Source organism: Streptomyces sp. NPDC043427, from assembly GCF_056436655.1.
On sequence record NZ_JBWKCC010000016.1, the window covers coordinates 57672 to 115342 of the forward strand.

Genomic DNA, 57671 nt, shown 5'->3' on the forward strand with positions numbered 1-57671 from the left:
CAAGGAGGACCCGTCGTCCCGGGTCGCCGTGGAGACCCTCGTCACCACCGGTCTGGTGCACGTCGCGGGCGAGGTGACGACCACCGCGTACGCCCCCATCGCCGCCCTGGTGCGCGGCAAGATCCTCCAGATCGGCTACGACAGCTCGCTCAAGGGCTTCGACGGCACCTCCTGCGGCGTCTCCGTGTCCATCGGCGCGCAGTCGCCGGACATCGCACAGGGTGTGGACAGCGCGTACGAGGCACGGACGGCGGAGGCCACCGACGGGCAGGCGGAGACCGACGAGCTGGACCGGCAGGGCGCCGGCGACCAGGGGCTGATGTTCGGCTACGCCTGCGACGAGACGCCCGAGCTCATGCCGCTGCCGATCACACTGGCCCACCGGCTGGCCCGCCGGCTCGCCGAGGTACGCAAGGACGGCACGCTTCCCTACCTGCGGCCCGACGGGAAGACGCAGGTCACCATCGAGTACGACGGCGACCGCCCGGTCCGTCTGGACACCGTCGTCGTCTCCACGCAGCACGCCGCCGACACCGACACCGACTCGACGCTGGTGCCGGACATCCACGAGTGCGTGGTGGAGCCCGAGCTGGCCCAGCTCGACCTCGACACCGAGGGCTACCGGCTGCTCGTCAACCCGACCGGACGCTTCGAGATCGGCGGACCGATGGGCGACGCTGGCCTGACCGGCCGGAAGATCATCATCGACACGTACGGCGGCATGGCCCGCCACGGCGGCGGCGCCTTCTCCGGCAAGGACCCGTCCAAGGTCGACCGCAGCGCCGCGTACGCCATGCGCTGGGTCGCGAAGAACATCGTCGCGGCCGGGCTCGCCCGCCGGGCCGAGGTCCAGGTGGCGTACGCCATCGGCAAGGCGGAGCCGGTCGGCCTCTTCGTCGAGACCTTCGGCACGGAGACCGTGCCCGTCGCGAGCATCCAGGACGCGGTGACGAAGGTCTTCGACCTCCGCCCGGCCGCGATCATCCGCGACCTGGACCTCCTGCGCCCGATCTACGCCCAGACCGCCGCGTACGGCCACTTCGGACGTGACCTGCCCGACTTCACCTGGGAGCGCACGGACCGCGCGGAACTGCTGCGGGCGGCGGCCGGAGCCGCCTGAGGACCATTGCTGTGGGGCCCGTCTGCCGATCGGAGCAGACGGGCCTTGCGCTGACGGGGCTCGATGCGGAGGATGCGGGTGGGGACCGGGGCCCCCGTGTCGGTAACGGCAGGGGCGGACCGCTACCCGGAGTACACAACAGGAGACAGCGATGTCCCATGAGGCTCATGAGGCTCACGAGCCCGAGACCCCGCATCTCGACTTCCAGGGCACCACGCCGTACGAGGACTACGTCAAGGCGGACGTGCTCACCCACCTCCAGCACACCCTCTCCGACGACCCCGGAGAGATGGTCTTCCTGGTCACGACCCAGGTGATGGAGCTGTGGTTCACGGTCATCGTCCACGAGTGGGAGACCGCGGCGCGCGCCCTGCGCTCCGACGACGTGCCGGTCGCGATCGACGCGCTGAAGCGTTCCGTACGGGAGCTGGAGGCGCTCAACGCCTCCTGGAAGCCGCTCGGCCAGCTCACCCCCGCCCAGTTCAACGCGTACCGCAACGCGCTGGGGGAGGGCTCCGGCTTCCAGTCGGCGATGTACCGCCGCATGGAGTTCCTGCTCGGCGAGAAGTCCGCGTCCATGCTCGTCCCGCACCGGGGCGCCCCCCGCGTCCACGCGGAACTGGAGAAGGCGCTGCACGAGCCGAGCCTGTACGACGAGGTGCTGCGCTTCCTCGCCCGGCACGGGCACGCCGTCCCGTCCTCGGTCCTGGAGCGCGACGTCTCACAGCGTTACGAGCCCTCGGCGGAGGTCGAGGCGGTGTGGACGCAGGTCTACTCGGGGGACGGGGCCGACCGGATCGCCCGTCTCGGCGAGGCGCTGACCGACGTCGCCGAGCTGGTCTGGCGCTGGCGCAACGACCACCTCGTCGCCACCCGCCGCGCGATGGGCGCGAAGCCCGGCACGGGCGGCTCGGCCGGGGTGGCCTGGCTGGAGCGGCGCGCCCAGAAGAACGTGTTCCCCGAGCTGTGGACGGCGCGGTCGTATGTCTGAACTGACGCTGCTCGCGGAGAAGTTGGACGCCGCTGACGAACTCGCCGCCAAGCGCGCCGAATTCGTCCTCGACGACGTGGTCTACCTCGACGGAAACTCGCTGGGCGCGCTGCCCGCGAGCGTGCCGGGACGGGTGGCGGACGTGGTGCACCGCCAGTGGGGCGAGCTGCGCATCCGCTCCTGGGACGAGAGCGGCTGGTGGACCGCGCCCGAGCGGATCGGCGACCGCATCGCGCCGCTGGTCGGCGCGGCGGCCGGGCAGATCGTCGTGGGCGACTCGACAAGTGTCAACGTCTTCAAGGCACTTGTGGCAGCCGTGCGTCTGGTGGAGGGCGTGGGTGACGGCCGGGACGAGATCCTCGTCGACGCGACGACCTTCCCCACGGACGGGTACCTGGCCGAGTCGGCCGCCCGGATGACGGGCCGCACACTGCGACCGGTGACGCCGGGGGAGGTGCCGGACGCCCTCTCGCCGCGTACGGCCGCGGTACTCCTCAACCACGTCGACTACCGGACGGGCCGCCTGCACGACCTGCCCTCGCTGACGGCGGCGGTGCACGAGGTGGGCGCCGTCGCGGTCTGGGACCTGTGCCACAGCGCGGGCGCGCTGCCGGTCGGGCTCGACGAACACGAGGTGGACCTGGCGGTCGGCTGCACCTACAAGTACCTCAACGGCGGCCCAGGTTCACCGGCGTACCTCTACGTCCGACAGGACCTCCAGGACCGCTTCGAATCCCCCCTGCCGGGCTGGACCTCGCACGCCGAACCCTTCGGCATGCGCCCCACATACGAACCGGCCTCCGGTGCGTCGCGTGGCCGCGTGGGCACGCCCGACATCCTCTCCATGCTCGCCCTGGAAGCGGCCCTGGAGGTGTGGGACGACGTCACGATCGAGTCGGTCCGCACGAAGTCCCTCGCGCTGACGGACTTCTTCCTGCGCGCCGTGACGGAGTACGCCCCCGCGGGCCGCGTCGAGTCACTGACTCCTGTGCCTCACGAGGAGCGGGGCAGCCAGGTCGCGCTGCGCTGCGACGACGCGGGCGACGTCATGAAGCGGCTCATCGAGCGGGGGGTCGTCGGGGACTTCCGCCACCCGGATGTGCTGCGGTTCGGCTTCACGCCGCTGTATGTCGGGTTCGCTGATGTCGAGAGGGCGGCGAGGGTGCTCGGGGAGGTACTGGGGGAGGTGCCGGCCTAGCCTGCGGGCAGTCGTTGCCGGCTTGGCCTGCGGCAGTCGTGCCGCTGGGGCGGCACGGGTGGGCGCAGGCGGCACCCCGCCGGCGCGGGCAAGCGACCCGCCCCCCCCGGGTGTCGCCCCCGTGTCGCCCCCCTGCCGCCCCCGTGCCGTCCTCACCGAGCGTCACATCCTGGTGTCCGCGCACGTCACCCGCCTGGTACCGTCCCCGCCAACGGTCGAATCCCCTTCCTCGTCCGTCACTCCCGTCCCATCCAAGTCCGTTTCGTCGCTGAGAGGTTGGAGCATGCCGGACGACGTCGCAGCTGCCAGGGCCGCCGCCGAAGAGGAGTCGGCCTTCTCGCACCCGGCGGTCGACCCCGACACCACCGCCCCTTACGGCGACCACCCCGACCAGGTGATCGACTTCTACGCCCCCCGCACCGAGGCCGGTCCGGGCGGCCCCGCCCCCCTGGTCGTCGTCCTGCACGGCGGCGCCTGGCGGGCCCCCTACGACCGCCGCCACATCACCCCGTTCGCGGACTTCCTGGCCCGTCACGGTTTCGCCGTGGCCAACGTGGAGTACCGGCGCGGGGGCGGGACCGCGGGGGCGTCGGAGCCGGTCGCCGGTCGCTGGCCGGACACCTTCGACGACGTGGCGGCCGCCCTGGACGCGCTGCCCGACCTCGTCCGGGAGGCCCTCCCGCAGGCCGACCCGCGCCGCATCGTCCTCACCGGCCACTCGGCCGGCGGCCACCTCGCCCTGTGGGCCGCGGCCCGCCATGTGCTGCCCGCCGACGCCCCCTGGCGCACCGGCGGCCCGGCCCTGCTGCGGGGCGTGGTCGCGCTCGCCCCGATCGCCGACTTCGCGGTCGCCGACAAGCTGGACGTCTGCGCAGGCGCGGCCCGCCAGTTGCTGGGCGGCGACGAGAGCGCGTTCGCGGAGCGCCGCGCGTACGCCGACCCGGCACTGCTGCTGCCGACCGGCATCGCGACGACCCTGGTCCAGGGCCGGGCGGACGTGGACGTACCGTTCGCCGTCGCCGATGCGTACGCGGAGGCGGCCGCGAAGGCCGGGGAGGTGGTGGGCCTGACGCTGCTGGAGGACGTCGGCCACTTTCCCCTGATCGACCCGGCGGCCGACGCGTGCGCGGTGGTGGTGGAGGAGATCGCGCAGCTGGCCTGGTGAGGCGCGGCTTCGTCAAAGTTCCCCGGTTGTACCCGCACTGGCACCCCGGTCGTACCCGTAGTACCTGAGAGCTACTTCGCAGATGAGTTCCCTGGCGTGACGCGGACGACGACCGCGTCTCCGTAACTTCCCATCCAGACGGGCCCGATGGACGGGCGGACGGATGGGGAGGGCGGGGCTGTGGGGGCTTATGCAGGGCCACGGGAGGCGGCGCCGACGACGGACCTGCCGGAGGCGGGTGTCGCGGACAGTGGCCCTGGCCGGGGGCAGTCGTGCCGCGGGGGCGATGGGGATCCCACCGCTGGAGCCAAGCCGAGAGCGGGGGAGGGCGGGCGCGGCCGTGCCCGGCAGGTGTCGGCGAGCGACATCTCCGCAGCACGCGGCCGTGCCCGGCAGGCGCCGCCGAGCGACCCCCCCACAACACGCGGCCGTACCCGGCAAGTACCGCCGAGCGACACCCCCACAACACGCGGCCGTACGCGGCAAGTACCGCCGAGCGACACCTCCACAGCACGCCACCGCACGAGCAAATGGCGCCGGGCCACCCTCGCCGTCCTCATCACCGCCGCCCTGGTGCTCCCCCTCTCCGCCGCCGCGCACCCCGAGATCCCCGCACCGGCACCCGCCGCGCTCGCTCCGCCGACGGTGGCCACGCTCGACGAGGCGTACGCGGCCAACCGGGCCAACGCCGCCGAGGCGTCCCGTATGGCGGCTGCCCACGGCGACCACGACCGTGCCGCGGCGGACCGGGCCATGGCCAGTCTCTCCCGCGACTTCCTCACCTTCGACGGCCGAGGCTCCGGCCTGGCCACGGAGGTCCTCGGCGACCTCGCCCACGCCGACCGGGTGGCCGTCCTCGTCCCCGGCTCCGACACCTCACTCGACACCTACGGCCGCTTCCGAGCGACGGCGACCGCCCTGCGCGCGAAACTGACCCGACAGGCCCCCATCGGCACCGGCATCGCGGTCGTCGCCTGGCTCGGCTACGAGACACCCGGCACGATCAGCGCGACGGTCACGACCACCGACCGAGCCGAACAAGCCGCCCCACACCTGCGGGAGTTCATCCACATCCTGCGCGGCATCGTCGGCGACAAGGCGAGCATCTCTCTCCTCTGCCACTCCTACGGTTCCGTCGTCTGCGGCGGGGCGGCCAAAGACGCCGAAGACCTCGACGTCGACGACATCGCCCTCATCGGCAGCCCCGGCACCGGCGCCGACTCCGCCGCGGCCCTGCACACCCGGGCCCGCGTCTGGGCGGCCCGCGGCGCCGACGACTGGGTGGCGGAGGTCCCGCACGTGAAGGCCGACCTGTTCGGCACGACCGTCGGCTTCGGCACCGACCCGGTCTCCCCGGCGTTCGGCGCCCGCGTCTTCGCCGCCGGCGACGGCGGCCACAGCGACTACTTCAGACCGGGCTCGGTCTCCCTGGCCAACCTCGCCCGGATCGTCCTCGGCGACACCTCGGAGGTGACGCGTGCGTGAGACCACCCTGCGCCGCTTCCACACGGGCATACGACAGGGCGCCGACCGGGTCGACGCCGCCACCCCCGCCGACCGGGACCGCGCTGTCGACGCCCTGCGCGCCTTCGCGATCCTCGGCGTCGTCCTCGGCCACTGGCTGGTGACCGCCCTGGTCGCGGACGGCGGCACGCTGCACACCGCGAGCCCGCTGCAGCACATGCCCTGGCTGGCCCCGATCTCCTGGGTCTTCCAGACGCTCGCCGTGTTCTTCCTGGTGGGCGGTCATGTGGCCACCAAGGGCTACACCTCGGCCCGCGCCCGAGGCACGACGTACGGCGCATGGCTGACCGCCCGCCTGTCCCGGCTGTTCAAACCGGTGGCGGCCGTCCTCACCCTGTGGACCGTGGCCGCGCTCGCGCTCCTCCTCAACGGCGTCGAGTTCGAAACGGTCCGCGCCCTGGTCAAGTTGGCGCTGTCGCCCCTGTGGTTCCTGCTGGTCTTCGCCGTGCTGACGGCCGCGACCCCGCTGCTGACCCGGCTCAACCCGCTCTGGCCGTTGGCCGTCGTCCTCCACGTGGACCTGCTGCGCTTCGGCCTCGGCGGCCCGTCCTGGCTCGGCTGGGTGAACCTGGCCGCGGGCTGGCTGGTGCCCTACACCCTGGGCGCCGCCTGGACACGGGGAGAACTGGACCGCCGTCGCGCCGCCTGGCTGCTGCTCACCGGCGGTACGGCGACGACCACGGCGCTCGTCGCATGGGCGGGCTACCCCGCGTCGATGGTCGGGGTCCCGGGCGCAGGGGCCTCCAACCTGAACCCGCCGACGCTGGCCGCCGTCACCTTCGGCCTGGCCCAGTGCGGCCTCGCCCTGCTTCTGCGCGACCGGCTGGGCCGCGCCCTGCGCCGACCGGTGGCCTGGGCGGCAGTGGCACTCGTCAACCTCTCGGCGATGACCATCTTCCTGTGGCACCAGACCGCCCTCATGGCCACCACGGCCACGGGACTCCCCGCCGGCCCGCTCCCCGGCCTGCACACCGTCCCCGACGGCCTGGCCTGGGTGTGGGCCCGACTCGCCTGGCTGCCGGTCTTCGCCCTGGTCCTCGCGGTGTGCTGGACGGCGTTCCGCCACCACGAGCAGGGCGGACGCAGGCGTACCGAACGCGCGCGCCGCTCCTCGCGGGTGGTCCGCGTGCACCGGACGTCGGGGCGTACGGGGGCGCGTCGTGTCTGAGGGGCCCTTGCACCATGAGCGTCCGATCAGGCCGCGCGACCCGGGCGGGCATGGTGCAAGGACCCCTAAGGTGGGCCGTGTGACGGAGACGGGGGCGGAGCGCGTGCTCCGGCGGTACGTCCTGCGCTGGTTGCGGGTGCTGCGCGACGATCTGCTCACCTTCAGGGCGGACCCGCTGCCGCCTTCCGTGTGGCTGCGCTGGCTGCCGCACGGCCTGTTGTGCATCGTCGCGTTCGGGGTCACCTTCGGAGCGGTGGCGCAGCTCGGGGACAACGGCGGAGTGGGCCCCCAGATCGCCTTCCTGATCGGGATCGCGCAGGGCGGCGCGGTGGTGCTCGCGTTGTGGCGGCCCGTCCCCGCCTGGTTGCTCACGACGGCGGCCATGCTGGTGGGCGCCGTCGAGGTGCGCCGCCAGCTGATGGCCGGCGACGCCCAAGACTTCACCTGGCCCTGGACGGCGGCCGGGATCATCGGGCAGATGGCCGTGCTGCTGCTGCTCGCGCTGCGCGTGCCCACCCGTGTCTCCGCCGAGGCACTTGCCCTGACCGCGCTGCTGACGTGGCTCGTGCAGGGGCAGTGGGGCGCGGCGGGCTACACGCCCACCGGGGTCACGGCCGTCACCCTGTTCGCGGTCGTCGTGGTGCTCGGCACCGCCCTGCGCGGCCGCCGCGAGGCCCGCGCCCAACTGGTCGAGCAGACCACGCTCACCGCCGAGGAGCGCGCCCGCCGCACCCTGCTGGAGGAGCGCAGCCGGATAGCGCGCGAGCTGCACGACGTGGTGGCCCACCACATGTCCGTCATCTCCATCCAGGCCCAGGTCGCCCCCCACCTCGTCGAGGACCCGTCCGAGGAGCTGAAGGAGAACCTCGCCGGCATCCGGCAGAACGCGCTGGAGGCCCTGACCGAACTGCGCCGGGTCCTGGGCGTCCTGCGCTCGGAGCAGTTGGAGGTGCCGAAGACGCTGGGCGGAACCGGGTCCGCGGACGACGTGACCCCACACGCCCCGCAGCCCACCCTCGACCGGCTCGACGCGCTCGTGGAGAACACCCGCAGCGCGGGCCTGACGGTGACCCTCGAAGTGGCCGGTGACCGGCGGCCGTTGCCGCCCGGAGTGGAGCTGTCGGCGTACCGGATCGTGCAGGAGGCGCTGAGCAACGTCCTGCGGCACGCGCCCGGCGCGACCGCCCGTGTCATGGTCGAGCACCACACGTTCGGGTTGAGCATGATGGTCGTCAACTCGCGCCCGACCAGCCCGGCGCCCCCGTCGGCGGGCGCCGGGCACGGGCTGCTGGGCATGCGGGAGCGGGCCGCGATGCTCGGCGGCGGCCTGTGGGCGGGCCCGGAACCGGACGGCGGCTACCAGGTGTCCGCCTTCCTCCCGGCGCAGGTGCCCACCGACGGCCTCGACCATGTGTTTCCGGCGCCCGCGGCCGCCCCGGCCCTCGATCCGAAGGACTCCACCGCATGACGAGCAGCCCCATCCGCGTCCTCATCGCCGACGACCAGCAGATGGTCCGGCAGGGCTTCACCGTGCTGCTCAACACCCAGCCCGACATCGAGGTGGTCGGCCAGGCGATCCACGGACTCGACGCCGTCGCCAAAGTGGCCGAACTCGCCCCCGATGTCGTCCTCATGGACATCCGCATGCCCGAACTCGGCGGTATCGAGGCCACCCGCCGCATCACCGGCGAGCGCCCGGACATCAAGGTGCTGGTGCTGACCACCTTCGACCTCGACGAGTACGTGTACGAAGCGCTGCGCGCCGGTGCGTCCGGGTTCCTGCTGAAGGACGCGTCCGCCGACCAACTCGCCGAGGCGGTACGGGTGGTGGCCGCCGGCGACGCCCTGCTCGCGCCCGGCGTCACCCGACGACTGATCACCGAGTTCTCCCGCCTGGACGACCGGCCCCGCGCCCCGCTCAAGGAACGCGTCGGCGGTCTGACCGAGCGGGAGACGGAGGTTCTGGCCCTGATCGCGCAGGGCCTGTCGAACGCGGAGATCGCCGAGCGCCTCGTCGTCGCCGAACAGACCGTGAAGACCCACGTGGGCCGCATCCTGGTCAAGCTGGGCCTCAGGGACCGTACCCAGGCGGCGGTCTTCGCGTACGAGTCGGGACTGGTGAGACCGTCCGGGTACTGACGGGGAGCCGGTGACGGGGAGCCACGGTCGGCTCCCTTCTCAGTCCCCCTACTGAGTCCCCTTCTCAGCCCCCTTGTCCACCCCGTAGTACCTGAGACGGACCCGGCAGGACCCCCCTCACTGGTGACGACCGCGCCCCCGGTCCCGGCCTACCGTTCTGTACGTGACCGAGACGACCCAGACGCACCTCAGCTCCCCGGACGGCGGGAGCAGGCCGCGCAGCCCGGAGTTCCGGGTGGCGATGGAAGCCCTGCGCGGGCTGCGACAGGACCTGTTCCACGACGCCTTCGCCTACGACCCGCTCCCACGTATGCGGGTCGACGGCCCCCTGACCAGGCAACTGTCTCCGCGCCTTCGGGAGTACGCGGCGTGGACGCCGCACGCCGTCGTGGCCTTCATGGGCCTGCTGGCGATGACGATCGCCGCCTCGTCGGCGAACGCCGGCGGAGGGGACGTCACCACGCTGCTGAGCGCCGTCCTCGCGCTGGCCCCGGTGCTGCTGACGCTGGTGCGGCCGGTCGCCGCCTTCTGGTTGTCCATGGCGGCCACCCCGGTCACCGCGGTGTTCGGCGACAGCTGGGACGACTGGCCGTGGCAGGCGGGCAGCTTCGTCTGCCACCTCGTGGTGCTGACGGTGGTGGCACTGCGGACCAGGCCCCGCGTCGCCGGGTGGATGTGGGCGCTGACCGCCGTGTACGGCTTCGTCGTGACCACGACGCTCGGAGCCGGCCCCTACAGTTCGAACACCGCCCCCATGCTGGTCATATCAGCACTCGTGCTGCTCGGCGTCACCGTCTGGCACACCCGCCGGCATGCCCGGCAGGAGGTGACCGCCCAGCAGACGGTGACCGCGCACGAGCGGTCCCGGCGCACGCTGCTGGAAGAGCGCACCACGATCGCCCGCGAGCTGCACGACGTGGTCGCCCACCACATGTCGGTCGTCGCCATCCAGGCGGAGGCCGCGCCCTACCGGGTGGAGAACCCGCCGCCGGAACTGGAGCGCGCCTTCGTCACCATCCGCGAGAACGCCGTGGCGGCCCTGACCGAACTGCGCCGTGTCCTCGGCGTGGTCCGCGCCGAGGACTACGAGGCCCCGGACGCCCCCCAGCCCACCCTCGCCGACCTGGAGGCACTCCTCGACAACGTCCGCGACGCCGGCCTGAGCGTCGACAAGGTGGTCACCGGCGCGGTCCGCGAACTCCCGCAGGGCGTCGAACTGTCGGCGTACCGCATCGTCCAGGAGGCGCTGAGCAACACCCTGCGGCACGCCCCCGGCGCGAGCGCCCGCGTGGAGATCGGCTACGTCCTCGGCGGCCTCGGCCTGCGCATCGTCAACGGCGCGCCCCCCGAGCTCTCCCTGCTCAAGCCCTCACCCGGCGCGGGACACGGCATCACCGGCATGCGGGAGCGTGTGTCGATGCTGAACGGCGAGATGACGGCGGGCCGCACGGACGACGGGGGGTACGAGGTGACGGTGTTCCTGCCGGTCGCCATGGTGAGTGAGGATGAGGCATGACCATCCGCGTACTGATCGCCGACGACCAGATGATGGTCCGCGAGGGCTTCTCCGTCCTCCTGAACGCGATGCCGGACATCGAGGTCGTGGGCGAGGCGGTCAACGGCCGCGAGGCGGTCGACCGAGTCCGCGAGCTCACCCCCGACGTCGTCCTGATGGACATCCGCATGCCGGAGCTGAACGGCATCGAGGCCACTCGCGAGATAATCGCCGCCGACGGCACGGCGAAGGTCCTGGTCCTGACCACCTTCGACCTCGACGAGTACGTCTACCAGGCCCTGCGCGCCGGTGCCTCCGGCTTCCTCCTGAAGGACGCCTCGGCCCGCCAACTCGCGGACGGCGTAAGGGTGGTGGCCGCCGGCGAGGCCCTGCTGGCCCCCTCCGTCACCAAACGCCTGATCACGGAGTTCTCCAAACTCTCCGACACCCCCCGCCTCCCCGCCGCCCATGCGGCCTACTGCGACCTCACCGAACGCGAGACAGAGGTCCTCGTCCTCATCGCCCAGGGCCTCTCGAACGCGGAGATAGCCGAACACCTGGTCGTCGCCGAGTCCACCATCAAAACCCACGTGAGCCGCGTCCTGGTCAAACTGGGCCTACGAGACCGCACCCAGGCAGCGGTCTTCGCCTACGAGGCCCGCCTGGTGACGCCGGGCTGACCACGACACCCCTGGTCAGCGGGGGGTCCGGCGGGCTAGCGTCCGTTCATGGCAGCCTTCGATCCCTGGGACCCGGCGTTTCTCGCCGACCCGTACCCCGCCTATGCCGAGCTGCGTGCCCGAGGGCGCGTGATCCGTTTCGAGCCGACCGACCAGTGGCTCGTGCCGCACCACGCGGACGTGTCGGCGTTGCTGCGGGACAGGCGGCTGGGGCGGACGTATCAGCACCGGTTCACGCACGAGGACTTCGGGCGGACGGCGCCGCCGGCGGAGCACGAGCCGTTCCACACGCTGAACGACCACGGGATGCTCGACCTGGAGCCGCCGGACCACACCCGCATCCGGCGCCTGGTGTCGAAGGCGTTCACCCCGCGCACGGTGGAGCGGCTCAAGCCGTACGTGCACGGGCTGGCGAACGAACTGGTGGGTGCCCTCGTCGAGGCGGGCGGGGGCGATCTGCTCACCGACGTGGCGGAGCCCCTGCCCGTCGCGGTGATCGCCGAGATGCTCGGCATCCCCGAGTCCGACCGGGCACCCCTGCGCCCCTGGTCCGCGGACATCTGCGGGATGTACGAGCTGAACCCGTCGGAGGAGACCGCGGCGAAGGCGGTCCGGGCGTCCCTGGAGTTCTCGGAGTACCTCACGGAACTGATCGCCGTCCGTCGCAAGGAGCCCGGCGACGACCTCATCTCGGGGCTGATCGAGGCACACGACGAGGGTGACCGTCTCACCGAGCAGGAGATGATCTCCACCGCCGTCCTGCTCCTGAACGCCGGCCACGAGGCCACGGTCAACGCCACGGTGAACGGCTGGTGGGCCCTGTTCCGCAACCCCGACCAGCTCGCGGCCCTGCGCGCCGACCACTCCCTCGTCCCCTCCGCCGTCGAGGAGCTGATGCGCTACGACACCCCGCTCCAGCTCTTCGAACGCTGGGTCCTGGACGACATCGAGATCGACGGCACGGTCATTCCCCGTGGCGCGGAGATCGCCATGCTCTTCGGCTCCGCCAACCACGACCCCGAGGTCTTCGCCCACCCCGAGCGGCTGGACCTCTCCCGCAAGGACAACCCCCACATCTCCTTCAGCGCCGGTATCCACTACTGCATCGGCGCACCCCTGGCCCGTATCGAGCTGGCCGCCTCGATGACGGCGTTGCTGGAGAAGGCCCCGACCCTGAGCCCGGCGGCGGAGCCGCTACGGAAGCCGAACTTCGTGATCCGTGGGATGGAGGGGCTCAGCGTCGCGCTCTGACGACGGCGCGGGCGAGGGCCCGGACCGCGAGGGCGGCGACGGCGCGGGCGAGGGCCTCGGACCGCGAGGGCGGCGACGGTGCCGAGGAGGGCCAGGGGCAGTTCGGCGTAGAGCAGGCTCCGGTCCGGCCCCTGCTCGAAGCGCCGTACCCGCCCTCGCGCCCCGCCCGTCCACACGGCAAGCCCCGCCCCCGCTCCGAGCGCGGCGATCAGACCCCCGGCGGCGGCCTCCGGACGTTGTCCCATGCCGGGGAAGGACGCCCCACGGCCACCCCGGGTTTCCCGCCACCCCGGCCGGCCCTCACGTCATCATGTCCCGCAGCCGCAACCCAGCCACCCCCGCCGCCACCAGCACCACAGCCACCCCCGTCAGCCCCAGCACCGGCCCCCAGGCCATCCCCCCACCTGGCAACTTCGGCACATGCCCGAACGGTGACAGATCCAGCACCGCCCGCGGAGCGTCCAGTGCGGGCCCTACCCAGCCGACCAGGAGTACCGCGCCCGCCACGCCCCACGCCCCCATCGACGCCCGCGGGGCCACCCCGTACAGCAGTACCGCCAGCCCTCCGACCACCCAGATCGCCGGCAGCTGCACCAGACACGCCCCCAGGATCGGCCCGACCTTCTCGCCGTAACCGGCCGCGAAGCCCAGGCCCGCGAAAAGCATGATCAGGGCGGCGCCGCCGAAGGCGATCACCAGGTGGCCGGCCGCCCACCGCAGTCGGCCCACCGCGTTCGCCAGTACCGGTTCCGCCCGGCTGGAGGTCTCCTCGCCGTGCAGGCGCAGGACGGACGCCACCACGTACAGCGAGGCGACCAGCCCGAGCATCCCGATCATCGAGGCGAGGAACGCGTCCGTGAGGGCGCCCTGGCCGCCCATGCGGGCGAAGATCTCCCGGGCCCGCTCGTTGTCGCCGACCAGGTCGGCCGCCCCGTCCGTCATCCCGCCGTAGACGACCCCGGCGAGGAGGAAGCCGAGGCTCCAGCCGAGCACGCCGCCCCGCTGAAGCCGCCAGGCCAGCGCACCCGCCGAGCCGAGGCGGCCCGTAGGGGGGCCAGGTCGGGTGGGCAGGAAGCTCATGCCGACGTCCCGGCGCCCGGCCAGCGCATAGGCCACGGCCGCCTGAGCGGTCACCGCCGCGACGAACAGCGCCAGCACCCACCAGCGTTCGTCCGCGTACGGCCGCAGGTTCTCCAGCCAGCCGAGCGGCGACAGCCACGTCAGCACGGACGAGCCGTCATCCGTCGCCGAGTCGCCCGCCGCGCGCAGGACGAAGGCCGCGCCCAGGACCGCCGAGGTGAGCCCCCGGGCGAGACGCGCGCTCTCGGTCAGCTGTGCGGCGATCGCCGCCATCGTGGCGAAGAGCATCCCGACGGCCGCGAGCCCGAGCCCGAGGGCCAGGGCGCCGGCGGCACCCTGCCCGGCCAGCCCCGCCGTGACCAGCACCGCGATCAGGGCGTTCGCGACGCCCGCCGCCAGCAGGGCAGACGTCAGGGAGGCCCGGCGGCCCACCATGCCGGAGGCGATGAGCTCCTGTCGGCCGCTCTCCTCCTCGTCCCGGGTGTGCCGTACGACGATCAGGAGGCTCGTCACGGCCGCGACCGCCCCCGCGTAGACGCCGATGCGCCAGGCGGTGAGGGCGCCGAGGGAGTCGTCGAAGACGGGGCCGACCAGGGCGCGCAGGGAGGAGTTGGTGGCCATCTGCGCCCGGAGGTCGGCGCGTTCGGCGGCCGTGCCGTACAGGCCCTTCAGGGTGTTCGGCATGGAGAGGACCATCAAGGCGTTCACCCCGATCCAGACCGGGATCATCACCCGGTCGCGGCGCAGAGCGAAACGCAACAGCGTTTTGGTACCGGTGAGCTGAGGCGCGAGCGTGGTCATGACGCTTCCACCTCGTCCTGGTAGTGCCGCAGGAACAACTCCTCCAGTGTGGGCGGCGTCGAGGTCAGCGACCGTACGCCCGACTCGCTCAACGACCGTAGGACGGCGTTCAGTTGGTCCGTGTCGACCTGGAGCCGGACGCGTCGGCCCTGGACGTCGACGTCGTGCACGCCCGGCAGCCGGGCCAACCCGTTGGGCGGGCCGGCGAGTTCCGCCGTCACGCTGGTACGCGTCAGATGGCGCAGGTCGGCGAGCGAGCCGCTCTCCACGGTCCGACCCTTGCGGATGATGCTGACCCGGTCGCAGAGCTCCTCGACCTCGCTCAGGATGTGCGAGGACAGCAGGACGGTCCGCCCGCGCTCCCGCGCCTCCCCCACGCAGCGCTGGAAGACCTCCTCCATCAGCGGGTCCAGGCCCGAGGTCGGCTCGTCCAGGATGAGCAGGTCGACGTCCGCGGCGAAGGCGGCGACGAGGGCGACCTTCTGCCGGTTGCCCTTCGAATACGTCCGGCCCTTCTTCGTGGGGTCCAGCTCGAAGCGTTCGACCAGCTCGGCGCGGCGCCGTGCGTCCAGGCCTCCGCGCAGTCTGCCGTACAGGTCGATGACCTCACCGCCGGAGAGGTTGCGCCACAGTGTCACGTCTCCGGGGACGTACGCGATCCTGCGGTGGACCTCCACCGCGTCCTTCCACGGATCGCGGCCGAGGATCTGCGCGGCGCCCGAGTCGGCGCGCAGCAGGCCGAGCAGGACGCGGATGGCGGTGGACTTGCCGGCGCCGTTGGGGCCGAGGAAGCCGTGTACCTCACCCGCCTCGACCTCCAGGTCGAGCCCGTCGAGTGCGTGCGTACGGCCGAAGGACTTGTGCAGTCCGGACACGGTGATGGCCTTGGTCATGTTTCAGAACGTACGCTTCTTTCAGAAATTTGTGAAGTTAAGGAACTCAGTGAATCGCCGTATAGGATGACGTCATGAGCGAGGGTGCGAGCGAGCGCGGGCGGGAGCCCGAGGCCGTGTCGAGGTTCGTCGAGTCCTTCGCGGCGCAGCTCGTCGAGGCCGGGATGCAGCGCATGCCCGCCAGGGTCTTCGCCGCGCTCCTCTCCTCCGACGAGGGTGCGCTGACCTCCGCCGAGCTCGGCGACCAGCTCCGCATCAGCCCCGCCGCCGTCTCCGGCGCGGTCCGGTACCTCGCCCAGCAGCACATGGTCTCCCGCGAGCGCGAGCCCGGCTCACGGCGCGAGCGCTACCGCGTGCACAGCAACCAGTGGTATGAGGCCCTGACCAACCGCGAGGCCGTCCTCAAGCGCTGGGAGGGCGCCCTGCGCGAGGGCGTCACCAGCCTCGGCGGCGACACCCCGGCAGGCCGCCGCATGGCCGAGACCCTCGCCTTCTTCGAGTTCGTCGACGGCGAGATCGCGGCCATGATGGAACGCTGGCGCGTCCACCGCGAGCGGGTCTTCGGCGCCGGCTGACGTCACCAGGCTTCCGAAGATTTTTCCACTAAATCCTATTTGTCCGATTGACTTCCCCTCTTTGTGGTTAGCCGGGTGGACCGAGCGCTAAAAAGCCATAGGTGAAGGAGGGTGACCGTGATCACCCGCGAGCAGATACCCACCGTCCTCGACCATCCCGTCTACGACGATCACGGCAACAAGATCGGCGAAGCCAAGCACGTCTTCCTGGACGACACCACCGGCCAACCTGAGTGGATCAGCGTCAGGACCGGCCTGTTCGGTACCAAGGAGTCGTTCGTCCCGATGCACGACGCGACCGTGGCGGGGGACCACCTCGAGGTGCCCTACGCCAGGGACAGGGTGAAGGAAGCCCCGAACGTCGACATCGAAGCCGGCGGCCACCTCTCGGAAGACGAGGAGCACCGCCTTTACGAGTACTACGGCGTCGACTGGGACGCTGCCTGGCAGCAGGCACCGGCCGCGGGCGGCCGGCCCGACCTCGGCACCGACACGGCCATGCAGGCCGGGACCGCCGCCGGCGATGACGCGATGACCCGTTCCGAGGAGCGGATGCACGTCGGAGTCGAGCGGCACGCGACCGGCCGGGCCCGGCTGCGCAAGTACGTGGTCACCGAGGAAGTCCAGCAGACCGTCCCCGTACGCCACGAGGAGGTGGTGGTCGAGCGCGAGCCGATCACCGAGGCCAACGTGGACGCGGCGCTGTCCGGCCCGGAGATCACCGAAGCGGAACACGAGGTGACCCTGCATGAGGAGCGCCCCGTGACGCGGACCGAGACCGTCCCCGTCGAACGCGTCCGGCTGGGCACCGAGGAGCACGTCGAAGAAGAGACGGTCGAGGGCGAGATCCGCAAGGAGCGCATCGAGACCAGCATCTCCGATGAAACCGATGTGTCCGATGAAACCGGGGAAACCCGGGGAAACCGGCGCAACCGGTGAAACAGACCGGCGGCCCGGCCCTGGCGGCCGTGCTCGACCGCACCCTCACCGACACGCAACGGAGAAACCCATGGCCCAGGTGACCCAGCCCCTCACCGATGACAGCATCAAGGTCCGACAGCTCAACCACTACCAGTTCAGCTGGGTCGCCGGAGAACCCGGTGCCCGCGGCACCTTCACCCTGCAGCTGGTGCTCGACGAAGGTGCCTGGGAAGAAGTGCTGACCCTCGATGCCGACGACGCCGACGTTCTGCAGGACCTGCTGACGAACACGGAAACCGTTCACTACGACGTAGGCCGCCGGACCCTGATGTTCGGCGTCACCTCCGCCGGCAGCTGAAGGGCAACCGCCGACTGGTGATCACGGCTGACGGTGCCCCCGCTCGCCCGGCGTCGGCACCGTCAGCCCCCAAGCGTCCTCCCACACCGTCCACGTCCGTCTGCGCACCGGCCCCGACACCACCGCGTCCGCCCGGTACCGGAAGTCCGCGCCCGACACGGTGACGGTCCGGCCCGCCGCCCGCAGCGGCGAGGCCTCCGCGCCCACCGAAGCAGGCCGCACCTCGACCGCGGCGGCCCCGGCGCCCTCCGCCGACACGGACACCGCCGCGACCGGCTGGTCCAGGTCGACCAGCGTCACCCCGTCGACCTCCACCCGCAGCCGGGACGGCCCGGGGACGGGCACGGAGGGCTCCCGGGCGGGACGCGTCGGCACCAGCGTCCGTACGAGGAACTGGCACGTCCGCAGCCAGGGACGCCCCGGCGCCCCGGGCTCCTCCTCCGCCACCGCCGCGTGGACGGGCGGTATCCGCAACGCGTCCAGCACCACCCCGTCACTGTCGTCGACGAGCAGGTCCATCCGCCGCTCGACCCCGTCGAGCACCGCCCGTGCCGCCGCCACCGTCCCCGTCGGCACCCCCAGCGCCCCCGCCAGCGACAGCCTGCCTCCCACCGGCACCATCGACAGCACACATCCGGACAGCTCCCGGCGCCGGTGCAACAGCGACACCGCCCGCAGCAGCGCCCGGTCGTCCCCGACGACCACCGGCCGCCGTGAGCCGCGTCGCGCCAGCGCGCGGGCGAATTCCTCCGGGCCCTCCGGGAGGCAGACCTTCGTGGTCGCACCCGCGCTGAGCACGTCTTTCGCGATCCGGACGGCCTCCGCGTCCGCCCTGCGGGCGGTCGGATCGATGACCAGCAGCAGCTGATCGGAAGTCGCGGAAGTCGCCACCTCGGCCATGCCTCGCTTCCTCGGGTAGCATCTTTGTGCAAGAGCCCCTTGCGCTATTGCGCCAGGGGCTTCGTCTATTCCGGGGCATCCGGTCCGACGGGTTGCGGCCAACGAAGGTCGCTGGTGTACCAGGCATGTCCGTGCCATGTCCACCTCTGACCTTGGACATGCCCCGCCCGGAAGGGGTGTACGCGCGTGCCCGCACTTGTGCTGCTCGGTGCTCAGTGGGGTGACGAAGGCAAGGGAAAGGCAACCGACCTGCTCGGTGGCTCGGTGGACTATGTAGTGCGATACCAGGGCGGCAACAACGCCGGCCACACGGTCGTCGTCGGCGACCAGAAGTACGCTCTCCACCTCCTCCCTTCCGGAATCCTGTCCCCCGGCTGCACGCCGGTCATCGGTAACGGTGTCGTCGTCGACCCGTCGGTCCTGTTCTCCGAGCTGAACGGGCTGAACGAGCGAGGCGTCGACACGTCCAAGCTCCTGATCAGCGGTAACGCTCACATCATCACGCCGTTCAACGTCACCGTCGATAAGGTGACGGAACGCTTCCTCGGCAAGCGGAAGATCGGGACCACCGGACGCGGCATCGGGCCGACGTACGCGGACAAGATCAACCGTGTGGGCATCCGCGTGCAGGACCTCTACGACGAGTCGATCCTGACGCAGAAGGTCGAGGCGGCCCTCGACATCAAGAACCAGGTCCTCACCAAGCTCTACAACCGGCGCGCGATCGCCGTCGACCAGGTGGTCGAGGAGCTGCTGACCTACGCCGACAAGCTCGCGCCGTACGTCGCCGACACCGTCCTGGTCCTCAACCAGGCGCTGGAGGAGGACAAGGTCGTCCTGTTCGAGGGCGGCCAGGGCACGCTCCTCGACATCGACCACGGCACGTACCCGTTCGTCACCTCGTCGAACCCGACCGCGGGCGGCGCCTGCACCGGTGCCGGCGTGGGCCCGACGAAGATCAGCCGGGTCATCGGCATCCTCAAGGCGTACACGACCCGCGTCGGCGCCGGCCCGTTCCCGACCGAGCTCTTCGACGAGGACGGCGAGGCGCTGCGCCGCATCGGCGGCGAGAAGGGCGTGACCACCGGCCGTGACCGCCGCTGCGGCTGGTTCGACGCGGTGATCGCCCGCTACGCCACCCGCGTGAACGGCCTGACGGACTTCTTCCTCACCAAGCTGGACGTCCTGACCGGCTGGGAGCAGATCCCCGTCTGTGTCGCCTACGAGATCGACGGCAAGCGCGTCGAGGAGCTCCCGTACTCCCAGACGGACTTCCACCACGCGAAGCCTGTCTACGAGATGCTGCCGGGCTGGAGCGAGGACATCTCCAAGGCCAAGTCCTTCGGCGACCTGCCGAAGAACGCCCAGGCGTACGTGAAGGCGCTGGAGGACATGTCCGGCGCCCCGATCTCCGCGATCGGCGTGGGCCCGGGCCGGGACGAGACGATCGAGATCAACTCGTTCATCTAGGGTCTGAGCACGCCTGTGTCCCTGGCCGCCGACATCGGCCAGGGACACAGGTGCTTCTACGGGGTCAGCGTGCGGTCAGCTTCCACAGGTGGTCCGCCGTGCCGTTGTCCGCCCACTGCAGGACCTGTGCACCCGACGACGTGCTCATCTGGTCCACGCCGAGCAGACGGCCGCTGTTGTAGTTGGCGATCTTGTAGAAGCCGTCGCGGGCCGGGACGACCTGCCAGAGGTGGTCGGCGGTGCCGTTGTCGCCCCAGATCAGGGCGGTTCCGCCGTCGGCGGTGCTCATCTGGTTGATGCCGAGCAGCAGTCCGCTCTTCTGGTTGACGATCTTGTACAGGCCAGAGCCGGCTGCCACGAGCGTCCAGTTCTGGTCCGTGCCCGTGGTGGACGTGGCCTGGACGACCGAGGTGCCCTGAGCGGTGCCTGCGTTGAGGGTGTCCAGGGCGAGCCCGCTGTTCTTGTTGGTGATCTGGTAGCGCCCGGCCAGCGAGGTGTTGGTGCCGCTCGGGGTGATCACCAGGTGGTAGCCGTCGGCGGCGTTCATCGTCACCGGCACGGTGATCGAGCCGTTGCTGACCGTGTAGTCGGCGTCGGAGATGGTGATCGGGCCGGGGGAGGCGGTCGTACGACCGGTGTCGGGGCTGTACTCCAGCTTCACGTGGACCGTGCTGCCGAAGGCCGACAGGGAGCTCAGGCCGTTGACCGTCACCGCGCAGGAGCCGGTGCAGCCGCCCGCGACGACGCTGATCTGGTTGCCGGAGCCGTTGAGGGAGGCGAGACCGTCGATGCCAGTCGTCGCCGGAGGCGTCGTGACGAGCATGTTGCCCGACATGTCGCCGTACCACTTGTACGTCCAGTACGAGCCGTTGGGCGAGGCGCCGGTGTCGGTCAGGGTGTCGCCGAGGGTGCCGTAGTGGTTCCAGAAGGCGAGTTCCGCGTCCCGGATCCCCGTCCGCTCGAACTTGGCGGCGTAACCGATGAGGGCGCCGGAGTTGCCCATCTCGGAGGGCGTGCCGTACTCCTCGATGTCGATCGGGCGGGGGCTGATGCCGAGGCTCGACTCCAGCGCGCGGTACGCGGAGACGTGCGCGGCGATGTCCTTGCTGCCCTGGAGCTCGTGCCAGGCGATGACGTCCGGGACGGTGCCCGAGGCCTTGGCGTCGGTGAGAAACGTGCTCATCCAGGACTGGTTCCAGGCCGAGTAGCTCGGGCCCTGGATCGGGGTGGTGGCGTCCTTGGAACGGACCTCCTTGAAGGTGCGCGCCCAGCCCGCGTCGAAGGCGCCCGCGTTGGCGGTGTCCCACGTCCAGTCGGGCTCGTTCCAGAGCGCGTACGCGCTGATGTTGGTGGCGCCGGAGGACTTCACGGAGGCGACCTGCTGGTCGACCGCCGACAGCCAGTTGGTCCAGCTGACCCACTTGTAGGGGAAGTTCGGATACCAGTCCGGCATCCGTACGACCACCTTGGCCCCGGCGCGGGCCGCCTTCGGCGCCACGACGAGCGCGTCACCGGCGGGGGCGGGCTCACCGTTGGGCAGCTGGGAGCCGCCTGGGGCCATCTGCACGAAGGTGTTCGGCTTGAGGGCGTTGACCACGCTGTCGGCGGGAGTGTTGTTGTCGGCGAGGCCGTAGAGGCTGCCGGTGCCTACATGGGTGACCGAGCGCAGGGTCTGGTTGGCGTTGACCACCAGGGTCGTGGAGGAGGTGGGCACCGCCTCGGCCGGGGCTCCGGCGGCGAGGGCGGCGGTGGCGGCCAGGGCGGTGACGCCCAGGACGGCGGACAGCGGTCTTGTGCGGCTCATGACAGGGAGTTCTCCTCGGAGGGAGGGGATGGGGAGGGTCTTCAGACCTTCTGGTCCTCAGTCCTTCACCGCGCCCGCGGTCACACCCGCGGCCACGTAACGCTGGGCGAGGACCAGCAGGACTGCCGCGGGGACGGAGGCGACGACGGCGGTGGCCATGATCGCGTTCCACTCCTGGTTGTTGTTGCCGATGTACTTGTAGATGCCGAGGGTGATCGGCCTCAGGTCACCGCCGCCGTCCAGGGTGTTGGCGAAGACGAAGTCGGACCAGGCCCACAGGAAACTGAAGAGCGAGACGGTGACCAGCGCGTTGCGGCTCACCGGCAGGACGACCGACCAGAAGGTGCGGAAGGTGCCCGCGCCGTCGATGCGGGAGGCGGCGATCAGCTCGCCGGGGATGCCCGACATGAACGCCGTGAAGATCATGACGCCGAACGGCACGGCGATGGTGGAGTCGGCGATGATCAGGCCCCACCAGGAGTTCAGCAGGCCCAGGTCGAGGAAGATGCCGTAGAACCCCATCGCCATGACGATGCCCGGGATCATCTGGGCGATCAGCAGCAACAGGCCGAGGGGCCCGTCGCCGCGTGGGCGGAGTTTGGCGAGGGAGTAGCCGGCGGGCGCCGCGATCAGCAGGGTGAGGGCCACCGTCCCCAGGCCGATGAGCAGACTCGTGCCCAGGTACGGCATCTGGTCGTCGAGGACGGCCCGGTAGCCCTCGAACGTCGGGTGCAGCGGCAGCAGGTCGGGCGGGTTCTTGCGCATGTCCTGCTGCGGAGTGAGGGACACGTTGATCATCCAGTACACCGGGAACAGCATCAGCCCGGTGAGGACGAGGCCGATGACGGTGTGGCGGCGGCGCGACGTCACGCTTCCTGCCTCCTCTGGACGCGGATGTACAGCAGGCCGAAGACGAGGGCGATGAGGATGAGCAGGTTGCCGACCGCGGCACCCGGACCGAACTTCGGCAGCAGCGTGCCGAAGCCGAGCTGGTAGGACCAGGTCGCCAGGGTCGAGGAGGCGTCACCCGGCCCGCCCTTGGTCATGATCCAGATCAGGTCGAACACCTTGAGGGTGTAGACGAGCCCGAGCAGCAGCGTGATCGCCGACACCGGCCGCAGCAGCGGGAAGGTGATCCGGCGGAACACCTGCCAGGCACTCGCCCCGTCCAGGGAGGCCGCCTCGTACAGCTCCGCCGGGATGTTCTGCAGCCCGCTGTAGAGGATGACCAGGTTGAAGGGGATCCCGATCCAGACGTTGGCGACGATCACCGAGGTCAGCGCCCAGTCCGGCGAGGTGAGCCAGCCGACCGGGTCCACCCCGAAGAAGTGCAGGAAGTAGTTCACCACCCCCGACTCGCTGTTGAACATCCACGACCAGGTCGACGCCGACACGATCAGCGGCAGCAGCCACGGGATCAGGAACAGCGCCCGCAGGGTCGGGGCGAGCCGGAAGCGCCGGTTGAAGAAGACCGCGAGGGCGAGACCGACGACGTACTGGAAGGCGATCGACACGAAGGTGAAGACCATCGTGTGGCGCAGCGCCGGACCGAACGTCGGGTCGTCGAGGACCTTCTGGAAGTTGTCCCAGCCGGAGAACGGCGCGTCCCCCGCCACGAACGAGCGGACGGTGTAGTCGCGCAGGCTCAGATCGAGGTTGCGGTAGAGGGGATAGAGGTAGAAGGCGGCGAGGTAGGCGAGCAGCGGGGCGACGAAGGCGAGCGCGGTCAGCCGGCTCCGGCGCCGCTGCCTGCGGTGCAGCGACAGGGCGTCGGAGCCACTCGCCTTCGCCACCGCGTGCGCCCTCCGCGGACGGTCGACGCGGGCGATGGTCATGGGGGTCGGCCTCAGTTCTTCTGCGCGCTCGCCTGCGCCGTGTCCATCGCGGCCTGTGGGCTCTTGCTGCCGGAGAGCGCCGCCTGGACGGCGGTCCACATCGGCTGGGAGATGGTCGGGTACTTGGTGCCCAGACCGCCGCTGGTCCGGCCCCGGGCCGCGGCGACCGCGTCCACCCACGGCTTGAGCTTCGGGTTCTGCTTGACCTGCTCGGCCTGGACGGCGGCGGTGGGCGCCACGTACGTCAGCGTCGTGTCGCTGGCGAGGAGGTTGGCGTCGTTGATGAGACAGGTGACGATCTTCTTGCTGACGTCGTAGCGCGCGGTGTCCTTCTGCACGGGCACGGTGACGAACTCGCCGCCCGTCGGCACCGGCGCCGAACCGCCGTTCTGCCCCGGGACGTTGATGATGCCGTAGTCGAAGCCGGCCTTGTCGGCGTTGCCGAGCTGCCAGGTGCCGTTCTCGCCGAACGCGTAGTCGCCGGTGGCGAACTCCTGCCAGCTGGTGGTCTGCGTGTTCTGCAGGACGTCCTTCGGGGCCAGCCCGTCGTCGACCCAGCCCTTCCACAGCGACAGCGCGGCCACGCCCTTGTCGGAGTTCAGCTTGGTGAGGTCGCCGCCCGCGCCCCAGAACCAGGGCAGGAACTGGAAGCTGCCCTCCTCCGTGTTGATCGCGGAGAAGGTGATGCCCTTCTTCCCGGCCGCCTTGACCTTCCTCAGCGCCGCGGTGAGGGAGTTCCAGTCCTTGATGGACGCCGGGTCGACGCCCGCGGCGGACAGCACCTTCTTGTTGTAGTAGAGGGCGAGCGTGTTGGCGCCGATCGGCACCCCGTACGCGGAGCCGTCGATCTCGCCCGCGCCGATGATGTTCTTCTGGATCGACTTCGTGTCGAGGCCCAGGTCGCTCGTCTTGTTGAGGATCCCCGCCTCCACCAGCGTCGAGACGACCGGGTTGTCCACCATCATCACGTCGGGCGCGTTGCCCTGCTGGGCGGCCAGCAGCGCCTTGTTGCCCAGATCGGTGGTGTCGTAGGCGGTGCGCTTGACGGTCACCCCGGCCTTCGTCCCGCACTCGGCGACGCGCTTGCCCCACGGGGAGGAGGCGTCGAACTGCGGATACGGGTCCCAGAAGGTGTACGTCCCTCCGGACGCGTCGGTGGAACCCGAGGAGTCGGAGCCGCCTCCACAGGCGGTGACGGAGGCGAGCGCGCCGACGACGGTGAGCGCGGCGAGGAGTGTGCGGCGGGTGGGTATCACGGGGCTGACCTCGATGTTCGTAGGGCGAGGGTGTCAGGAGGGTCAGGGGGCAGGGGGTCAGGAGGTGGGCAGCCAGACGCGCATGCTGCCGTCTTCGCGGTTGGCCCAGGCGTAGTAGGGGAGGGCGGTCAACTCGACGGACTCGCCGGGGTGTGGGGCGGAGCCGGCGGAGGCACTGTCGGAGGCACTGAGGGAGGAGCTGTCGGCGGGGCCGTACGGCCACCAGCCCGGGTCCGGGATGTGGCGTCGCCGGCCGGCGGCGACGATCGTGGTCACGCCGCCGAGCAGGTCGGGCCGGTGCTTCACGGCGAGCGGGCGCGTGGTGTCGACGACGATGTCGTCCAGGCCGCCACCCGGGTGGTCGACCTGCTCCAGGCAGTACACGAGCGGCCCGCGCTCGATCGCCACGCAGCCGCGTACGGCGTCCACGCGCGGATCGGCGGCGGTGAACCGCGGCTCCATCCCGAGCTCCAGGACGACCCGGTCTCCCGGCGCCCAGGTCCGCTCGAGCCGCAGCCAGCCGTCGTCCACGGGACCGTCGTACGACTCCTCCCCGCACCGCACCCGCACGTCCCGGCACCACTGCGGGATGCGCAGCGAGAGCGTCCAGGGGCGGTCGGCCGGGGTCTCCTCGACGGTGAGGGCGATGGTGCCTTGCCAGGGGTAGGCGGTGTCGCAGCGGACGGCGATGCCGTCGGTGTGGGCGTCGGCGGTGTAGCGCCCGGTGACGTACTGGTGGATCTGGAGGCCGCCGTCGTCGCTGCTGGCCAGATAGTGCTCCAGGGAGGCGAGGAGCCGCATGACGTTGGGCGGGCAGCAGGCGCAGCGGAACCAGCGGGTACGGCGGGCCGACTGGTCGCCGCCGGGGTCGGTGTGGCCGTCGCGGACCTGGAGCGGGTTGACGTACAGCCAGCGCTCGCCGTCCAGCGACACACCGGCCAGGAAGCCGTTGTACAGGGTCCGCTCGATCAGGTCGGAGTAGCGGGCCTCGCCGGTGAGCAGGGCCATGCGCCAGCTCCACTGGACGGAGGCGATGGCGGCACAGGTCTCGCAGTACGCGCGCTCGTTGGGCAGCTCGTACGGATCCCCGAAGTCCTCCTCGTCGTGATGGGCGCCGAGCCCGCCGGTGAGGTGGGTCTTGGTGGTCGTCATGGCGTGCCACAACCGCTCGGCGGCTTCCCGGAGTTCGGAGTCCCCGGTCTCGGTGGCGAGGTCGGCGGCAGCGGCCAGCAGGTACAACTGCCGTACGGCGTGCCCCTCGACGTCGGTCGCCTCGCGCACCGGCACCCGGTCCTGGCAGTAGGCCTCGCCGCCGAGGAGGCCGTGGCCGTGCCGGTCGACGAAGTAGGCGGCGAGGTCGAGGTAGCGGCGCTCGCCGGTCTCCCGGTAGAGCTCGACCAGGGCGGTCTCGACCTCCGGGTGGCCGTCGATCCCGTCGAGGGGCTTGCCGCTGCCGGGGAGACCGAAGACGGAGTCGACCTGGTCGGCGAACTTCCGGGCGACATCGAGGAGTTCGCCCCGCCCGGTGGCCCGGTGGTGCGCGACGGCGGCCTGGATGAGATGGCCGGCGCAGTACAACTCGTGCCCCCAGCGCAGGTCCTGGTACTGCTCACCGCCCTTGACCAGCTGGAACCAGGTGTTGAGGTAGCCGTCGGGCTGCTGGGCGCCGGCGACGAGACCGATGATCCGGTCGACGTGGGCTTCCAGATCCCCGTCGGCGTCCTGCGCGAGCTGCCAGGCCGCGGCCTCCAGCCACTTGTAGACGTCCGTGTCCACGAAGGGGTACGCGCCCTGGAACTCACCCTCGGCCGCGCCCGCGGCGAGCCGCAGGTTGTGCAGGTTGCCCGCGGACTCCAGCAGTTCGGGGCCCTGGGGGATGGAGATGCGCGCGTTGACCTCGCGCCGGTCGAGCCAGAAGCCCGCCTCGATACCGACGACGGCGGGACGCAGGGAGGCCCGGGCGTGGGGGCCGAGGCGGACGGGGCCGATGCTGTGGGACATGGTTCTCCGAGGGAGGGGAGCGTGTTTGAGCAACCGTTTTCCTGAGCGAGAAGTAGAGGGCAGTGGCGCATCACGGTCAAGAGTTGCGACAGGGTATTTTTCGAGTTTTCCGGGGACTGGCGCACCGCTGCGGTGCCTGTCACGATGAGCCGCACCATTGCCGAAGAGGAAAAGGTTTGCTCGTGACCCCTGCCGCAGGTGCTCCAGGCTCTCCCCCCACCGGCCGGGCCAAGCTCGCCGACGTCGCCGCACTCGCGGGCGTCAGTGTGGGCACGGCGTCGAAGGCGCTGAGCGGCGCCGGCCGGATGCGCCCGGAAACCCGGCAGCGGGTGCTGGACGCGGTGGCCACCCTCGGCTTCCGCCCCAACCAGCACGCCCAGAGCCTGCACACCGGCCGCAGTTGGACGGTCGGCCTGATGACCACCGACGGCATCGGCCGCTTCAGCACCCCGGTCCTCCTCGGCGCCGAGGACGCGCTCGGCGCCGGCAAGATCTCGGTCCTGCTGTGCGACACCCGCGGCGACGCCATCCGCGAACAGCACCACCTGCGCAACCTCATGGACCGCCGGGTGGACGGCATCATCGTCACGGGCCGCCGCACGGACGCCCGCCCGCCACTGACCGGCATCACGGGCCTGGAATCCATCCCGGTCGTCTACGCGCTCTCCCCGTCGACCGACCCCACCGACACCTCGGTCGTCTCCGATGACCGGGGCGGCGCCCAACTGGCCATGGACCACCTCCTGTCCACCGGCCGCACCCGCATCGCCCACGTCACCGGCCCCGAACACCACGCCGCCGCCCGCGACCGCGCCCGCCACGCGGTGGACCACCTGGAGGCGTCCGGCCTGGGCCTGTCCACCGGCCGCGTCCACTTCGGCGAGTGGAGCGAGGCCTGGGGCCGCCGCGCCGCCGACGCGGTCCTGCGCACCGCCCCCGACACCGACGCATTCTTCTGCGGCAACGACCAGATAGCGCGGGGTGTCGCGGACGCGTTGCGCGAAAGGGGAGTCGGCGTGCCGGGTGACATCGCGGTCGTCGGCTACGACAACTGGGACACGATGGCGCTGGCGAGTCGGCCTCCGCTCACCACGATCGACATGAACCTCGCCGAGATCGGTCGCGTCGCGGCGCTGCGGTTGCTGGAGGCGATAGAGGACGTCGACGCGACACCGGGGGTGCGGCCGGTGCCTTGTCGGTTGGTGGTGCGGGAGTCGACGTGAGGGGCTCAGGTTCGGGGGGCCTGGAAGCCAGTGGTGTCGAGGGGGCAGTTGAAGGGGGCCGGGACAGCGTTCTGAGGGAGCGCGCTGGTGCGGAGGCCCCAACGGTCACTTGGAAACGTCGGAGGGCGGAGATACCTGCCCGTGCGGCTGCTGTCTGTTCTACGCTCGGTACACGACGTACCCCACACGAGTACGGGGGAGGGTGTCCGTGGAACCGATCGCACCTGAGTTGTTGATGGCCCTTGCCGGGGGAACGGCGGGCGCTGCCGGGCAGCAGATCTGGGCGTCCCTGCGGGACCTGGTCAGACGCCGACCGAGGAGCGGAGAGCTCAGCGGGGAGCCCACCGGCGACGGCGAGTTGACGGCACTGGCCCAGGCAGCTGACGACACCGCGCGGGCTCAGGAACTTGCCGAGGTTCTCGCCCGGCGCGCCCGTCAGGACCCGGCGTTCGCCCAGGCCCTGGAGTCCTGGCGCCGTGACGCGGAAGCAGTGAACAACAGCCGTACCGGCTGGGGCGACGTGCACAACAACATCTCCGGCGGCACGTTCAACGGCACGGTGGTCCAGGGAGGGCACTTCGGATCCGGGAACATCGGCAGGTAGGCGCGAACTCAGCGCCTACACCCAGACCCGCTGAGGAACGCGGACCAGGCTTCGCCGGAGACGGTGAGGGTGGGGCCGTCGGGGGTTTTGGAGTCGCGGAGGTGGATGGTGCCGGTGTCGTGGGCGGCTTCCAGGCATTCGCCGCCGCTGTCACTGCTGTAGCTGGACTTGTACCACCGCAGGGTGCCGGTCACTGGAATTCTCCCGCCAACTGCTCGATGAGGCCCAGCGATTCACGAGGACCCAGGGCCTGTGAGCGGATCTTTGCATACCGGTGCGCATATGTCGTCACCTTGGTTCTGTCGCTGACCAGGAGGCTCTCGTCCTGCGGCTCCAGGTACGCGAGGTGGTCGTGTTCGGGCGTCTCCACCAGCGTCATGTCGCCGCGACAACCGAAGTGCTCACCGCCCAGTCCGCAGTCCGACGGCAGAACCTGAAGGGTGACGTTGCGCCGCCGGGCGCACTCGACCAGGTGCAGCATCTGCCCACGCATCACCTCCCGATCCCCGATCACGCGCCGCAGCGCCGACTCCTCGACGACCAGTTCAATCAGTGCTGTCGGGTCGCGATCGAAGAGCACCCGCCGAGCCAACCGCGCCTCGACCAGTTCCTCCACGCGCTCTCCCCGCAGCGGTGGATACCCACCCCCGATCAACGCCCGAGCGTAAGCCTCCGTCTGGAACAACCCGTGCACCACAAACGTCACGTACGCCGACAATGTCAACGCCCGCTGCTCCATGCTCTTGAGCACCGCCCTTCACTCCCCGGAGTGAATTAGGCGAACCCCCGCCCAGGAAAAGCCAGTTCCGGCTTGCTTTCGTTGCTCTGCGTGCCCATAGAGTCACGCCAACAAAGAAACGCCCCCGCGGTGCGCCAACACCCGGGGGCTCGACACCGGAGCACTACCTCCAGATGCGCATTCATCGTACGACGCCCACGCGCGCGTTTTCCGTCTTCTCCAACGCTCTTCTCCGCGACCGGAGCATCTCCTGGTGTGCGGTGGGCGTACTGACGTACCTATTGAGTCTTCCGAACGAGGCCCGCGTCACCATCCGTACGCTCGCCGAGCAGCGGAAGGAAGGGCGGGCGCGGATCGCGGCGGCCCTGCATGAGCTGGAGGAATCGCGGTATCTGCGGCGAGTGGTGCGCAAGGACCGGGAAACGGGTCAACTCTTCACGGTGTACGAGGTGTTCGACGCTCCGTACGAGGACGAGCCACCCGCGGGTGAAACCGAAGAAGTTCAGAACCTGGCCTCCGGCGAGTCGGCCGACGCGGCTTCGGGCCCTCCCCCTTCGGGGGAAAAGACCAGGGAACAAGAACCTCCCTCCCCGCCCCCGGCCGAGCCGGTCGAGCCGGCTGAACCGGCCGACGTGAGCCAGCGCACCGCGCTCGCCGCGCAGTTGCTCGGCTCGCTGGGCCGTACCGACCCACGCCTCACCCTCGGTGCGGCCGAAGCGCTGCGGCTCGCGCCGCTCGTGGAGGCGTGGTGGGACGCGGGGGCGAGCAGCGCGCAGGTGTGGGCCGCGCTGACGGAGGGTCTGCCGCGCCCGCTGTACTCGGGGCGTGCCCTCGTGGAGAACCGGCTGCGGCGCAAGTGCCCGGCGGGGGCTCCGGCCGAGCCCGTCACCACCGTTCAGGTCGAGCTGCGCAAGCCCGGGGCCTCCGGATACCGCGAGGCCGCACGGCGCGGTGGTGCGGCGGCGCGGGCGCTGCTGCGGGGGCGTCCGGCGCTGGCCTAGCGGCCCACAGATTTCGGTCCCACACCCGTGAGGGACGGTTCACCGAGAGAAACGGAGTGTCGATGACCGTCACACTCGTACGCCCAGCGACGGTATACCGTCGGTATACTGTCCTCATGGCTGACACCACGATCAAGGTCGACCCCGCCGTCCGAGACCGCCTCCAGGAGCTCGCCCGGGAGCGTGGGATGAGCATGCGGGACCTCGTGGCGGAGTTGGCCGGGGCGACGCCGACCAAGGAAGAGCTGCGCAAGCGGTACGAGGAAACCAGGGCGTACGTCGAGGAGCACTTCCTCGGCAGGCCGTACACCGCGGAGGACGAGAAGGCCGGCGAGAAGCTGTGGGCCGACCTGGAGGCCGGGCGCATCGGAGAGGTCCAGTGACGGGGGAGGAGCGGTACCCGCTGCCGCGTGCCGTCATCTTCGACGACACCGCCACCCTCGCGCTCGGCGCGGGGAACAGCATGGCCTCCCGGCTGGTCGTCGAGGCCGAGAAGGACCCGGCTTTGCGGGTCTACGTCCCGGCGCTCAGCCTGGCCGCCGCGGAGTGCGAACGGGCCGGTGTCGCCGAGCACGTCGGGGCGCTGCCGTCCGTCCACATCGAGGGGCTGGACTTCGCGGCGGCCACCGCCGTTGGCAAGCGCCTGCGGACGGCGGCTGCGGGAGACGAGGAGCCGGACGGCAAGGTTGAGGCCGACTGGAGCGGCGCCCATGTACTGCATCTTGCTCTGCCCACCGTCGAGTGGCCGCGTGGTCGGCCCGTTCTGACGCGGACGCCCACGCGGTACCGCGGCACTGGTATCCGCACGATCCGCATCGTCGAGCAGAACTGACGGCGGGGGTGGGGGCGCCCGTCCACCGGGCGCCCCTCATCTTCCCTCGCGGGAGAAACTTCACAAACCGGCTTATTCTGAAGCCGTAGAAGTCCCCGCACGCCTGGCCCCGGCCAGAGGAAGGTGACTGCGATGCGCGTGATGATGAAGGCGTCTCTCGACACGGAGAAGACGAACGACCTGATCCGCAGCGGCAAGATGCCGCAGATCGTCCAGGAGGCGATGGAGCATCTTCATCCGGAGTCTTCCTACTTCACCGTCGACGAGGGGCAGCGCACGATGTTCTTCGTCTTCGACATGCAGGACACCTCCACCATGCCGTCGGTGGCGGAGCCCTTCTTCATGCAGATGGGGGCCAGGATCGACTACACGCCGGTCATGAACCTCGACGATCTGCAGAAGGGGCTCGCCCAACTCCGCTGACCGGGCGGGAGCCCTCAGCTGAAGATGATCATCGACCCCTGCGCCAGACTCCGCGTCGCCGCCGCGTGCAGTCCCAGCCATACGTGGCGTTCGCGGGCGAAGGGGCTGGGGTCGTACGGCGCGGGTACGGCCGGCTCCTCCAACTCCGTGGGAGCGGACGGGGGGTTCGGAGGGGCCGGAGGGTTCGCCGCGTCGATCCCGATCGACGGGGCCACGTACTCCAGTTCCCGCAGCAGGGCCTGGGCGGAGCCCAGCGGGCCGCCGCCCGCGAGGAGGTCGTCGTTCGAGAGGGGCTGCGGGAAGTCCACCGGGACGTACGCGCCCGCGTGGTCGTAGTGCCAGACCAGGTGGGACTGTTGGGCCGTCGTCTCGAACATCTCCAGGAGCTGTTCGTAGTCCCCGCCCAGCTCGTCCACCGGCGTCACCGGCAGCCCGCACACCTGGAGCAGGTAGGCGCGGCGCAGGAAGTGCAGGGCGTCGTAGTCGAAGCCGGCCACCGGGGCGACGTCGCCGGAGAGGCCAGGCATGTACTGGTACACCGGCACGGGCGGGAGTCCCGACTCGGCGAGCACCTTGTTGTACTGCGCGAGTTCCTCGGCGAACGGATTGTCCGGGGTGTGGCACAACACGTCTACGAGCGGTACCAGCCACAGGTCACAGGCCAAAAGAGGCTCCTCACTCAGCGCGCGGCACGGTCCTGGGAACGGGTGGAAAGAGCCTAGTCGGTGCGGCCCGGGATCAGCTCCTCTCGTGCAGATCCCATACCCACACACCGTCCACCCATTTACCTGGACGGCCCACCAGCTTTCGCACCACTTCCCGCAAGGGGCCGTCGTTGGGCTGCGGAGCCAGCACCAGAACGCCCGCCTTCCAGTGCGCGAGGTCACGCGCCGCCTCCTCCCGCGCGCTCGCGGTGATCACCGGGACGTCGCCCGTGTAGCGCACGGTCCGCAGCAGGTCGGCGGTGTAGCGCAGGGGCGCGCCGTACACACCGGTGCGGTCGTCGCCGAAGGGACCGTTGAAGTAGCCGCCGGGCATACGGAAGCCCAAGTCGGCCGTGGTCTGCCAGTGCAGGGCCTCCGCGGCGCCGGGGTCGGGCAACGGCACCGGCACGAGCGCCTCGCCCTCCCGGACGTACCCCTTCCAGGTCCCCTCGGCGTAGAAGGCGGGCACCTCGGCGCGGTCCACGGCCTTGAGCGGGGCGGGGACGAGGGGGAGCAGCGCGATACAGACGGCCAGCAGGCCGGTGTACTGGACGCTCAGTTTCCGGGTGGCCGCCAGCCGGCCGACCGCGACGGCGAGCAGCATGCCCAGTACGGGCGCGCAGATCATCGCGACCCGGCTCTCGATGACCGACTCGAACAGGGGGCGGTCGGCGAGCAGGGCCCAGGGGCCGGGCAGCACCGTGTCGGTGAGGGGGACCGGGACGCGAGGGCCCAGGGAGAGGACCGCCGCGCCGGCAGCCGTGAACGCCAGCGCCCTCACCAGGGCCCGCTCCCACAGCCGTACGGTGATCGCGAACGCGAGGAGGGCCAGCGGCCAGCCGTAGAAGGCGTTCTGCTCGGTGGGGTTGATGGACAGGGCGTCCGCTCGGTGCGCGTCGCCCGCGAGCAGGGAGCGTTCGGCGAAGGAGAGCAGGGCCATCGGGCTGTTGGCCGCGTTGTCGCCGTGCAGGATGGAGTCGTAGCTCTGCGGGCCGCGGAACTGCCAGAGGAGGGGGTAGCAGATCAGGGGGAGGCAGACCGCCGCCGCGATGGTCAGGCCTCGTAGCAAGGGGCGCCATGCCGCCCGTACGACGCCGGGGCGTACGACCGCGTAGGCGACGGCGAACAGCAGCATCCCCATCGCGGCCAGCAGCAGGGTCTCCTCGCCCAGGAACACCTGGTAGGCCGCCATCAGGCCCAGGACGACCGCGTCCCGGGTCACCCGGGTGCCCTCGCACAGGCGCAGGGCGCGGTCGATGATCAGCGGGATCATGAAGAGGATGACGAAGTTGGGGTGCGCGTTGGCGTGGCTGACCATCGGCGGGGCGAAGGCGGCCAGCGTGGCGCCGAGGAAGGCGGCCGCGCGCTGGCGTACGACCCGTTTCACGATCAGCCAGTACCAGGCGGCCGCGGTGGCGGCGAGGCCCAGCGTCATGCAGACACTCAGCGACACCGCCGGGCCGAGGAGCAGCGTGATCGGGGTGAACGGCACGGACAGGCCCAGCATGACCGTGTTGGCCATGAGGTTCACGCCCTCGGGGAAGCCCTGGAGGTCGCTGAAGAGGGGGTTGCGCAGGTGGGCGACGTTGTCGGCGGTCACCGCGAAGAACCACTCCCACTGGTTCTGGTCCTGGAGGGAGTCGGGGAGGTAGCGGTGGTCCGGGTCGAGGACGCGGCCGGAGTACAGGGCCAGCGACATCAGCAGGAAGAGCACGGCGGCGACGAGGTCCGCCGGGCCGAGGGGGCGGATGCGGATGCGGGCGAGTTCGGCGAGGACGCGGAGGTAGTCCCAGGGGCGCACCTTGGAGCCGGGCTGGTGGGACCAGTGCACCGGGACCTCGGCGACCGGCCAGTCGGCGCGGTGGAAGTGGTGCAGCACCTCGACGTCTATGCCCCAGCGGTTGAGGCGGGCGGCGGCGAACGCCTCGCGGGCCTTGTCGCCGTCGAACAGCTTGAAACCGCACTGGGTGTCGCGTAACCCGGGGACCACCATCCGGCGGATGAGGAGGTTGCCGGCCCGGCCGAGCAGCTCGCGCATCCGGTGCTGGCGGTTGTCCTGGGTCGCGCCCGGCATCGCGCGGGAGCCGATCGCCGCCGCGTGCCCGTCCGCGAGCGTCCGGTCGAGCTGGTCCAACTCCTCGATGGGGGCGGCCAGATCGGCGTCCGTGACCAGCAGGAGGCGGCCGCGCGTGACGGCGGCGCCCCGGCGCAGGGCGCTGCCCTTGCCCCGGTTGCGGGGGCTGACGACGAGTTGGACGCGGGGGTCGCGGCGGGCCACGACGACCTCGCGGGTGGCGTCGGTGGAGCCGTCGTCGGCGACGACGATCTCCCAGGTGGGCCAGCGGTCCGCGTGGTCGTTCAGGTACGCGGTGACCGCGTCGAGGGTGCGGACGAGCCGCTGCTCCTCGTTGTAGGCGGGGATGAGGACGGAGAGGTCGACGGCGGGCCGCCCACCGGACAGGCTCGGCCACGCCACATGGGGCGGCCGGGTCCTGGAGCCATCGGACCGACGCGTCCGGGAGCCGTCGGACAGAGTCGTCCGAGAGCCGTCGGGCAGACGCGTCCGGGATTCATCGGACAGGCGCGGGTGCGGCGTGCCGGACGCGCTCGTGCGCGCGGTGCCGGATGTGCTCGACCTCGGTGTGCCGGACGGGCTCGTGCGCGATGTTTTCGACGTGCTCGTCGCCGGTGTCCCGGACATGCCCACCCCGCCTCCGGCCGACTTCCCGGCCGGCGATTGCGTCTCGCTCACTCCGCCGCCAGCCGCTCGACCAGGGCCATGGAGTGCGCGCTGTACGCGGAGTTGATCAGGCGGGCGGCGGGGATGTCGCGGTGCGCGAGGGCGTCGACCAGTTCGGTGTGGCCGGACCACAGGTGGCCGCGCAGATCGGTCAGGCGGCGCAGGTGCTGCACCGCGCAGGCCCAGGACTGCAGGCGCAGCCGGTGCAGGAAGTCGGCGAGGTAGGGGTTGCCGAACAGGGCGGAGAGCTCGCGCCAGAACCGCAGGTCGTAGCCGATGAGGACGGTCAGGTCGCCGGCCGCGGCGGCGCGCTGGGCCTCGTCGCCGCGCCGGCGCACGCCCGCGACGGCGGCGGCGATCCGGGGGTCGTCCGGGTCCCGGAACCGCTCGGGCCCCGCCTCCAGGGCGTGGAACATGCCCTCGATGATCAGGTCGCGGGCCTCCAGCATGCCCCGGTAGTCCTCGACGGAGTACTCGTGGACGTGGAAGCCGCGGTGCTGGTCGGCCTCCAGGAGGCCCTGGGCGGAGAGGTCCACCAGGGCCTCGCGGACGGGGGTCGCGGAGACGCCGTACTGCTCGGCGATCTCCTTCACCGTGAACTCCTGGCCCGGCTTCAGTCGCCCCGCCAGCACCTCGTCACGGAGCGCGTCGGCGATCTGCTGCCGCAGGGTGCTGCGGGTCACGGCGCCGTTGCCGCTGGAGCCGGGCATGGTCGGGGCGTCTCCTGTCGCGTAGGGGGTGGCGTACGCCTATATGTACGAGCACGCCACCTTACGCGTTCGACTGTGCCCCGAACCCGCCCTTTACACCGTGTGCTCGTCGGCCACCGACAGCGCCGCGTCCAGCGCCTCCAGGCCCTCCTTCAGCTCCGCCTCGGTCACGTTGAGGGGCGGCACGACGTGGGTGCGGTTCATGTTCACGAAGGGCCAGATGCCGTGCTTCTTGGCGGCCGCGCCGAAGGCGGCCATCGGCGCGTTCGCCTCACCGGCCGCGTTGTACGGCACCAGCGGCTCGCGCGTCTCCTGGTTCCTCACCAGGTCGAGCGCCCAGAACATGCCGACCCCGCGCACCTCGCCGACGCTCGGGTGCCGCTCGGCCAGCTCCTTCAGCGCGGGCTCGACGACGGACGCGCCGAGCCGCGCCGCGTTCTCGACGATGCCCTCCTCGGCCATCACGTTGATCGTGGCGACGGCCGCCGCGCAGGCCAGCGGATGCCCGGAGTACGTCAGCCCGCCCGGGTACGGCCGCGTGGCGAAGGTCTCCGCGATCGCCGCGGAGATGGCGACACCGCCGAGCGGCACGTAGCCGGAGTTCACGCCCTTCGCGAAGGTCATCAGGTCCGGTACGACGTCGAACAGGTCGGCCGCGAACCACTCACCGGTCCGCCCGAACCCGGCCATGACCTCGTCGAGGATGAAGACGATGCCGTACTTGTCGCAGATCTCGCGGACCCCGGCGAGGTAGCCGGGCGGCGGGACCATGATCCCGGCGGTGCCCGGGATGGTCTCCAGGATGATCGCGGCGATCGTGCCCGGCCCCTCGAAGGCGATCGTCGTCTCCAGGTGCTCGAGCGCCCGCGCGCACTCCTGCTCCTCGGTCTCCGCGTAGAAGCGGGAGCGGTAGAGGAAGGGCGCCCAGAAGTGCACGACACCGGCGGAGGCGCTGTCGGAGGCCCAGCGGCGCGGGTCGCCGGTGAGGTTCACCGCCTGCTGCGTGCCGCCGTGGTAGGAGCGGTACGTCGACAGCACCTTGGCCCGCCCGGTGTGCAGCCGCGCCATGCGTACGGCGTGCTCCACCGCGTCGGCGCCGCCGTTGGTGAAGAAGATCTTGTCGAGGTCGCCGGGCGTCCGCTCGGCGATCAGCCGGGCCGCCTCGGAGCGTGCCTCGATGGCGAAGGCGGGCGCGAACGTCGTCATCGTCGCGGCCTGCTCCTGGATCGCGGCGACGACCTTCGGGTGCTGGTAGCCGATGTTCGTGTAGACGAGCCCGCTGGTGAAGTCGAGGTAGCGCTTGCCGTCGTAGTCCCAGAAGTACGACCCCTCGGCGCCGGCGACGGCGAGCGGGTCGATGAGCTCCTGGGCGGACCAGGAGTGGAAGACGTGCGCACGGTCCGCGGCCTTCACGGCGGCGCCGGCCTGGGGGTTGGGCTGAGGGGTCATGCGAGTGAGCGTAAATGTCCGCGATGCGGAAGCGGAATCGGCGTCCTGTCTGTGGGTGGGGGGTTTCCGCGACAGGTTGTCGAAGAAGTCGGGGCATTGACAGCTTGCTGTCGAAGTGACAGCCTATTGTCATAGGAGTTGTCATGACGAGTTGTCGTGACGAAGGGTTCGAGGAGGCAGCCATGACCCGCAAGCCCGTCCATCTCGCCGTCTACGACACCTACGCCGACTGGGAGACCGGCCACGCCACCGCCCACCTCGCCCGCGCCGGGTTCGAGGTACGCACCGTCGGCCCGTCCACCGAGCCCGTCCGCAGCATCGGCGGCCTGCGCGTCCAGCCCGACCTCGCCCTGGACGCCGTACGAGCGCAGGACAGCTCGCTGCTGATCCTTCCGGGCGCCGATCTGTGGGACAGAGGGGAGGAGTTGTCGCCCTTCGCGCGCACGGCGCGGGAGTTCCTCGACGCCGGTGTCCCCGTCGCCGCGATCTGCGGGGCCACCGCCGGGCTCGCCCGCGAGGGCCTGCTCGACGACCGGGACCACACCAGCGCGGTCTCCTTCTACCTGGCCGCGACCGGCTACGGCGGCGGCGGGCGATACGTCGACACGGACGCCGTGAGCGACCGGGGCCTGATCACCGCCGGACCCACCGAGCCCGTCGCCTTCGCCCGGGAGATCCTCCACCTCCTCGGGGTGTACGAGGGAGAGGTCCTGGACGCCTGGTACCGGCTGTTCCACGACTCCGACGCGGAGGCATACGCCGTACTGGAGAAGGCGGCCGGACGGTGAGCCGTGAGCGTCAGGACCTGTTCAGCCGTAGCGCGCTCGGTGTCTTCCGGCTGAACGGCCAGTTCCTCGCCGTCGCCGAGGAACTGGCCCGGCCCGCCGGGCTCACCGCCGCGTGGTGGCAGGTGCTCGGCGCGGTGCTGCGCGAGCCGCTGTCCGTGGCCGGGATCGCGCGGGCCATGGGCATCACCCGGCAGAGCGTGCAGCGCATCGCCGACCTGCTCGTGGACCGCGGTCTGGCCGAGTACCGCCCCAATCCCGCCCACCGCCGCGCCAAGCTGCTCGCGCCGACCGAGGAGGGCCGGGCCGCCATCGCCCGCATCGACCCCGGGCACGCGGCCTTCGCCGACCGGCTCGCGCAGGCGTACGGGGAGGAGTCCGGGGTCGGGGAGACCGAGCTCGCGGCGGCGGTGCGGGTGCTGGAGCGGCTGTCGGCGGTGCTGGAGGAACTTGGGCCCCCCGTTACCGAACCGTAGGAAGACCGCCGTCCACCTGCGAGGATCCCCGCATTATTCTCGGTCCTCCATGCCGGGGAGGGCGGGGGAGAGGGCGGGGCGATGGCGATGGCCATGGGGGCGCTGGGGCCGGGGGACCCGCAGCGCGTCGGGGCGTACCGGCTGCTCGCGCGGCTCGGGGCCGGTGGGATGGGACAGGTGTACCTCGCCCGGTCCGAGCGGGGCCGGACCGTCGCAGTGAAGCTGGTGCGCCGGGAACTGGCCGCGCAGGAGGAGTTCCGGGCCAGGTTCCGCCGGGAGGTGCGGGCCGCACGACGGGTCGGCGGGCACTGGACGGCGCCGGTGCTGGACGCGGACACCGAGGCCGCCGTGCCGTGGGTCGTCACCGGGTACGTCGCAGGGCCCAGCCTCCAGCAGGTCGTCGGCCAGGACCACGGCCCGCTGCCCGAGCGGACGGTACGGATCCTCGCCACCGGACTCGCCCACGCGCTCACCGACATCCACGCCGCCGGGATCGTCCACCGCGACCTCAAGCCGTCCAACGTGCTGGTGACCATCGACGGACCGCGCGTCATCGACTTCGGCATCGTGCGGGCGCTGAAGACGGTGACGGACGCGGTGGTGGACACCCTGACGGACGGCGGCCTCACCCACACCGGCGCCATGATCGGCTCGCCCGGCTTCATGGCGCCCGAGCAGGTGCGCGGGGAGCCCCTCACGCCCGCGTGCGACGTCTTCTGCCTCGGCTCCGTCGTGGCGTACGCCGCCACCGGCAGGCTTCCCTTCGGCTCCCCCGGCAGCGGGGCCCACGCGCTGATGTTCGGCATCGTCGAGAAGGAGCCCGACCTGACCGGTGTGCCCGAGGGCATCGCCGACCTCGTCCGTGCCTGCCTGCGCAAGGACCCCGCCGCCCGCCCCTCGCTCGCCCGCGTCCTGGAACTCACCGGCGCCCAGGACACGGCCACCGACGGCCGCTTCCGTGAGCCGTGGCTGCCGAGCGTGCTGGTCGCCCAACTGGGGCGGCACGCGGTGCGGTTGCTGGAGACGGAGGGGCCGGAGGGGGCGGTGCGGGCGCAGGGAGAGTCGGGGGCCGCTGTGCATGGCGCAGGGCACGACCCGGCCCCCGAGGCCACCCCGGAGCACGCCCCCGCCTCCGACGACATCACCATCCCCGGCCGCGAGAGCGCGCCGGGTGAGCCGAGTGGCAACGGCCACCCCCAGCAGCCCGCCGTCGGGTCCTGGAACGACCCGCCCGGCTCGGCCGACGCCTGGAACCCGCCGCCGTATCCGCCGTACGTCCTGACCACCCCCTACCCCGCCACGGACCACGGCCCCGCGGAAACCCTGGAACCCCAGCGCCGCAGCGGCCGTTCCACTACGTTCCTCGTGACCGCCGCCCTGGTCGTCGCGCTCGCCGCGGGCGGCTCGGTGTACGCGCTGATGAACGGCGACGCCGGCCACGCCCCGGACCCGAGCGCGCCCCGAACGGCCACCGCTCCTGCGACGCCCAACTCCCCCTCCGCCTCACCCGACCCCACGACCCCCGATCCGACCCGCACGCCCCCACTCACCGATGCCACGATCCCCTCCGCCTACCTCGGCACCTGGACCGCGGCCTTCGACAACAGCAGCGGCAGCAACACCCGCCAACTGACCATCAGGCAGGGGGAGGTGGGCGAGGCCGTCCTCACCCTGGTGGCCGACGGCTCGACCGAAAGCGGCGCTTACCACTGCGAGTTCACGGCCACTCTGGCCGAACCACCGGCCGCCGACGGCCCGTTGTCCATCGGCGCGTCCACCGTCACCTCCGGCCACCCCCGCTCCTCCTGCAACCCGGGCGCCCCCACCGAGCTCACCCTGCTGCCCGACGGCAGGCTCCAGCGCGCCAACCCCGGCACCGGGAAGCTGACGTACACAAGGCGGTGAACGTACGGGGAACTTCGGGCAGCGGCCCGGAATTCCGCCGCCTTCCTCGCCTGAGCGCATGGGGGGGGCGCCCAGCTAGGACATCGCTCATCGAGGCTCCGGCGGCCGCTGCCGGGGCATGTTCGGCCGGGCCCCGGCACCCGGCGGGATGGAGAACCGTCCGTGCCCGCCCGCGGTGTCCTGCCGTACCCCGGAGGACACCGCGGCCTGGATCCCCATGGGCGCGCACCCCGTGCGGAACTCCACCATCCAGTCGGCGGTCTCCACCCGCACCAGCTCCGTCACGTCCTCGGAGAACCGGCGCAGCACCCCGAGACACCGCTCCGTCGCCTCGCTGGCGGTGCCCTCCGCCGGACCCAGCACCTCCCGCACGCTCTCCGACGCCCAGTCGAACTGGAGTACCTGAAGCCGCCGCTGCACGGCCTGCGCCGTGGCGACGTCCCTTATCCATCCGGAGGTGACCCCGAAGAACCGGTCGACGGCCATGCAGGCGACGGCGGTCATCAGCGCGAGGTACCCCCAGGGCGCGACCCCGCCCACCACCCCGGTCAGATCCAGCAACGGCAGTGACGCCCCCGCCACGGCGCCCACCGCGGCCCCGCTCCGCAGGACCCGTGCCCCACGCCGCTTCCACACCCGGTCGGCGAGATACCAGGCCGCGGTCTCCAGCGCTCCCCGCTCCACCCACCGGTACAGCTCGTCCAGCCGTTCCGCGGGCTCCGCCCAGTCGCCGAGCGGAAACACCCGCCCGGTCAGATCGCCCGGCCGCAGCCCGGCCGCACCCTCACCCCGCCCGTCCTGAGGTGGACCCTCGGGCTGCATCTCCGGCTGACCCACCCGGCACTCCCTACCTGATCCGACCGACCACGCTGCGTGACAACGTGAAACACCGTGACACCGTGACACCGTGCACAGGGTGAACCGTCACACGGTGACGCCTGATGCTGATGCGCCGCACCCTTCCTACCGCCCAATGGGTGGCGAAGGAGTCGCTTTCATTGCTTTTCCGCCCGGAAGAGGCCCTTGATCAGGTATACGCCTGATGCGCAACTCACTCGAAAGAGTGCCGGGGCGACGGCTGCGTCGAACACGTAGGCTCGTGCTGAACGGGAAAACCCGTACAGACGGAGGAGCTGATCGTGATCCCCGGTGGTGGCCAGCCCAACATGCAGCAGCTGCTGCAGCAGGCCCAGAAGATGCAGCAGGACCTTGCGAACGCGCAGGAGGAACTCGCGCAGACCGAGGTCGAAGGACAGGCCGGCGGCGGCCTGGTGAAGGCGACCGTCACCGGCTCCGGAGAGCTGCGTTCCCTGCAGATCGACCCGAAGGCGGTGGACCCCGAGGACACCGAGACCCTCGCGGACCTGGTCGTCGCGGCCGTACAGGCGGCGAACGAGAACGCGCAGGCGCTCCAGCAGCAGAAGCTGGGCCCGCTCGCTCAGGGGCTGGGCGGCGGCATCCCGGGTCTGCCTTTCTAAGAGGGCCGTCGGCCAACTACGGTACGCACTGAAGGAACCTCAGGAAGGACGGCAGTCCGTTGTACGAAGGCGTGGTCCAGGACCTCATCGACGAGTTGGGGCGGCTGCCCGGCGTCGGTCCCAAGAGCGCCCAGCGGATCGCCTTCCACATCCTGCAGGCGGAACCGACGGACGTACGGCGCCTCGCGCAGGCCCTGATGGAGGTCAAGGCGAAGGTCCGCTTCTGCGCGACCTGCGGCAACGTGGCACAGGAGGAGCTGTGCAACATCTGCCGCGACAGCCGCCGCGACCCCTCGGTCATCTGTGTCGTGGAGGAGCCGAAGGACGTGGTGGCGATCGAGCGCACGCGGGAGTTCCGCGGCCGCTACCACGTCCTGGGCGGCGCGATCAGCCCGATCGAGGGTGTAGGGCCGGATGATCTGCGTATAAGAGAACTGTTGGCCCGCCTGGCCGACGGAACGGTCACCGAACTGATTCTGGCCACGGACCCGAATCTGGAGGGAGAGGCGACGGCGACGTACCTCGCCCGCATGATCAAGCCCATGGGCCTCAAGGTCACCCGCCTGGCCAGCGGCCTCCCGGTGGGTGGCGACCTGGAATACGCGGACGAGGTGACCCTCGGCCGCGCCTTCGAGGGGAGACGACTCCTAGATGTCTGACGCCACGCTGCACGCGACCGAGCACAACCCGGACGACTTCGCGGTCCAGATCGCGGACCAGGTCGAGAGTTTCCTGGTAGCCGTCACCGAGATCGCGAAGGGCGACGAGCCGGATTCGGCGGTGCCCTTCCTCCTGCTGGAGGTCTCCCAACTCCTCCTGGCCGGTGGCCGTCTCGGCGCCCACGAGGACATCGTCCCGGACGAGCGCTACGAGCCCGACCCGGGCCCGGAGGCGGACGTGGACGAGCTCCGTGAGAACCTCGCCCGCCTGCTGGAGCCGATCGACGTCTACTCCGAGGTCTTCGACCCGTACGAGCCCCGCAAGGCCCCCGTACCGGCCCGCATCTCCGACGACCTCACCGACGTCATCTCCGACCTCCGCCACGGCATGGCCCACTACCGCGCCGGCCGCACCTCCGAGGCCCTGTGGTGGTGGCAGTTCTCCTACTTCTCCAACTGGGGCACCACCGCCTCAGCCACCCTCCGCGCCCTCCACTCCGTCCTCGCCCACGTCCGCCTCAACCAGCCCCTCGAGGAACTCGACGGCCTCGACACCGACCAGGGCATCGGCGACGACACGCTGGAGTTCGAGGCGGGCAGGGTGATGGCGGAGGAGATCGGCGAGCGGTTGGGGTTGGGGCAGGCGAAGTAGGGCTCGCACGGAGCGCGGACGGCCGGTGTCGACGTGGCCGTCCGCGTCTTGGATCCGTACGGCCGGTGTCGAAGCGGCCGCCCTGCCTCAGATCTTCACGGCCGCACCGGTGACGCCGATGCCGCTGCCCCGCTCCTCGGGCACGGACACCGTGATCACGCTGGGGCGGCCCATGTCGTCGCCCTGATGGATCGTCAAGACCGTCGGCGCGGCGACCAGTTCCCATTCCCTCAGATAGCCGCCGAAGGCCGCGGCCGCCGCGCCCGTGGCCGGGTCCTCGACGACCCCGCCGGGCGGGAAGGGGTTGCGGGCGTGGAAGACGGTGGGCGATTCCCGCCAGACCAGGTCGACGGTGGTCCAGTCCCTGCGGCGCATGAGGTCGGCGAGGGCCGCCATGTCGTAGTCGAGGTCGGCCAGACGGCTCCGGTCGGACGCGGCCACGATCGGATGGAAGGCGCCGGCGTAGGCGACGCGGGGCGGCAGCGCCGGGTCGAGCTCGTCGGCGGACCAGCGCAGGGCCGCCAGCAGTTCGGCCAGGTCGGCCTCCGGGAGGGGCTCGGTGTGCGGTGCGACGCTCACCAGGGTGGCCACGGTCGTCCCGTCGTCGGCCACCGAGGTGGTGACGGCGACCGGTCCCGCGCTGGTGCGCAGGAGAAGCGGCCCGACGCCGTGCCGGTCGGCGTGGGCGACGGCCAGGGCGATGGTCGCGTGACCGCAGAACGGCACCTCGGCCAGCGGGCTGAAGTACCGCACGTCCAGACCGTCGTCGTCGGACGACACCACGAACGCCGTCTCCGAGTAGCCGACTTCGGCCGCCGCCGCCAGCATGGTCGCGTCGTCGACCCCGGTGGCGTCGAGCACCACGCCCGCGCGGTTGCCCCCCGCGGGGTCGGTGCTGAAGGCCACGTAGCGCAAGATCTCCATCGGGCGACCGTAACGCAGACGAAAGGCCGTCAGAAGCGAGTTTTCGGCCCGCGCCGTCACAGCGCCCACCATCCCTTCCCCACAGCCGTCACCCCGCCCGCCAGCGCCAGCGACAGCACCAGCAGGCGGGCTCGCTGCTCCGGAAGGCGTCCCGCGAGCCCCCTGCCGATCGCGCCGCCAAGGATCATCGCGGCGACGACCGAGACCCACCTCGGCGTGCTCAGCTCCGGCACTCCGTTCGCCGCCACCGAGAAGGCGTTGACGACGACGCCGTAGAACTGTGCGTTGGGGACGAACTCCCTTACCGTCCAGCCCGCGTTGACGGCGTAGAGGGAGACCGGGGGGCCGCCGACGCCCGCGGCGGAGTTCATGAAGCCGCCGACGGCGCCGGCCGCGACCGCGCCCTTGGTGCCGCGCAGGGCGGGGACGCGGGCGCCGCGCAGGACGAGGAGGACGGCCGTCGTCACCAGGGCGCCCATCGTCAACAGAAGGACGGGCTGTGGGAGTTGACGGGTCAGCCAGGTGCCCGCCGGAACCGTGCACGCCGCTGCCGCGCACAGGGGCAGCATCGCGCCGGGGCGTACACGGCGCAGTCCGCCCGCGAGGCCCACGACGCTGATCGCTCCGGCGGCGCAGTTGGCGAGGGCGACGCCCTCGGCGGGGCCGAGGAGCAGGACGAGGGCCGGTACGGCGACCAGGGCGAAGCCCATGCCGGTCAGCCACTGCACGGACGAGCCGAGCAGGACGATGCCGGCCAGGAGTGCGTCGCCCGTCCATCCGCTCGTCATGGCTCAGCAGCCTCCCATGCGCCCGACGGCGTAGCCCGCTGCATCCCCCGGATCGGAATTGGGTCTGCCCTGGACGTGCGCTGTACGACGCCTGCACGGGCCCTAACCGGCGGAAAGCGAGTCTGGAGTCACTCCCGCAGCGCAGGAAACGGCGGGAGGACACCACCCCCGCATCACCACCGCACCGCACCGTTCAGGAGTAGCGATGACTCGTCGTCCCGCAGGCACGTCCATACGCAAGCGCGCAGCCCTCGTGGCCACCGCCGTGCTGGTGGCCACCGGCACCGTCGCCGCCGGTGTGAGCGTGGCCGGTCCGGAGCGGCCGGTCAAGCCCTCGAAGAAGCAGGTCACCTCTCTGTTCGACAAGTGGAACGCCACTCTGCAGACGGGCGACCCGGAGAAGGTGGCCGACCTCTACGCCGACGACGCGGTCCTCCTGCCCACCCTCTCCAACAAGATCCGCACCGACCACGCCGGCATCGTCGACTACTTCGAGCACTTCCTGCAGAAGAAGCCGGTCGGCAAGAAGGTCGAGACGGTCGTCAACGTCCTCGACGGCAACTCCGCCCTCGACACCGGTGTCTACGAGTTCACCCTCACCGACCCGAAGACCGGCAAGAAGAGCGTCACCAAGGCCCGCTACACCTACGAGTACGAGAAGCGGGACGGCGAGTGGAAGATCGTCAACCACCACTCGTCGGCGATGCCCGAGGGCTGACCCCCGGCCAGAGGGCTCACCCGGTGCGCTGCGCCGCCCGCAGGGCGACCCGTACGCACAGCCCGCTCCCGGGAGCGTCCCGCAGGGTCACGGTTCCGCCGTCGTCGGTCACGAGTTGCTTGACGACGGCGAGGCCAAGACCCGAACCGGAGCGGCCGGTCAGGCCCTGGCCCCGCCAGAAGCGGTCGAAGGCGCGGGACTTCTCCGCGTCCGACATGCCCGGACCCTCGTCGAGGACCGACAGCAGCACCTCGTCGGCGCTCGACTCCACCCGGACGGTGATGGTGCCGCCGTCCGGTGACACCTCCAGGGCGTTCGAGAGCACGTTGTCCAGGACCTGGTCCAGATGACCGGGGCTGGCCAACACGAGCGGCCGGTCGTCGACACCACTCCCCCTGAGCGCGATGGTGACTCCGCGCTCGTCGGCGGCCGGCCTCCACACGGCCAGGCGTTCGGCCGCGATGTCCGTCAGCGGCAGCGGCTCCGCCACGGACACCTTGGCCTCCGCCCGCGCCAGCACCAGCAGTCCGTTGACCAGGCGGCTCATCCGGACCACCTCGGCGGTCGCCTGCTCCACGTCCTCCCGTACGAACGCGTCGTCCACGCCGTCCGAGATGTTGTCCAGCGACAGCCGCAAGGCGGTCAGGGGCGTACGGAGCTGGTGGGAGGCGTCGGCGACGAAGATGCGCTGGGAGGCGACCAGGGTCTCCAGGCGTTCCGCGCCCTGGTTGAGGGTGCGCGCCAGGGTCTGTGTCTCCTGGGGGCCCGTCACGGGGGAACGGGCCGTCAGGTCGCCGTCGCTGAACTTGCTCGCCATATCGTTGAGTTGGCGCAGGGGACGGGTGAGGCGGCGGGCCACCACGGCGCCGATCAGCGCGGCTACGCCGAGGACCGCCACGGCGAGGCCCGCCCGGAAGCCCCAGATGGTCCACAGGCGGTGGGTGAGCTCACTCGTGGAGTAGACGATCCGTACCGCGCCGACGACCCGGCCCCCGTCGCTCGCGGGCACGGTGACCACCAGGTGGCGGCCCCAGATGAAGTCCGACCCCCAGTCGACCCGGGTGCTGTCGTCGTCCATGGCCCTGGCCAGGTCGGCGTCCCTCACCGGGCGGGGCAGGTCCGCCGCGCACTCGTCGTCGGCGGCGGTGACCTCGACCCGGTCGTGGGTCTTCTCGGCGTACGCCTTGGCCATCTCGTCCAGCGCCTGGCAGGCCGCCCGGTCACCGTTGCCCAGCAGCAGCGCCATGGTCGTCGCCTCGCGCTTGACGGACAGCTCGGTGTCCCCGCGCAGCTGAGAGGTGAGGGTGAAGGCGACCGGAACGGTGAACAGGAAGATGGCGACGGCGACGAGCAGCACGTAGCTGCGGATGAGCTGGCGGATCATGACGCGCCGCCGTTTCCGCCGTCCGCGCCCTCGCCTTCGTTCACCACGAGCCGGAACCCCACCCCACGCACCGCCTCGATGGTGATCGCGCCCGCCAGCTTCCGCCGCAGCGCCGCCACGTGCACGTCGAGCGTCTTCGTCGGCCCGAACCAGTTGGCGTCCCAGACGGCTTCCATGATCTGCTCGCGCGTCATGAGCGCGCCCGGCTCCTCGGTGAGGAAGGCCAGCAGGTCGTACTCCTTGGGCGCGAGGGACACCTCTTCGCCGTCCAGGTGGACGCGGGCGGCCTTGCGGTCGACCGTCAGGCGGGGACCGTAGCGGTCGGGGCCCGCCGCCTCGGCCGTACGGGGCTGGACGCGCCGCATGACGGCCCGTATCCGCGCGATGACCTCGCGGACCCCGAACGGCTTGGAGACGTAGTCGTCGGCCCCCAGTTCGAGTCCGACCACGCGGTCCGTCTCGTCGCTGCGGGCGCTGATCACGATGATCGGTACGTCGCTGCGGCCGCGCAGCGCCTTGCAGACGTCGAGGCCGTCGGTGTCGGGCAGGCCGAGATCGAGGAGGACGACGTCGTAGGGGCTGGTGTGGGCCAGGGCGGCCGCGCCCGTGGTGACCCACTCGACCTCGAAGCTGTAGCGCTTGAGGCCGCGCCGGAGCGATTCGGCGACCGGTTCATCGTCTTCGACCAGGAGTACGCGCACAGGCCGCACCCTAATGGTTGATACTTAATTCACACTCGTCACATGTCTTCACGGCGTCACACCTCTTCACACGAACGGCGATTTGTGACGCCGGGCACTTTCCGAGTGGTCTCTCTCGGCTGCGGGCAGGTGCAGTCCTGGAACAAGGGCGGCCGGGGTCTCGCCACGGGATCTCACGATGCGATACCGCGGAGGCGGATTTCGGGCGCTCGTTAGACTGAGCCGACCGCAGTGCATATGCGTATCTGCGGATAGAGACGGATTGAGCGAGGAGCGCACGTGGGCCTTGTCGTGCAGAAGTACGGAGGCTCCTCCGTAGCCGATGCCGAGGGCATCAAGCGCGTCGCCAAGCGGATCGTGGAAGCGAAGAAGAACGGCCACCAGGTGGTCGTCGTCGTTTCCGCGATGGGCGACACGACGGACGAGCTGATCGATCTCGCCGAGCAGGTATCCCCGATGCCGGCCGGGCGTGAGTTCGACATGCTGCTGACCGCCGGGGAGCGTATCTCCATGGCACTGCTGGCCATGGCGATCAAAAACCTGGGCCACGAGGCCCAGTCCTTCACCGGCAGCCAGGCAGGCGTCATCACCGACTCGGTCCACAACAAAGCCCGGATCATCGACGTCACGCCGGGCCGGATCCAGGACTCGGTGGACGAGGGCAACATCGCCATCGTCGCCGGCTTCCAGGGCGTCAGCCAGGACAAGAAGGACATCACCACGCTCGGCCGCGGTGGCTCCGACACCACGGCCGTCGCCCTCGCCGCCGCGCTGAACGCCGAGGTCTGCGAGATCTACACCGACGTCGACGGCGTGTTCACCGCCGACCCGCGTGTGGTGAAGAAGGCGAAGAAGATCGACTGGATCTCCTTCGAGGACATGCTGGAGCTCGCGGCCTCCGGTTCCAAGGTGCTGCTCCACCGCTGTGTGGAGTACGCCCGCCGCTACAACATCCCGATCCACGTCCGGTCCAGCTTCAGCGGACTTCAGGGCACGTGGGTCAGCAGTGAGCCGATCGAGCAAGGGGACAAGAAGGTGGAGCAGGCCATCATCTCCGGTGTCGCGCACGACACCTCGGAGGCCAAGGTCACGGTCGTCGGTGTCCCCGACAAGCCGGGCGAGGCCGCCGCCATCTTCCGTGCCATCGCCGATGCCGAGATCAACATCGACATGGTCGTGCAGAACGTGTCCGCAGCCTCCACCGGCCTGACGGACATCTCCTTCACGCTGCCGAAGACCGAGGGCCGCAAGGCCATCGACGCCCTGGAGCGCAACAAGGGCGGCATCGGCTTCGACTCGCTGCGCTACGACGACCAGATCGGCAAGATCTCCCTGGTCGGCGCGGGCATGAAGACCAACCCGGGCGTCACCGCCGCGTTCTTCGAGGCGCTGTCCGGCGCGAGTGTGAACATCGAGCTGATCTCGACCTCCGAGATCCGTATCTCGGTCGTCACCCGTGCCGACGACGTGCCGGAGGCCGTGCGCGCCGTGCACACCGCCTTCGGACTCGACTCCGACAGTGACGAGGCCGTCGTCTACGGAGGCACTGGCCGCTGATGGAGCGGTCCGGGCGACCGACGCTCGCCGTCGTGGGGGCAACCGGTGCCGTCGGCACCGTGATGCTCAGGATCCTCTCCCAGCGCGCGGACATCTGGGGCGAGATCCGACTGATCGCCTCGCCGCGCTCGGCCGGCCGCAAGCTGGCCGTGCGCGGGGAGGAGGCCGAGGTGCTGGCCCTGTCGGAGGACGTCTTCGACGGGGTCGACGTCGCCATGTTCGACGTACCCGACGAGGTGTCCGCGAAATGGGCGCCCGTCGCCGCAGCCAAGGGCGCGGTGGTGGTCGACAACTCCGGCGCCTTCCGGCTGGACCCCGAGGTGCCGCTCGCCGTGCCCGAGGTCAATCCGCACGCGGTGCGCAACCGGCCGCGCGGGATCATCGCCAACCCCAACTGCACGACCCTCTCCATGATCGTGGCGCTGGGCGCGCTGCACGCCGAGTTCGGGCTGCGCGAGCTGGTGGTCTCGTCGTACCAGGCGGCCAGCGGGGCGGGCCGGGCCGGGGTGGAGACCCTGCGGCGGCAGCTGTCCCTGGTGGCCGGTACGGAGCTGGGCACGAACCCCGGTGACGTACGGCGGGCCGTCGGGGACGACACCGGGCCGTTCCCGGAGCCGCTGGCGCTGAACGTCGTACCGTGGGCCGGTTCGCTGCGCGAGGACGGCTGGTCGTCGGAGGAGATGAAGGTGCGGGACGAGTCCCGCAAGATCCTCGGACTGCCCAAGCTGCCCGTCGCCGTGACCTGTGTGCGGGTGCCGGTGATCACCACGCACTCGCTGACCGTGCACGCCCGCTTCCAGGGCGAGGTCACCGTCGACGGCGCCCGCGAGATCCTCGCCACGGCTCCCGGAGTCGTCCTGTGCGACGACCCGGCCGCCGGGGAGTTCCCCACCCCCGTCGACGTGGTCGGCACCGACCCGACCTGGGTCGGGCGGGTGCGCCGGGCGCTCGACGACCCCACCGCGCTGGAGCTCTTCGTGTGCGGCGACAACCTCCGCAAGGGGGCCGCGCTGAACACCACGCAGATCGCGGAGCTGGTGGCCGCGGAGTTCCGGTGAGCCGGGCATGACCCTTGCATGACCCACTCATGAGGAAGCCGGGTGCCGGAAACCCCCCGGCCGGAGGGGCAAACATTTGTAGGATTTGCGCCGAGCATGTGTGAGCCGACCGATGGTCCGGACCACTTGTATCGGACCCGGTCGGCATCCGAAGATTTTCTCCCCGCCCTCCGCAACCGTGCGGAGGGCGGGGAGCGTCTTTGCGGTCACCCTTTCGGGGGCGTGAGGACGTGTGATCCCGGCGCATGGGGGCGCTGTGATCCGGGCGTGGGGACGCCCGTTCATATGGGATATAGGGGAAGAGCGGGACGCATGAGGGCATGTGAGACGCCGTCGGTTGTGCTGCCTGGCGCGAGAACGTTGTCGGCCAGATGGACTGACGCGAAAGAGACGCTCGGCACGTACAACCCTGACGGGGGTGAGCGTGTCCAACAGGCGTGGCAGTGGCAGAGGTACTCGACTTCAGTGCGGCGACGCGCGGCACAGCGGTGCGACCGGCCCGCCGGCCCGCCGTCCGCCCCCGCGCGGCCGGGGCGCCCGGTGGCATGCCGGTGATCGCGCCCATGCCCGCAGCGCGGCCCGCCCGCATACCCGGACAGCGTGACGGAGCCGAGTCCGCCGGGTCCGCCGGGTCCGCCGAGTACACGGACGACACAGCGGCCGCCGGCACCACCGTCGACCACCTCACCGAGACCTACCGGGCCCACTACCGCTCGCTGCTCGGTCTCGCCGCCCTCCTCCTCGACGACACCGCCTCCTGCGAGGACGTCGTCCAGGAGGCCTTCATCCGTGTCCACTCGGCGCGCAAACGCGTCCGCGACCCGGAGAAGACCCTCGCGTACCTGCGTCAGACGGTCGTCAACCTCTCCCGCTCGGCCCTGCGCCGTCGCATCCTCGGACTGAAGCTGCTGTCCAAGCCGATGCCGGACATGGCGAGCGCCGAGGAGGGGGCGTACGACCAGCTGGAGCGGGACTCCCTGATCAAGGCGATGAAGGGCCTGCAGCGCCGCCAGCGCGAGGTCCTCGTCCTGCGCTACTTCGCCGACATGACCGAGGCCCAGGTCGCCGAGACGCTCGGCATCTCGCTGGGCTCGGTCAAGGCCTACGGCTCCCGCGGCATCGCCGCCCTGCGCACCGCCATGGAGACACCGGCGTGACCGGGGAAGCCGACGGACGCGACACCGGGGGACCGGACACCGAGGGACGGGACTCCCACGAGCGGCACGAGCCATACGAGTGGCACGAGCCGACGTGGCTGCCGCACACGCAACAGCCGAAGCAATCGCACGCTGGGAACGGAACCGTGAACCACCGCCTCGACGACCAGGGCCCGGGCGGGCTCGACTCGGACGAGCTGGCGCTGCGCCGCATGCTGCACCACGTGGTCGACGAGATGGAGCCGCGCGACGGTGCCCTGGAGCACCTCAGGCGTGCGGTGCCCGCCCGCCGGGCCCGCAAGCGGCAGGCCGTCGTCGGCATGGCCGCCGCGGCCCTCTTCGTCGGCACCGCCATCCCTGCCCTGGTGCACGTCTCCAACTCCACCGGCCCCGACGTCAACCCCTCGGTCGCGGGGCTCGGCTCCGAGGCGCAGGGCGGGGCGAGCCAGGGCAACCACCCCGACGGCGGGGAGAGCACCGCCGGAAGCAGCTCCGGCAAGACCCAGGACAAGGGCAAGGGCGAGAAGAAGGACGAGGAGAAGGGCAAGAGCCCCGGCGCCACCGCCGGCGCCACCAGCGGGGCCGACCCGGCGGTGTCCAGCCCCGCGCCCGTCCCCGCCTGCACCGCCGCCCAGCTCGGCGGCGCCACCGCGAACGTCGACGTCCCCGACTCCGCCGGCATCGTCTACGGCACCTTCCGCGTCACCAACGTCTCCGACGCCGTCTGTACGGTCGCCGGGCAGGGCACCGTCACCCCGCTCCCGCAGGGCGCCGCCGACGGCACGAAGATCACCGTGGTGCAGCACGCCTCCGGGGACGCGGCGGCCGCGCTGCCCGACCCGGCCCTCTACGTCTCCCAGCTGGCCCTCGCGCCCGGCTCGGCCTACGACGTGAAGTTCGCCTGGGTGCCCTCGGAGACCTGCCCCACCGACAACGGCGGCGGCACGGACGGCGGCAGCACCGGCGACCCCTCGCCCAGCCCGTCGCCGAGCGAGGACAGCTCCGCCACCGAGGGCTCCTCCACCGGCGGCGACACGGGTACGACGACCCAGCTGATGCGGGAGGACGGCACGGTCGACGGCAGCGTCGTCGTCTCGCACACCCCGGAGACGGGCTCGCCGACGGTCTCGGCCACGGTGTCCAACGCGTGCGCGGGGACGATCTACCGGACGGGGCTGCTCGCGGGGTCCTGAGCCGAGGGGCTCGCCGCGTCCGCGGTGGGCTCCTCCGGCACGATGCCCAGTTCCGCGTCCCGGATGATCTCGATCTCCCGGCGCAGCAGGCGGAACCACATGAAGACGACGAAGCCGGCGAAGACGAACCACTCAGCGGTGTAGCCGAGGTTCTGGAACGCCTTCAGGTCGAGTCCGGTGTCGGCCGGCGCGCTCGCCGGCACGGCCTTCATCCCGGAGTCGCCCCGGTCGAGCGTGACCCACGCGTCGTACACGTCGTACGGCACGAGGTTCACCAGCGACGCCGAGCTGATCGCCCCGGTCTGCCCGGCCGGAAGCCCGCCCTGCGCGCTCACCCCGTTGTCGCCCGGCGTCTCGGACGCCTGCAGCGCACCGGTGACGGTGACCTCGCCGGCGGGCGGCGCCGGGGCCTTCGCCGCGTCCGGGGTGCCGGGCAGCCAGCCCCGTACGACGGGCAGCGCCTTGCCGCCGTCGATCCGCAGCAGGGTCAGCACGTAGTACCCGCTACGGCCGTCCAGCTCCCGGTCGGGCACGAGGAGCTGCTTGCCGTACCGGCCGGTCGCGGTGGCCTGCTTGCCGGAGGTCGCCTTGTCCACGGGCAGCAGCCGGGTCAGCGGCCGGGGCGGTTCCTTCTCGTTGGCCGAGGCCTGTTCCTGCGCGTTGCGGTGATCGTCGACGCGCGTCTCGAACCGCCCGAGCTGCCAGGACCCCATGAACACACAGAAGGGGATGGCCAGCAGCACGAAGACGTTGATCCCCCACCAGCGGGGCGTCAGCAGGAACCGGTACACACCCCAACGGTACGGTGCCGTGTCGCGACGCAGGGCCGCGGGGTCGGCGCTGTGGAAGGTCGCGTGGAGGTTGTCCACAGGTTGGGGACCTGGCCAGCGCGTTGTCGTCGCGGGCAGGCACTATGGGGTCATGACTGAGAGCAATGGGTCCGACTCCCGGGAACAGCAGGTGTCTGGCGCGGACATGCCGGACTGGGAGAAGCGCTTCCGGGCGCCCCGGGTGTGGCTGCCCGACTGGGCGGAGGACGCGCCGGAACGCTCCCTGTTCGTGTCCAACGCGACGGGGACGTACGAGCTGTACGCCTGGGACCGGTCGACCGGCGAGCAGCGCCAGGCGACGGACCGGCCGAACGGGACGACGGACGGCGTGCTCTCCCCGGACGGCGCGTGGATCTGGTGGTTCGACGACAAGGACGGCGACGAGTTCGGCGTCTGGCGCCGCCAGCGCTTCGAGGGCGGCGAGAACGAGATCGCGACCCCCGGCCTTGACCCGTCCTACCCGGCCGGACTGGCCCTGGGACGGGACGGCCGCACGGCGGTCGTCGGCCGCTCCACGGACGAGGACGGCACGACGATCCACCTCGCACGCGTGGGCGAGGCCCCCGTGGAAATCTACCGCCACCGCGAGTCGGCGGGCGTCGCCGATCTTTCCCACGACGGCTCGCTGATCGCGATCGAGCACACCGAACACGGCGACGCGATGCACTCGGCGCTGCGCGTGCTGCGCCCGGACGGTACGACCGTCGCCGAGCTCGACGACACCCGGGGCGGCACCGAGGAGCTCGGCCTGGACGTGCTGGGCTTCGCCCCCGTCGACGGTGACACCCGCCTCCTCATCGGCCACCAGAGGCGCGGTCGCTGGGAGCCGCTGGTGTGGGACGTCGCCACGGGCGAGGAGAGCGACCTCGCCCTGGACCTGCCCGGTGACGTGAGCGCCGAGTGGTACCCGGACGGCTCGGGCCTGCTGATCGTGCACAGCTTCGAGGCCCGCAGCGAGCTGCTGCGCTACGACCTGTCGACCCGCGAGCTCGTGAAGGTCCCGGTCCCCGCGGGCTCCCTCTCCGGCGCGACGGCCCGGCCCGACGGCAGCGTGGAGTACCTGTGGTCGTCGTCCGCCGAGCCGTCGGCGGTCCGCTCGACGACCGGCGGGGTCGTCCTGGACCCGCCCGGGATGAAGTCACCGGGCTCGGTCCCGGTGCAGGACGTGTGGGTGGAGGGCCCCGGCGGCCGCATCCACGCGCTCGTCCAGAAGCCGGCGGGCGCCACCGGCCCGCTGCCCACCGTCTTCGACATCCACGGCGGCCCCACCTGGCACGACAGCGACTCCTTCGCGGCGGGCCCGGCGGCCTGGGTGGACCACGGCTACGCGGTCGTGCGGGTCAACTACCGCGGTTCCACGGGCTACGGCCGCGCCTGGACGGACGCGCTGAAGCACCGCGTGGGCCTGATCGAGCTGGAGGACATCGCCGCGGTCCGGGACTGGGCGATCAGCTCGGGCCTCGCCGACCCCTCCCGCCTGGTCCTCACCGGCGGTTCCTGGGGCGGCTACCTCACCCTCCTCGGCCTCGGCGTCCAGCCCGACGCGTGGACCCTGGGCATCGCGGCGGTCCCCGTCGCCGACTACGTCACGGCCTACCACGACGAGATGGAGGCCCTGAAGGCGATGGACCGCACCCTCCTGGGCGGCACCCCGGAAGAGGTCCCTGACCGCTTCGAGGCATCTTCCCCCCTCACCTACGTCGACCAGGTCAAGGCCCCCGTCTACATCTCCGCCGGCGTCAACGACCCCCGCTGCCCCATCCGCCAGATCGAGAACTACGTCAAGCGACTCGAGGCCCGGGGCGCGGTCCACGAGGTCTACAGATACGACGCGGGCCACGGTTCACTGGTGGTGGACGAGCGGATCAAGCAGGTGAGGCTGGAGCTGGAGTTCGCGGAACGCCACTTGGCATAGCTGCGGGCAGTCGTGCCGCTGGGGCGGCACGGGTGGGCGCAGCGGCACCCCGCCGGCGCGGGCCAGCGAAACCCACCCCCGCCCAGCCCCGGCGCCGCCGCGACGTTCACGCCCCGGCCCGGTCCCGCGGCCGCCGCCCCAGCAGCTCCGCCAACCCCCTCCGCGTGGCCGCCAGAATCACCCGGTCCGAGCCCTGCAACACGTACGACTCGGGCAGGTCCCACACCAGCCCGGACGACTGCACCTCCTCCGAGGAGTCCTCGCCCCCGCCCCCACGTACCCGCGCCCCCCTGTCCAGCGCCAGCACCCGCCACGCCCCCGCCCGAAACGCCTCCGCCACCGTCCGCCCCTCCAACTGCGCATGCCCGCCCACCTGCAGCGCAGCGAACAACAACACCCGCCGCTCCACCGGTATCGCCCCCAGAATCTGCCGCCCCAGCATCGCCCCGGCGAACGCGGGCGCCGCCAGGTGGGACACGCTCCGACTCCGGGTGAGCGCATGCGGATGCGCGGCCCGCAGCGTCCGGTACACCGCCGTCGCGAAGTCGTCGTCGTACAGCCGCAACACCACCCGAAGATCCGGCCGCACCGACCGCGCGTACAACGCGGCCTCCAGATTCGTCGTGTCCGAACTGGTCACCGCCAGCAACGCATGCGCCCGATGGATCTTGGCGGCCTCCAGCACCCCCTCCTGCGTGACATCCCCCAGCACCACCGGCACCCTGAGCCGCCGAGCCGTAGCCAACCCCCGAGCTTCCGGCCCCGCCTCGACGCACACCACGGGAATGTTCAGCTCCCGCAGCCGCGTCAGCACACGCGTCCCGATCTTCCCCAGCCCCAGCAGCACCACATGCCCACCCAGCCCCCGAGGCGGCTTCCGCAACGCGCCCGCACTCCGGAAGGTCCCCAGCGCCTCCAGCACAGCCGCCAGCAGCACAGGAAGCAGCAGCAACCCCACCAGCCCGGACAGAAGCTGAAGCACCTGCCGCTCGGTGGACGCCCCGATCGCGGGATCGTTGATGGAGAACAGATCCAGCAGCGTCAGATACAGCGCCCCCAACGGATGCACCCCGGTGGCCAGCCACAACGCGACCGCCAGTGCGAGCACACACACCACCAACCCGGCCAGCGACCAACGCAGCCGCCGCGAGAACAGCGAGGCGAACGGCGCCACCACCCCGACCCCACGCCCCGCCGACAACGCGGGCCCGGCGGAGTACGACACCTGCTCGAGGACCACGGTCCCGCGCCCGGTCGCCTCCCGTACCGCCGCCGCGTCGGGCAGCAGCTGCGGCCCGTGCTCCCCACTGCTCTCCGAACCGTCCGCACCGGCCGGATCGTTGCTCGTCGTGGACAGCAGTGCCAGCGTCGCCAGCCCGTGGTCGGCGGCCTGTCCGGGCCCGAGCGGCGGCCGGTCCACCGCGCGCAGCAACAGCCCGTCCGTGTGGACGACCTTGGTGGTGCCGGCGACGGCGGTCGCCGCCAGGGCGGGCGCCGCGGTGTCGGCGTCGGAGAGGACGGTGGTGGAGGCGTCGCCCGCCGCAGGGTCCCCAGCACCCGTCGCCAACGCGGCCGCCTGGTCGAGGAGTTCCTCGATGTGCTGCCCCAACCGCCGGTTGTACAGCCGCAGGACGAGCCGTAGACGGGGGTTGAGCCGGCGTGCGGTGAGCGCGGCACGGATGTTGGTCTCGTCGTCGTCGTACACGAGCGCCAGCGCGGCCGCCCGCTCCACGCCCGCGTCGGCGAGCACGGTCTCGGTGGGCTCGCCGGCCTCCAACACCCGCTCGTTGCCCGGAGGTTCACTGACGGCGACCGTGTTGTTCCCGGCCCCCGCCGCCCGGTTGACCGCCGCGCTCACCACCCGGTCGAGCAGCGCCGCCGACACCGCCCGGGCACGCCCGACCACGGGTGGTCGTACCGTGCGCTCGTTGGGCGGTACGACCAGCGTGACCTGTTCGCCGTAGACACCGCGCAGCTCGGCGGCCAGCCGGTGCGCGAGGCCGTCGTCACCGCACACCACCATGTGCGCGCCGACGTCGGTCGGCAGACCTTGATTCGGAACGCTCCCCACGAGGGAGAAGACTGCCTTACCGGGACGGGGCGTTCCAGATGGGGTTCCGCTCAGGGGGCAGGGCCGACTGAACGCCCGTCTTCCCGGTCCCGTATGAAAGGGGAGGCAGAGCACGGCAATGCGGAGGGACCCGACCGTGGCCATCACCGAAGACGCCCCGCCGCGGGCGGACCAGGACCACGCCGGCGGGCCGCCCGGACCGGGCGCACGGGAGCAGGAGAACCGGCGCCTGACCTCACCGCTGGTCCTGACGATGGTGATGCTGCTGATGGTGGTGGCCCAGTCACCGATCCGCCGCGCGCTGTCGGCGCCGGTGATGCAGAGCTGGACGACGGTGTTCGTGGCGGTGGTCGTGCAGGCCCTGCCCTTC

The 57671-nt window shown here is 71.2% G+C and carries 54 protein-coding genes and 1 pseudogene (2 of these 55 cut by a window edge); 34 read left to right on the forward strand and 21 right to left on the reverse strand.

Annotated elements, in window-relative coordinates; all coding sequences use genetic code 11:
* The 11 genes from metK to AC067M_RS24605 all read left to right on the forward strand — a co-directional run.
* Positions 1-1120, forward strand: the 3' portion of a protein-coding gene (metK, locus tag AC067M_RS24555; protein WP_478699171.1) for a methionine adenosyltransferase. It extends 95 nt beyond the left edge of the window; the window shows 1120 of its 1215 coding nt (coding positions 96-1215); its start codon lies beyond the left edge, outside the window; it ends in the stop codon at positions 1118-1120.
* 151 nt (positions 1121-1271) lie between these two features.
* Positions 1272-2111, forward strand: coding sequence for a tryptophan 2,3-dioxygenase family protein (locus tag AC067M_RS24560; protein WP_478699172.1), 840 nt, complete (start codon positions 1272-1274; stop codon positions 2109-2111).
* Positions 2104-3309 carry a kynureninase gene (kynU, locus tag AC067M_RS24565; protein WP_478699173.1) on the forward strand — a complete coding sequence of 402 codons (1206 nt, stop codon included), beginning with the start codon at positions 2104-2106 and terminating at the stop codon, positions 3307-3309. The genes AC067M_RS24560 and kynU overlap by 8 nt, the downstream gene beginning before the upstream one ends.
* Before the next feature lie 283 nt (positions 3310-3592).
* The gene (locus tag AC067M_RS24570) at positions 3593-4474 is read left to right on the forward strand and encodes an alpha/beta hydrolase (protein WP_478699174.1); all 882 of its coding nucleotides are present in this window, start codon (positions 3593-3595) and stop codon (positions 4472-4474) included.
* A 351-nt stretch (positions 4475-4825) separates the two neighbouring features.
* The gene (locus tag AC067M_RS24575; protein ID WP_478699175.1) at positions 4826-5959 is read left to right on the forward strand and encodes an alpha/beta hydrolase; all 1134 of its coding nucleotides are present in this window, start codon (positions 4826-4828) and stop codon (positions 5957-5959) included.
* Positions 5952-7166, forward strand: a complete 1215-nt coding sequence (locus AC067M_RS24580) for an acyltransferase family protein (RefSeq protein WP_478699176.1) — start codon at positions 5952-5954, stop codon at positions 7164-7166. The genes AC067M_RS24575 and AC067M_RS24580 overlap by 8 nt, the downstream gene beginning before the upstream one ends.
* 79 nt (positions 7167-7245) lie before the next feature.
* Positions 7246-8634, forward strand: coding sequence for a sensor histidine kinase (locus tag AC067M_RS24585; protein ID WP_478699177.1), 1389 nt, complete (start codon positions 7246-7248; stop codon positions 8632-8634).
* Positions 8631-9305 (forward strand): response regulator, encoded by a 675-nt coding sequence (locus AC067M_RS24590; protein ID WP_478699178.1) that lies wholly within the window; start codon positions 8631-8633, stop codon positions 9303-9305. Before AC067M_RS24585 ends, AC067M_RS24590 begins: the two co-directional genes overlap by 4 nt.
* A gap of 163 nt (positions 9306-9468) precedes the next feature.
* Positions 9469-10821 carry a sensor histidine kinase gene (locus tag AC067M_RS24595; RefSeq protein ID WP_478699179.1) on the forward strand — a complete coding sequence of 451 codons (1353 nt, stop codon included), beginning with the start codon at positions 9469-9471 and terminating at the stop codon, positions 10819-10821.
* Positions 10818-11480, forward strand: a complete 663-nt coding sequence (locus AC067M_RS24600; RefSeq protein WP_478699180.1) for a response regulator — start codon at positions 10818-10820, stop codon at positions 11478-11480. Before AC067M_RS24595 ends, AC067M_RS24600 begins: the two co-directional genes overlap by 4 nt.
* 48 nt (positions 11481-11528) lie before the next feature.
* A complete protein-coding gene (locus tag AC067M_RS24605; protein ID WP_478699181.1) occupies positions 11529-12731 on the forward strand; it encodes a cytochrome P450 in 1203 nt (400 codons plus the stop codon).
* 300 nt (positions 12732-13031) lie between these two features.
* Here AC067M_RS24605 and AC067M_RS24610 read toward each other — a convergent pair whose 3' ends face one another.
* Complete coding sequence (locus AC067M_RS24610; RefSeq protein ID WP_478699182.1) at positions 13032-14612, reverse strand: ABC transporter permease; 1581 nt, start codon at positions 14610-14612, stop codon at positions 13032-13034.
* Positions 14609-15505 (reverse strand): ABC transporter ATP-binding protein, encoded by an 897-nt coding sequence (locus AC067M_RS24615; protein ID WP_478699183.1) that lies wholly within the window; start codon positions 15503-15505, stop codon positions 14609-14611. Before AC067M_RS24615 ends, AC067M_RS24610 begins: the two co-directional genes overlap by 4 nt.
* A 74-nt stretch (positions 15506-15579) precedes the next feature.
* Between AC067M_RS24615 and AC067M_RS24620 the strand changes: the two genes are divergently transcribed.
* The 3 genes from AC067M_RS24620 (at position 15580) to AC067M_RS24630 (ending at position 17359) form a co-directional block, all read left to right on the forward strand.
* Positions 15580-16080, forward strand: coding sequence for a GbsR/MarR family transcriptional regulator (locus tag AC067M_RS24620; protein ID WP_478699184.1), 501 nt, complete (start codon positions 15580-15582; stop codon positions 16078-16080).
* Between the two features lie 117 nt (positions 16081-16197).
* Positions 16198-17019, forward strand: coding sequence for a DUF2382 domain-containing protein (locus tag AC067M_RS24625; protein ID WP_478699185.1), 822 nt, complete (start codon positions 16198-16200; stop codon positions 17017-17019).
* Between the two features lie 70 nt (positions 17020-17089).
* Positions 17090-17359 (forward strand): hypothetical protein, encoded by a 270-nt coding sequence (locus AC067M_RS24630; RefSeq protein WP_478699186.1) that lies wholly within the window; start codon positions 17090-17092, stop codon positions 17357-17359.
* A gap of 21 nt (positions 17360-17380) precedes the next feature.
* Here AC067M_RS24630 and AC067M_RS24635 read toward each other — a convergent pair whose 3' ends face one another.
* Positions 17381-18259 (reverse strand): diacylglycerol kinase family protein, encoded by an 879-nt coding sequence (locus AC067M_RS24635; protein WP_478699187.1) that lies wholly within the window; start codon positions 18257-18259, stop codon positions 17381-17383.
* 186 nt (positions 18260-18445) lie between these two features.
* Between AC067M_RS24635 and AC067M_RS24640 the strand changes: the two genes are divergently transcribed.
* The gene (locus AC067M_RS24640; protein ID WP_478699188.1) at positions 18446-19729 is read left to right on the forward strand and encodes an adenylosuccinate synthase; all 1284 of its coding nucleotides are present in this window, start codon (positions 18446-18448) and stop codon (positions 19727-19729) included.
* Between the two features lie 64 nt (positions 19730-19793).
* Here AC067M_RS24640 and AC067M_RS24645 read toward each other — a convergent pair whose 3' ends face one another.
* Genes AC067M_RS24645 through AC067M_RS24665 form a run of 5 tightly spaced genes read right to left on the reverse strand, consistent with a single transcriptional unit; the run spans position 19794 to position 26625 of the window.
* On the reverse strand, positions 19794-21533 hold the full coding sequence (locus AC067M_RS24645; RefSeq protein WP_478699189.1) for an RICIN domain-containing protein: 1740 nt from the start codon (positions 21531-21533) through the stop codon (positions 19794-19796).
* Between the two features lie 57 nt (positions 21534-21590).
* A complete protein-coding gene (locus AC067M_RS24650) occupies positions 21591-22352 on the reverse strand; it encodes a carbohydrate ABC transporter permease (RefSeq protein ID WP_478699293.1) in 762 nt (253 codons plus the stop codon).
* A 47-nt stretch (positions 22353-22399) separates the two neighbouring features.
* Positions 22400-23368 (reverse strand): carbohydrate ABC transporter permease, encoded by a 969-nt coding sequence (locus tag AC067M_RS24655; protein WP_478699190.1) that lies wholly within the window; start codon positions 23366-23368, stop codon positions 22400-22402.
* Positions 23369-23379: 11 nt separating this feature from the next.
* Positions 23380-24624: a sugar ABC transporter substrate-binding protein gene (locus AC067M_RS24660; protein ID WP_478699191.1), complete on the reverse strand. Its 1245-nt coding sequence runs from the start codon at positions 24622-24624 to the stop codon at positions 23380-23382.
* A gap of 57 nt (positions 24625-24681) precedes the next feature.
* Positions 24682-26625 (reverse strand): glycoside hydrolase family 127 protein, encoded by a 1944-nt coding sequence (locus AC067M_RS24665; protein WP_478699192.1) that lies wholly within the window; start codon positions 26623-26625, stop codon positions 24682-24684.
* Positions 26626-26807: 182 nt separating this feature from the next.
* Here AC067M_RS24665 and AC067M_RS24670 point away from each other — a divergent pair, with 182 nt between their 5' ends.
* On the forward strand, positions 26808-27848 hold the full coding sequence (locus tag AC067M_RS24670) for a LacI family DNA-binding transcriptional regulator (protein WP_478699193.1): 1041 nt from the start codon (positions 26808-26810) through the stop codon (positions 27846-27848).
* Between the two features lie 208 nt (positions 27849-28056).
* Positions 28057-28452 (forward strand): hypothetical protein, encoded by a 396-nt coding sequence (locus AC067M_RS24675; protein ID WP_478699194.1) that lies wholly within the window; start codon positions 28057-28059, stop codon positions 28450-28452.
* A gap of 8 nt (positions 28453-28460) precedes the next feature.
* Here the strand turns inward: AC067M_RS24675 and AC067M_RS24680 are convergent, their stop codons facing one another.
* Both AC067M_RS24680 and AC067M_RS24685 read right to left on the reverse strand, forming a co-directional pair.
* Positions 28461-28646, reverse strand: a complete 186-nt coding sequence (locus tag AC067M_RS24680) for a DUF397 domain-containing protein (protein WP_478699195.1) — start codon at positions 28644-28646, stop codon at positions 28461-28463.
* Positions 28643-29191, reverse strand: a pseudogene (locus tag AC067M_RS24685) (DUF5753 domain-containing protein); the annotation flags it as partial. The pseudogene AC067M_RS24685 and the gene AC067M_RS24680, both read right to left, overlap by 4 nt.
* A gap of 260 nt (positions 29192-29451) precedes the next feature.
* Between AC067M_RS24685 and AC067M_RS24690 the strand changes: the two are divergent.
* The 4 genes from AC067M_RS24690 (at position 29452) to AC067M_RS24705 (ending at position 31447) form a co-directional block, all read left to right on the forward strand.
* Positions 29452-30192 (forward strand): hypothetical protein, encoded by a 741-nt coding sequence (locus AC067M_RS24690; RefSeq protein ID WP_478699196.1) that lies wholly within the window; start codon positions 29452-29454, stop codon positions 30190-30192.
* Positions 30193-30308: 116 nt separating this feature from the next.
* Positions 30309-30575, forward strand: a complete 267-nt coding sequence (locus AC067M_RS24695) for a cupin domain-containing protein (protein ID WP_478699197.1) — start codon at positions 30309-30311, stop codon at positions 30573-30575.
* Entirely contained in the window at positions 30572-31024 is a 453-nt protein-coding gene (locus tag AC067M_RS24700; protein ID WP_478699198.1) for a PIN domain-containing protein, read from the forward strand. Before AC067M_RS24695 ends, AC067M_RS24700 begins: the two co-directional genes overlap by 4 nt.
* Before the next feature lie 132 nt (positions 31025-31156).
* A complete protein-coding gene (locus AC067M_RS24705) occupies positions 31157-31447 on the forward strand; it encodes a DUF3303 family protein (RefSeq protein WP_478699199.1) in 291 nt (96 codons plus the stop codon).
* Between the two features lie 14 nt (positions 31448-31461).
* Here AC067M_RS24705 and AC067M_RS24710 read toward each other — a convergent pair whose 3' ends face one another.
* The 4 genes from AC067M_RS24710 to AC067M_RS24725 form a co-directional block, all read right to left on the reverse strand.
* A complete protein-coding gene (locus AC067M_RS24710) occupies positions 31462-32112 on the reverse strand; it encodes a hypothetical protein (RefSeq protein WP_478699200.1) in 651 nt (216 codons plus the stop codon).
* Between the two features lie 73 nt (positions 32113-32185).
* A complete protein-coding gene (locus AC067M_RS24715; protein ID WP_478699201.1) occupies positions 32186-34627 on the reverse strand; it encodes a dolichyl-phosphate beta-glucosyltransferase in 2442 nt (813 codons plus the stop codon).
* A 272-nt stretch (positions 34628-34899) separates the two neighbouring features.
* Positions 34900-35601 (reverse strand): GntR family transcriptional regulator, encoded by a 702-nt coding sequence (locus AC067M_RS24720; protein WP_478699202.1) that lies wholly within the window; start codon positions 35599-35601, stop codon positions 34900-34902.
* Between the two features lie 93 nt (positions 35602-35694).
* On the reverse strand, positions 35695-37050 hold the full coding sequence (locus AC067M_RS24725; RefSeq protein ID WP_478699203.1) for an aminotransferase class III-fold pyridoxal phosphate-dependent enzyme: 1356 nt from the start codon (positions 37048-37050) through the stop codon (positions 35695-35697).
* Positions 37051-37232: 182 nt separating this feature from the next.
* Here AC067M_RS24725 and AC067M_RS24730 point away from each other — a divergent pair, with 182 nt between their 5' ends.
* The 3 genes from AC067M_RS24730 (at position 37233) to AC067M_RS24740 (ending at position 40216) form a co-directional block, all read left to right on the forward strand.
* Complete coding sequence (locus AC067M_RS24730; RefSeq protein ID WP_478699204.1) at positions 37233-37838, forward strand: type 1 glutamine amidotransferase family protein; 606 nt, start codon at positions 37233-37235, stop codon at positions 37836-37838.
* Complete coding sequence (locus tag AC067M_RS24735; RefSeq protein ID WP_478699205.1) at positions 37835-38311, forward strand: MarR family winged helix-turn-helix transcriptional regulator; 477 nt, start codon at positions 37835-37837, stop codon at positions 38309-38311. Before AC067M_RS24730 ends, AC067M_RS24735 begins: the two co-directional genes overlap by 4 nt.
* A 93-nt stretch (positions 38312-38404) precedes the next feature.
* On the forward strand, positions 38405-40216 hold the full coding sequence (locus AC067M_RS24740) for a serine/threonine-protein kinase (RefSeq protein ID WP_478699294.1): 1812 nt from the start codon (positions 38405-38407) through the stop codon (positions 40214-40216).
* A gap of 87 nt (positions 40217-40303) precedes the next feature.
* On the opposite strand, the gene AC067M_RS24745 is transcribed toward AC067M_RS24740, so the two are convergent.
* Entirely contained in the window at positions 40304-41053 is a 750-nt protein-coding gene (locus AC067M_RS24745) for an SLATT domain-containing protein (protein ID WP_478699206.1), read from the reverse strand.
* A gap of 302 nt (positions 41054-41355) precedes the next feature.
* On the opposite strand from AC067M_RS24745, the gene AC067M_RS24750 reads away from it, so the two are divergent.
* From AC067M_RS24750 to AC067M_RS24760, 3 genes are read left to right on the forward strand one after another with little or no spacing between them, the layout of a single operon-like run.
* Positions 41356-41694, forward strand: a complete 339-nt coding sequence (locus AC067M_RS24750; RefSeq protein WP_478699207.1) for a YbaB/EbfC family nucleoid-associated protein — start codon at positions 41356-41358, stop codon at positions 41692-41694.
* A gap of 59 nt (positions 41695-41753) precedes the next feature.
* Complete coding sequence (recR, locus tag AC067M_RS24755; RefSeq protein WP_099930378.1) at positions 41754-42353, forward strand: recombination mediator RecR; 600 nt, start codon at positions 41754-41756, stop codon at positions 42351-42353.
* On the forward strand, positions 42346-43005 hold the full coding sequence (locus AC067M_RS24760; RefSeq protein WP_478699208.1) for a DUF5063 domain-containing protein: 660 nt from the start codon (positions 42346-42348) through the stop codon (positions 43003-43005). The genes recR and AC067M_RS24760 overlap by 8 nt, the downstream gene beginning before the upstream one ends.
* 87 nt (positions 43006-43092) lie before the next feature.
* Here AC067M_RS24760 and AC067M_RS24765 read toward each other — a convergent pair whose 3' ends face one another.
* Both AC067M_RS24765 and AC067M_RS24770 read right to left on the reverse strand, forming a co-directional pair.
* Positions 43093-43929 carry a PhzF family phenazine biosynthesis protein gene (locus tag AC067M_RS24765; protein ID WP_478699209.1) on the reverse strand — a complete coding sequence of 279 codons (837 nt, stop codon included), beginning with the start codon at positions 43927-43929 and terminating at the stop codon, positions 43093-43095.
* Between the two features lie 56 nt (positions 43930-43985).
* A complete protein-coding gene (locus AC067M_RS24770) occupies positions 43986-44717 on the reverse strand; it encodes a sulfite exporter TauE/SafE family protein (protein WP_478699210.1) in 732 nt (243 codons plus the stop codon).
* 205 nt (positions 44718-44922) lie between these two features.
* Here AC067M_RS24770 and AC067M_RS24775 point away from each other — a divergent pair, with 205 nt between their 5' ends.
* Complete coding sequence (locus AC067M_RS24775; RefSeq protein WP_478699211.1) at positions 44923-45435, forward strand: SgcJ/EcaC family oxidoreductase; 513 nt, start codon at positions 44923-44925, stop codon at positions 45433-45435.
* 16 nt (positions 45436-45451) lie between these two features.
* On the opposite strand, the gene AC067M_RS24780 is transcribed toward AC067M_RS24775, so the two are convergent.
* Both AC067M_RS24780 and AC067M_RS24785 read right to left on the reverse strand, forming a co-directional pair.
* Positions 45452-46819 carry a HAMP domain-containing sensor histidine kinase gene (locus AC067M_RS24780; RefSeq protein ID WP_478699212.1) on the reverse strand — a complete coding sequence of 456 codons (1368 nt, stop codon included), beginning with the start codon at positions 46817-46819 and terminating at the stop codon, positions 45452-45454.
* Positions 46816-47520: a response regulator transcription factor gene (locus AC067M_RS24785; protein WP_478699213.1), complete on the reverse strand. Its 705-nt coding sequence runs from the start codon at positions 47518-47520 to the stop codon at positions 46816-46818. Before AC067M_RS24785 ends, AC067M_RS24780 begins: the two co-directional genes overlap by 4 nt.
* Before the next feature lie 279 nt (positions 47521-47799).
* On the opposite strand from AC067M_RS24785, the gene AC067M_RS24790 reads away from it, so the two are divergent.
* From AC067M_RS24790 to AC067M_RS24805, 4 genes are all read left to right on the forward strand, one after another.
* The gene (locus tag AC067M_RS24790; RefSeq protein WP_478699214.1) at positions 47800-49077 is read left to right on the forward strand and encodes an aspartate kinase; all 1278 of its coding nucleotides are present in this window, start codon (positions 47800-47802) and stop codon (positions 49075-49077) included.
* Positions 49077-50135, forward strand: a complete 1059-nt coding sequence (locus AC067M_RS24795; RefSeq protein WP_478699215.1) for an aspartate-semialdehyde dehydrogenase — start codon at positions 49077-49079, stop codon at positions 50133-50135. Before AC067M_RS24790 ends, AC067M_RS24795 begins: the two co-directional genes overlap by 1 nt.
* Before the next feature lie 443 nt (positions 50136-50578).
* Positions 50579-51292, forward strand: coding sequence for a SigE family RNA polymerase sigma factor (locus tag AC067M_RS24800; RefSeq protein WP_478699216.1), 714 nt, complete (start codon positions 50579-50581; stop codon positions 51290-51292).
* A complete protein-coding gene (locus tag AC067M_RS24805; protein ID WP_478699217.1) occupies positions 51289-52485 on the forward strand; it encodes a hypothetical protein in 1197 nt (398 codons plus the stop codon). Before AC067M_RS24800 ends, AC067M_RS24805 begins: the two co-directional genes overlap by 4 nt.
* Here the strand turns inward: AC067M_RS24805 and AC067M_RS24810 are convergent.
* Positions 52455-53276, reverse strand: a complete 822-nt coding sequence (locus AC067M_RS24810; protein ID WP_478699295.1) for an SURF1 family protein — start codon at positions 53274-53276, stop codon at positions 52455-52457. The genes AC067M_RS24805 and AC067M_RS24810 overlap by 31 nt on opposite strands.
* A 130-nt stretch (positions 53277-53406) precedes the next feature.
* On the opposite strand from AC067M_RS24810, the gene AC067M_RS24815 reads away from it, so the two are divergent.
* On the forward strand, positions 53407-55230 hold the full coding sequence (locus AC067M_RS24815) for a S9 family peptidase (protein WP_478699218.1): 1824 nt from the start codon (positions 53407-53409) through the stop codon (positions 55228-55230).
* Positions 55231-55336: 106 nt separating this feature from the next.
* Here AC067M_RS24815 and AC067M_RS24820 read toward each other — a convergent pair whose 3' ends face one another.
* Positions 55337-57253, reverse strand: a complete 1917-nt coding sequence (locus AC067M_RS24820; RefSeq protein ID WP_478699296.1) for an NAD-binding protein — start codon at positions 57251-57253, stop codon at positions 55337-55339.
* Positions 57254-57437: 184 nt separating this feature from the next.
* Between AC067M_RS24820 and AC067M_RS24825 the strand changes: the two genes are divergently transcribed.
* Positions 57438-57671, forward strand: the beginning of a protein-coding gene (locus AC067M_RS24825; protein ID WP_478699219.1) for a permease. 801 nt of this gene lie beyond the right edge of the window; 234 of the gene's 1035 nt are visible here — the first part of the coding sequence; its start codon is at positions 57438-57440; its stop codon lies off the right edge, out of view.

Bases quoted from the DNA above. Each gene is read 5' to 3' on its own strand.
- AC067M_RS24560 (WP_478699172.1), top strand. From the start codon at position 1,272: ATGTCCCATGAGGCTCATGAGGCTCACGAGCCCGAGACCCCGCATCTC.
- kynU (WP_478699173.1), top strand. From the start codon at position 2,104: ATGTCTGAACTGACGCTGCTCGCGGAGAAGTTGGACGCCGCTGACGAA.
- AC067M_RS24570 (WP_478699174.1), top strand. From the start codon at position 3,593: ATGCCGGACGACGTCGCAGCTGCCAGGGCCGCCGCCGAAGAGGAGTCG.
- AC067M_RS24590 (WP_478699178.1), top strand. From the start codon at position 8,631: ATGACGAGCAGCCCCATCCGCGTCCTCATCGCCGACGACCAGCAGATG.
- AC067M_RS24600 (WP_478699180.1), top strand. From the start codon at position 10,818: ATGACCATCCGCGTACTGATCGCCGACGACCAGATGATGGTCCGCGAG.
- AC067M_RS24605 (WP_478699181.1), top strand. From the start codon at position 11,529: ATGGCAGCCTTCGATCCCTGGGACCCGGCGTTTCTCGCCGACCCGTAC.
- AC067M_RS24610 (WP_478699182.1), bottom strand. From the start codon at position 14,612: ATGACCACGCTCGCGCCTCAGCTCACCGGTACCAAAACGCTGTTGCGT.
- AC067M_RS24615 (WP_478699183.1), bottom strand. From the start codon at position 15,505: ATGACCAAGGCCATCACCGTGTCCGGACTGCACAAGTCCTTCGGCCGT.
- AC067M_RS24620 (WP_478699184.1), top strand. From the start codon at position 15,580: ATGAGCGAGGGTGCGAGCGAGCGCGGGCGGGAGCCCGAGGCCGTGTCG.
- AC067M_RS24630 (WP_478699186.1), top strand. From the start codon at position 17,090: ATGGCCCAGGTGACCCAGCCCCTCACCGATGACAGCATCAAGGTCCGA.
- AC067M_RS24635 (WP_478699187.1), bottom strand. From the start codon at position 18,259: ATGGCCGAGGTGGCGACTTCCGCGACTTCCGATCAGCTGCTGCTGGTC.
- AC067M_RS24645 (WP_478699189.1), bottom strand. From the start codon at position 21,533: ATGAGCCGCACAAGACCGCTGTCCGCCGTCCTGGGCGTCACCGCCCTG.
- AC067M_RS24650 (WP_478699293.1), bottom strand. From the start codon at position 22,352: ATGCTGTTCCCGGTGTACTGGATGATCAACGTGTCCCTCACTCCGCAG.
- AC067M_RS24655 (WP_478699190.1), bottom strand. From the start codon at position 23,368: ATGACCATCGCCCGCGTCGACCGTCCGCGGAGGGCGCACGCGGTGGCG.
- AC067M_RS24665 (WP_478699192.1), bottom strand. From the start codon at position 26,625: ATGTCCCACAGCATCGGCCCCGTCCGCCTCGGCCCCCACGCCCGGGCC.
- AC067M_RS24695 (WP_478699197.1), top strand. From the start codon at position 30,309: ATGGCTGACACCACGATCAAGGTCGACCCCGCCGTCCGAGACCGCCTC.
- AC067M_RS24705 (WP_478699199.1), top strand. From the start codon at position 31,157: ATGCGCGTGATGATGAAGGCGTCTCTCGACACGGAGAAGACGAACGAC.
- AC067M_RS24720 (WP_478699202.1), bottom strand. From the start codon at position 35,601: ATGCCCGGCTCCAGCGGCAACGGCGCCGTGACCCGCAGCACCCTGCGG.
- AC067M_RS24725 (WP_478699203.1), bottom strand. From the start codon at position 37,050: ATGACCCCTCAGCCCAACCCCCAGGCCGGCGCCGCCGTGAAGGCCGCG.
- AC067M_RS24730 (WP_478699204.1), top strand. From the start codon at position 37,233: ATGACCCGCAAGCCCGTCCATCTCGCCGTCTACGACACCTACGCCGAC.
- AC067M_RS24740 (WP_478699294.1), top strand. From the start codon at position 38,405: ATGGGGGCGCTGGGGCCGGGGGACCCGCAGCGCGTCGGGGCGTACCGG.
- AC067M_RS24760 (WP_478699208.1), top strand. From the start codon at position 42,346: ATGTCTGACGCCACGCTGCACGCGACCGAGCACAACCCGGACGACTTC.
- AC067M_RS24765 (WP_478699209.1), bottom strand. From the start codon at position 43,929: ATGGAGATCTTGCGCTACGTGGCCTTCAGCACCGACCCCGCGGGGGGC.
- AC067M_RS24770 (WP_478699210.1), bottom strand. From the start codon at position 44,717: ATGACGAGCGGATGGACGGGCGACGCACTCCTGGCCGGCATCGTCCTG.
- AC067M_RS24775 (WP_478699211.1), top strand. From the start codon at position 44,923: ATGACTCGTCGTCCCGCAGGCACGTCCATACGCAAGCGCGCAGCCCTC.
- AC067M_RS24780 (WP_478699212.1), bottom strand. From the start codon at position 46,819: ATGATCCGCCAGCTCATCCGCAGCTACGTGCTGCTCGTCGCCGTCGCC.
- AC067M_RS24795 (WP_478699215.1), top strand. From the start codon at position 49,077: ATGGAGCGGTCCGGGCGACCGACGCTCGCCGTCGTGGGGGCAACCGGT.
- AC067M_RS24815 (WP_478699218.1), top strand. From the start codon at position 53,407: ATGACTGAGAGCAATGGGTCCGACTCCCGGGAACAGCAGGTGTCTGGC.
- AC067M_RS24820 (WP_478699296.1), bottom strand. From the start codon at position 57,253: ATGGTGGTGTGCGGTGACGACGGCCTCGCGCACCGGCTGGCCGCCGAG.